Below are 55,375 nucleotides of genomic sequence, written 5' to 3'. Positions count from 1 at the left end.
TGCACAGGCCCGAGCTGGGTGGTGAACGACCCGGTCGCGTAGTTGTAGATCTGGGTGCCCACGATGTCGTTGGGCATGAGGTCCGGCGTGCACTGGATGCGCCGGAACGAGCCGTTGATCGCCGACGCGAGGGTCTGCGCGGCCGTGGTCTTGGCGAGGCCGGGGACGGACTCCAGCAGGATGTGGCCGCCCGCGAGGAGCGAGCTGATCAGCGCCGTGCGCAGGGCTTCCTGCCCGACGACGCGCTGGTCGAAGACCTGCTCGACGCGCTTGAGCAGGTGACCCGCACGGTCCAGGTCGGTCGTGGAGATGCTGCCGTGACCTGTGGCCATGGTGAGGTCCTTCGCGTGTGCTCGGGTCGTGCTGGGGGACGTGGTCACGGGCCCGGCCCCGGAGGGGGACGCCGTGCGAACCCGGCCCAGTATGCCAGCGGACCCTGACGGGCGACGGGGTTCTTCACAGGAAGAGCATGGTGCGAGGTCCCCACCGGGGCGCCGGCGGGAATACCACGATCCGCCGCACGCCGCCTACCCTGGACCGGTGACCGCTACCGCCCCCCGCAGCACCCCAGGAACCGCGCCCGACCGGGCCGCGCGCACCCCCGGCCGGGACGTCGTCGACTCCCCGCGCAACCCCTGGTGGCTGGTGGCGGCGGGGCCGGCTGCGGTCGTCGTCGCGATCCTCGCGGTCCTGGCCGCCGGAGCGTTCTCCGGAGCCTTCGAGGCGCTCACGGGGTTCGCCGATCCCGGGGCGATCTCGCGCTGGGGCCTGCCCGTCTCCACGGTCCTCACCGAGCTCGCGATCTCGCTCACGATCGGCTCGCTCGTGCTCGCGGCCTGCGTGCTGCCCGCGGGCGTGCCCCTGCGCCGGGCGCTCGGGGTCGCCGGGGCGGCGTCGGCCACGTGGGCCGTGCTGACCGTCGTGCAGACCGTGCTGCGCTACTCGGTCCTGTCGAGCATGCCCGTCTCGAGCATCGGGTTCGGCGACCAGATCGCCGCGTTCGTGACCCAGATCTCGCTCGGGCGCAGCCTGCTCGGCGTCGTCATCATCGCGGCGCTCACCTCGGCGTGCGCGCTCGCGGTCCGCACCCCGACGGGTGCGCTCTGGACCGCTCTCCTCGCGATCTCGGCCCTCGCGTTCCAGGCCAACACGGGCCACACGGCCGGCGCTGCGAGCCACGAGCTGGCGATCTCCTCGATGTTCCTGCACCTCGGCGGCGCGGCCCTGTGGATCGGCGGGCTCGGGGTCCTGGCGATCGTGCGGCTGCGCGGAGGGCTCGACCGGACGTCCTTCGCGTCCTCGGTCTCGCGCTACTCCTCGATCGCGGGCTGGTCGTTCGTCGCGGTCGCGGTCTCGGGCGTCGCGAACGCCTGGATCCGGGTCGGCGGCCTCGACGGGCTCAGCACCGACTACGGCGTCCTGATCCTCGCCAAGGTCGGGCTCATGGTCGTGCTCGGGGCGCTCGGTTTCGCGCACCGCGAGCTCGTCGTGCGACGGCTCCAGGGGGCCGGCCCGGCCGCCGCCCGCGGCGGGACCCGTGCCGGCGCGTCCGACGAGGCTCGCCCGGCGGGGAGGACGAAGCGCACGGCCGACGGCGTCGCGGCCGCCGACGAGGACTCCCCGGCCGCCGCCTCTGCCCGGGCGACCACCGCCTCGGGCGGGACGACGACGGCGGGCGGCTCCGCCGTCGGGCAGAAGAAGGGGACGGCCTCTGCGCGGACGGCCGTAGCACCCGCGGCCGAGAAGGCCGCGACCTGGCTGTTCTGGCGGCTCGTCGCGGTCGAGCTGCTCGTCATGGGAGCCGTGTCCGGCGTGGCCGTCGCGCTCGGCTCGACCGCCCCGCCCATCCCGGACGAGCCCATCGCGCTCCCGACCCCTGCCGAGCTCGTCACGGGACACCCGCTGCCCCCCGAGCCGGACCTGGGCCGATGGTTCACCGAGTGGCGCTGGGACCTGCTGCCCGCGTTCGCGTGCGTCGCGGCGCTCGTCGTCTACCTGCGCTGGGTCCGACGCCTCGCCCGGCGCGGCGACAAGTGGCCCGTGGGCCGCACGATCTCGTGGTGCCTCGGGATCGTCATCCTGTTCTGGGTCACCAACGGCGGCCCCGCGATGTACGGGCACGTGCTGTTCAGCGCGCACATGGTCCAGCACATGGTGCTCGCGATGGTCGTGCCGATCTTCCTGGTGCTCGCCGCGCCCGTGACGCTGCTCGTGCGCGCCGTGCCCGTGCGCAAGGACGGCTCGCGCGGGCCCCGCGAGTGGGTGCTCGCGCTCGTGACCTCGAAGTGGGGGCAGTTCTTCGCGAACCCCGTCGTCGCGGCCGTGAACTTCGCGGGCTCGATGATCGTCTTCTACTACACGCCCGCGTTCGAGCTCGCGCTCACGACGTACGTCGGGCACCTCGCGATGCTGCTGCACTTCACGCTCGCCGGGTACCTGTTCGCGAACGCGCTCATCGGGATCGACCCTGGGCCGCACCGGCCCGGCTGGCCCCAGCGGCTGCTCCTGCTGTTCGCGACCATGGCGTTCCACGCGTTCTTCGGGGTCGCGCTCACGACCGGGACGGCGCTCCTGGTGCCCGAGTGGTTCGGGCTGCTCGGCCACGACTGGGGGATCACGGCGATCGCCGACCAGCAGCGCGGCGGTGGCGTGGCGTGGGGGATCGGCGAGCTGCCGACCCTCTCGCTCGCGATCATCGTGGCGATCATGTGGTCGAGGTCCGACGACCGCGAGGCCAGGCGGCGCGACCGGCGCGTCGACCAGGTCGGCGACGTCGAGATGGACGAGTACAACGAGATGCTCGCGAAGATGGCGGAGCGGGACGCGAAGGACTGACGCCTTCCTGGGGGTGCCTTCGGGGCCCCTGTGGTGCCGAGCACGAGGTTGCGGTCGATATCCGGCGGTCTGCGACCGCAACCTCGTGCTGGACCGCACGGAACCTCGTGCTCGGCGGCCGTCCACAGCCGTCCACAGCCGGACCCCCAGGCGGGCTGTCCACAGCCGGCCGTGATCCGGCGGCATGCCGCGCGCGTCCTCTGCTGGGATGCGGCGATGCGCACCCCGTCGCCGCTCCCGGAAGCACTCCTGCACGTCGCTCGGCGCCAGGAGGGACTGGTGTCGGCAGCGCAGTGCGACGAGCACGGGGTCCGGTCGCCTCGACGGTCGCGGCTCGTCGAGCAACGGTCCTGGGCTCGGGTGACGCGTGGGGTCTATGACACCAACCCGGTCCCGTCCTCTCATCGTGAGGACCCAGGCGTGCCGGACCACCTGCGTCGGCGTGCCGCGTGGGCCGGTCTGCTGACCTTCGGGCCGGACGCCATCGCCGTCGGGCCGTGCGCGCTGGCCCTTCTCGGGGTCCAGGGCCTCCCGTGGCGGATCACGCCTCAGGCGGCGCTGCCCGGAGCACGCGAGACCAGGTCGCGAGACGGTGTCCTGCTGCGGCAGTTCGACGACGGGATGACGGTGCAGCGCATCGACGGCAGGTACGTGGCGACGCCGGACTGGGCGCTGGCTCAGGCGGTCCCCGAGCTCGACCGGCCCCACGCGGTGGCGCTGATGGACAGCGCGCAGCAACGAGGACTGCTCGACGGTCGGGGGCTCGCGCGTGCGCACGACCAGGCCCGCGGTCGACGGGGCGTGGCGCGGACGCACTCGTGGTGGGAGCTCAGCGACCGTCGCGCCGAGTCACCGCTCGAGACGTTCGCGCGCCTCGACTGCCAGGACGCAGGGGTCGCGCCCGACGACCTGCAGGTCGTGATCACCGACGACGCGAGAGAGTTCCTGGCCCGGGGCGACCTGGGCTGGCGTCTGCCCGGCGGTCGCTGGTTGATCGCCGAGATCGACGGCGCGGAGGTGCACGCGGCGCCGGAGGCGTTGTTCCACGACCGGCGGCGTCAGAACCGCCTCGTCGCCTCGCGTGGGGTCGACGTGCTCCGGTTCACGGCGCGGGACCTGAGGAGCGCTGGTCACGTGGGGGCTGAAGTTCGAGCGTTCCTCGCGCGAGCACGGGGTTCCGTGCGGTCGAGCACGAGGTTCCGGTCGCTATCCGCCGGATAGCGACCGCAACCTCGTGCTCGGCACCCGAACCACGTCAGCCCTTGAACCGCAGCTCCACGCGACGGTTCTCGGCGCGCGCCGGCCCCGGGTCGTCGCCCTCCTCGGGCGTCTTGAGCTGCGTCTCGCCGAAGCCCTGGACGTCGAGCACCAGGTCGGGCCTCGACGCGCTGACCGCGGCACCGACGGCCTGTGCCCGCCGCAGCGAGAGGTCGAGGTTGTGCGCGTCGTCGCCCACGGAGTCGGTGTGGCCGTGGACCGAGAGGGTCGCGCCGTCGGGCACGTTCGCGACGAGTCCGGCGATGGCCGCTGCGGCCGCAGGGGACACCTCGGCGCCGTCGACCTCGAAGAGGATGTCCGAGGTCAGCGTGATGACGGTCTCCTCGCCCTCGGTCTCGACCGTGTCGATCGTCTGGACGCTGCCCTCGGTCGTGAAGTGGGAGACGGACTCGGCGATCTGCTCTGCGGTGGGCTCGGGCATGGTCGTGATGTCGAACTCGGCGGGCGCATCGATGGTCGCGGACGCGGGGAGCGTGCCGAGCAGCAGCGCGGCGACCGTGAGGCCGAGCACGGCGCGTGCGGTCCTCATCGCGTCACCGGGACGTTCTCGAACGTGGGCCACGAGTCGACGATGCGCACGTCGAGCGTCGCGACGTCGTCCTCGAGACCTGCGAAGACCGCGGTCCAGCGGATCGACTCGCCCCCGACCGCCGCCGTCGTGAAGATGCTCGAGCCCATCGCGTCGTAGTTCTCGTCGACGAGCTGGACGTACTTCTTGAGGTTCTCGCGGTCGACGAGCGCGGCATCGACCGAGGTGGCCCCGGTGAGCTCGTAGACGCTGCGCTCGCCGCCGTCGTCGCCCGAGGCGGTCGGTGTGAAGATCACGCGCAGCTCGGTGAGGTCGCCCCGCACGGTGAGCGACTCGATGCCGACGCGGAGGGTGTCGCCGGGGCGACCGGGGACGTCGAGCGTCTCGTCGAGGACCACGGCGTCCGGGTCGACCGGCGAGACGCTGGGCGCCGCGACGGGCTCGGCGTTCGTGCCCGGCTCGTCACCGGCCTGGCTCGCCGTGCCCGACGGCGCAGGCTCGCCTCCCGGGAGGAGCGAGCAGCCGGTCAGTGAGACCAGGGTGACGGCGAGCACGGTCGCCGTGATCGTGCGGTGCACGGAAGTGCGCATGGAGGAGCTCCGATCGAGGGTGAGGATCGCTCACACCTTCTCAGAGAATCGGTGGCGAGGAGGCATCTCTCCCATGGGGAGAACTGCCCGTGAAAGGAGGAGCGGCTGGCGTCGGTCGCGAGCACGAGGTTCCGTGCGGTCGAGCACGAGGTTGCGGTCGTTATCCATCGGACAACGACCGCAACCTCGTGCTCGGCACCTCGCAGCACCGAGCGGCACCGGCGGGCACCAGGGGCAGAGCACCACCGCGGCCCGCCTCGCAACCCCGACGGGATCACACCGCGATCCGCGCCCTGGCCCACGACGAGAACCGGTCCACGACCCACACGAGCACGAGCACCATGAGGATGTACGTGAGCATCTCGTCGAACCGGAACAGCTTGATCGACTTGTTGATGAGGAACCCGATCCCGCCCGCGCCCACGAGCCCGAGCACGAGCGAGGACCGCACGTTGACGTCGAACCGGTAGAGCAGCAGGCCCAGGAACTGGGGCACGACCGCGGGCAGCACGGCGTGCGTGACGACCTGGGTCCGGCCCGCGCCGTTGGTGCGCAGCGCGTCGGCGGGCCCGGGGTCGATCTCCTCCATGGCCTCGGCCCACAGCTTGCCCATGACGCCCGTGTTGTGGACGACGAGCGCGAGCACCCCCGCGAACGGTCCGAGCCCCACGGCGGTCACGAAGATCAGGGCGAACACGACGTCGGGCACCGCGCGGAAGAACGACAGGATCGCGCGCGAGCCCTGGTACCAGAACGACCCGGGGGTGCTGCCCCGCGCGGCGAGCACCGCGAGCAGCAGCGAGAGCGGGATGGACAGCGTGGTCCCGAGGAGCCCGATCCACAGGGTCACGAGCGTGGCCTGGAGACCGGGGGCCACGACGGTCGACCAGTCGAGGTCGGGCGGGAACGCCTCGCCGACGAACCGGGCCATGCCCTCCCAGCCGCCCACGAGCGCGCTGATCGAGAAGCCCGTGCCCTGCCAGGCAAGGACGTGCAGCCCCAGCAGCACGGCACCGGCGGTGACCCAGGTCGTGACCTGCCGGCCCGAGCGGTGGGCCGTGGGCACGACGACGTGCGAGAGCCGTTCGCGCGACGGGCCGTCGGTGCGGTCGCGGGCCGCGCCGCGCGGGGGCCGGGGCGAGCGGGCGGGGGCCGTGGCGGTCATGCGGGGATCCTCGTTCCGGTGATCGGGCGGTCACTGGTCGGGGCGGCAGCAGGGACGGCCGCGGCCGCCGCGTACAGGTGCTCGACGGCGTCGCGCGCCACGGCGTCCGGCGCACCGTTGAGCTGCTCGCGTCCGGCGACCATCCCGACGAGGCGGTCGGCGTGCTCGCGCGCGAGCTCCGGGTCGTGGAGCACGGCGACGACGGCCAGGCCCTCGTCGTGCGCGAGCATCGCGAGGAGCTCCATGACCTGGGTCGAGGCCGCGGGGTCGAGCGCCGACGTCGGCTCGTCGGCGAGCAGCACGCTCGCCCGCTGGCACAGGGCCCGGGCGACGGCCACGCGCTGCTGCTGACCGCCCGAGAGCTGGCCGACCCGGTCGAGCGCACGGTCGGCCAGGCCGACCCGGTCGAGGCACAGCATGGCCTCGGCCCGCAGGTCGTGGGGGAACAGGGACGCGACGAGCGACTGCCGCAGGGGCAGCCGCCCGAGCGCGCCGGCGCACACGTTGTCGAGCACCGTGCGCCGCCGCACGAGGTTGACCTGCTGGAAGATCATCGCGACCCGGCGTCGGGCCTCGTGCTGGTCCGCGGCCGACGACCTGTGGTGGGGGTGCACCTGCTCGCCGTCGACCCACACCTCGCCCGACGTCACGGGCGCGAGCCCGATCACCGACTTGAGCGTGGTCGACTTGCCGCACCCGTTCGCGCCGAGGATCGCCACGAGCTCGCCCGCCGCGACGTCGAGGTCCATGCCGTCGACCGCGCTGCGCAGCACGTTCTCGCCCGCTTCGGAGCGGGTGCTGAACTGGACCCGCAGGTCCCGGACGTGCAGACCGGGCGAGCGGACGCCGTCGGGCAGGTGCAGGACGCCCCCGACCGGACCGGGCGCGCGCGGCGAGCCCAGCCCGACCGCGCCGTGGTGTGAAGCCATCTGGAACAACTCCTTGCTGGTGCGGGACGCGAGCCCGCGGGGGAGAGAGGGCGGTCGACCGGGATCGCGGTCGACCGGACGGGACGTACAGGGCGGTCGCCGGGCCTGGGCGACCCGGCGACCACCCCGCGCACGTCCGTGAGGGTCAGACGTCGTCGGACGTGAGCCCGAGTGTCGTGGCGAGGTCGAACAGCGGCTTGTACGTGTCGACGTCGACCTCGACGAGCGGGCCCGCCGGGTCGACGTCGAGGAACGCGCCGATGGCCTCGACGTCGGCCGTGTCGAGCGTGAGGAGGGCGTCGCGCACGGCGTCCTTGAACTCCTGGCTCTGCGAGCCGGCGACCGTGATGGGGTCGTTCGGGATGGGGTCGGACTCCCAGACCTGGCGGAACTTCGACGCGTCGAACGTGCCCTCGCGCTCGGCGGTCGCGAGCGTCTGGGAGTTGATCTGCGCGGCGTCGACCTGGCCGTTGGTCAGGGCGAGCAGCGCCTCGGGGTGGCCGCCCGCGTAGGTGATCTCGACGTCGGACTCGGTGAGACCGGCGTCGAGGATCGCGAAGCGGGGCAGTGCGTCGCCCGAGGTCGAGCCCGTCGACCCGAGCGCGAGCGAGTGGCCCGGCAGGTCGTCGATGCTCTGGACGGGCGAGTCGACCGGCACCCAGATGCCTGCGGTGTAGCTCGAGAGCGACCCGTCGGCGAGGCCGAACGACGCGAGGGGCTCGGCGTCGGCGCGCTCGCTCGCGAACACGAAGCCGAGCGGGCCGAACTGGGCGAGCTCGAGCTTGCCGTTCTCCATGGCGAGGACCTCGGCCGAGTAGTCCTCGACGATCGTGAGCTCGACGGGGCAGTCGAGCTTCTCGGACAGCGCGTCGGCGAGGTGCTGGTAGGCGGGCTCGAGCTTGGCGGGGTCCTCGTAGGGCTCGATGCCGAAGCGGATCGCGCCGTTCGGGCACGTCGCCGAGGCGGGGCCGTCGGCGCCGGTCCCTGCGTCGGCGGTGCCGGTCGAGCACGCGCCGAGCGTGCAGAGGAGCAGTGCGGCGGCGAGGACGGAGGTGGCCTGGCCGGTGCGGCTGCGGTGCATGTCTTCTCCTGGTGTGGGGGTTCGCGAGAGAGGCTGGTCTGTCAGAGGAAGCTGTCGAGCACGCGCGGGGCGAGCCCGAACGCGGTGGTCATGCCGATGCCGGACGTGACCGACACGGCGCGCACGCCGGGCATGGGCGTGGCGTTGAGGAACGGCGCGGGCGCGGAGGCGTAGACGCCCTGCCAGCGCTCGCGGACCGTGAGGGGGCCGGTGGCGAAGAGCCGCGCCGCCTCGGTGAGCAGGAGCTCGTCGAGGGCCTCGGGGTGGAACGGTCCGGGCGTGGTCGCGTAGGCGTGCGTGTCGCCGAGCGTGAGCGTCCCGTCGGGGCGCTGGGTGACCATGAGGTTCACCGCGGCGTCGATCAGGGCGGGGTGCTGGGCCGTGAGGCGCTCGCGGACGGCGGTGAGCGCGGGGGAGAGGCGGAAGCCGTTGTAGCGGAGCATCGAGGTGCCCGTGAAGATCGCGGGGTCGATCTCGCGCGGTCCGCCGGCTGCGCCTGCGGGGGCGTCGACGCGCAGCATCTGGAGCGTGCAGCGCTGGACGCCCGCGGTGCGGGCGGTCTCGGGGAAGAACCGGTCCACGTCGTGCCCGACGGCGAGGATCACCTTGGTCGCCACGACGTCGCCCCGGGTGGTGCGCACGAGGGTCACGCCGCTGCCGGCCTCGAAGCCCTGGACCGTGGTGGACCAGGCGACGTGGGCGCCGCGCTGCTCGGCGTACCAGCGGGCGATCGCGGGGACGGCCTCCCGGGGGTCGACCCGGATGTCCTGGGGCAGGAACGCCCCGCCGAGGACCTCGTCGGGGTTGGCGGGGACGCGGGCGAGGACGGCGTCCCGGTCGAGCAGACGGGCGTGACCGTCGCGGACCTGGGCGAAGTCCTCGAGGACCTGCTGCTCGTCCTCGGCGCGGGCCACGACGACCGTGCCCGACTCACGGAGCCAGAAGTCGGCCTCCTTGGCGAGCTGGATCCAGCGTTCGCGGGCCGTGAAGGCGTAGGTGAGCGCCTCGCCGTCCTGCGCGGTGAAGCACCCGTGCCCGAAGTTGCGGACCGAGGCGCCGACCGCACGGTCGTCACGCTCGACCACGAGGACGGACAGGCCGCGGCCGACGGCCTCGACGGCGTGCGCGAGGCCGACGATGCCGGCACCCACGACCACGAGGTCGACGCGGGCGGGAAGGTCCGGCCCGGTGCGGCCGGTCGTGCCGGGGAGTCTCGTCGGCCGGCCGGACGGCGTGACGGACGGGGTGCCCCCGGTGCGGGATGCGGCGCCGGGGCCGGCGGTACGGGGGCCGGCGGCGCCGGTCGAGGTGGCCGGGGACGGCGATGGTGTGGTGCTCACGACACGGACACTGCCGTGATCGTGGAGCCACGATCAAGCGATTCCGGGACTTGTCCAGACAAGTTTCCGAAGTGTTCACCTGCGGTTGGCGGGCTGTGTGCCGGGTTCATGCGACCGTCACCCGTTGCGCGCTCCCGCGCGGAACGGGCGCCTGTATGGTCAAGTCATGGCACCGTCCTCGTCGTCCCCGCACGCCGCCCCGCCGCCCGGGGCGGGCGTCCCGTCCCGCCCGCCGCACGCGGCCCGGTCGGCCCAGGCCGCCCACCCGCCCCACGGCCCGCTGCACCAGCACGTGCTGGGTGAGCTGCGCCGTCGGATCGTGTCCGGCACGTACGCGATCGGCGACTCCCTGCCGTCGGAGTCCGCGCTGTGCGCCGAGTTCTCGATCTCGCGCGGCACGGTCCGGCAGGCGCTCGGGACCCTGCGCAGCGAAGGGCTCATCGGTGGGGGGCAGGGGCGCCCACCGGTCGTGCGCTCGCGCGCGGTCCCGCAGCCCTTCGAGACGTTCCTGTCGTTCAGCCGCTGGGCCGCGGGAGTGGGGCGCGTGCCCGGCCAGCGGACCGTCGAGGTCGCGCGGCGCGGTGTGCACGGCGTCGCCGCCGACGCCCTGGGCCTCGAGGAGGGCACGCCCGTGGTCGAGGTCCTGCGCCTGCGCCTGCTCGACGGCGTCCCCGCGATGGTCGAGCGCGACACGTTCATCGAGCCCGTCGGACGCCTCATCTTCGAGTTCGACCCGGACACGGGGTCGATCTACGACCACCTCATCTCGCGCGGCGCGGACCTGCACGCCGCCCGCCACGTGATCGACGCGGTCGCGGCCGACGAGACCGACGCCGACCTGCTCGAGGTCGCCGTGGGCGCCCCGCTGCTGCGCGAGCGCCGCACCACGCGCAACGCCGCGGGCGTCCCGGTCGAGTACGCCGACGACCGCTACCTGCCCGAGCTCGCGGCCTTCACGATCGACAACACCCAGGACACGTCGCTCTCGATGGTCCGCTTCCCGACGGCGTCGGCCGCCGCGGCGTCGCTCGTGTCGCCCGCGGCCGGTCGGGCCGACACGGCTCCCTTGGCCGACAACACCGCCGGCGCCGCCGGCACCGCAGCTACCGAACCGAACCAGGAGCCCTCCGCATGACCAGCACGACCAGCACCTCCACGACCACCGCCCGCCCGCCCCTCGCGATCGAGCTCGTCGCGCTCGACATCGCGGGCACGACCGTCGAGGAGGGCGGCGCGGTCTACGAGGCGCTGCACGCGGCGGTCCTCGAGCACGGGAGCGGTGCGACGTCGTCGGACATCCAGCACTGGATGGGAGCCGAGAAGCGCGCGGCGATCACCGCCCTGCTCGCGATCGGTGCCGACTCTCCCCGCACCCCGGTGGACGCCCCCGACGAGGCGACGGTCGACGCCGCGTTCGCGCGCTTCACCGCGCTCCTCCGCGAGGCGTACCTCCTGAACCCGCCGACCCCGATCCCCGGCGCACCCGAGGCCTTCGTGGCCCTGCGTGCCGCGGGCGTCAAGGTCGCGCTGACCACGGGCTTCACGCGCGAGGTGACCCGGGGGATCCTCGACGTGCTCGGCTGGACGGTCGCCGCGGGGCCCGAGCAGTGGCTCTCGCCCGAGGTCACGCTCGACGCCGTGACCTGCGCCGACGAGGTGCCGCTCGGGCGCCCCGCGCCGTACATGATCCACCGCGACATGGAGCGCACGGGGGTGCTCGACGTCGCGCGCGTGCTCGCCGCGGGGGACACCGTGCTCGACCTGCGCGCGGGGGTCAACGCACGGGTCGGGGCGGTCGTCGGGGTGCTCACGGGCAAGCTCGGCGCCGCGGACCTGGGGCGCGAGCGGCACGACTTCCTGCTCGACTCGGTCGCCGAGCTCCCCGGTCTGGTGGCGCGCCTCAACGCCTGACGCCGGCGGGGTTCCGGGTCCGGGGTCCTGCGTCGGGGGGTCCCGGGTCGCGCCGAGCACGAGGTTGCGGTCGTTCTCACGCTGGGAACGATCGCAACCTCGTGCTCGGCACCCGCTGGACCCGCTGGCAGCCGCCGGACCGGCCCAACCGTCAGCTGCGCGTCACGACCCACCCGTCCCCCGTGCCGCGCGCGACGTGCAGCGTCGCGGCCCCGGGGGTCAGGACCCGGTTCGAGATCGAGAGGTCCTCGCTGCACACGTCGGCCTGGGCCAGGCGCAGCGTCGCGGTGTGCGCGACCTCGTTGTTGTTGACGAAGACGAGGTAGCCCGTGCCGACGTCGACCGTGGTGGGGAAGTCCCCGGTGACCGGCCCGGCGTCGCTCCCCGCGGCCTCGGCGACCTCGGTCACGTCGTCGCCGGGGCAGACGATCACGGCCTTCTGCCAGTCGAAGTGCGTCGTGCTGATGAGGTCGAGCTCGCCGTCGGCGCGGCCTGCGGCCTGCACGCCCGTGAGCACGGTGTCGTCGAGGTCCTGCGCGGGCTCGGACCCGCAGCCTGTCAGGAGCAGCCCGACGGCGGCGCACACGGTCAGGGCGGGGAGGGGAACCTTGGGCACGTGTCCAGTATGCGCTCACACCGAGAGCACCCGCGGGCGGGCTGTCGTGATAGGACGGTGCAGTGACCACCGACTCCGCGAACGCCCCGCACCAGCAGGGCACCACCCCCTTCCACGACCTCGACCAGTACGTCGCGATCCCCCGCACGGGCGGCCTCGTGATGTCTCCGGACGGCCGCCGGCTCGTGACGAGCGTGTCGACGCTCGACGCGAAGCGCACGGCGTACGTCTCGGCGCTGTGGGAGGTCGACCCGACCGGCGAGGCCCCGGCCCGCCGCCTGACCCGGAGCACCAAGGGCGAGTCCGGCGCCGCCTTCACGGCCGAGGGCGACCTGCTCTTCACGTCGGCCCGCCCCGACAGCGACGCCTCGGCGTCGACCGAGGGCGACCCGACCTCTGCCCTGTGGCTCCTGCCCGCCGCCGGTGGGGAGGCGCGCATCGTCGCCTCGGCCCCGGCCGGTGTCTCGGCCCCGCTCGTCGCGCGCAGCGCGCCCGTCCTCTCGCTCGCCGTCGACGTCCTGCCCAGTGCGCGCGACCTGGCCCACGACGCCGAGCTGCGCAAGGCCCGCAAGGACAAGAAGGTCGCCGCGATCCTCCACACGGGGTACCCCGTGCGGTACTGGGACCACGACCTGGGGCCGTCCGAGCCGCACCGGTTCGTCGCCGACCTCTCGCACCTGACCGACGAGCCGGCCCGTCCGCTCCCGGCGCCTGCCGACACCGAGGGCACGGCGGACGTCCCCGAGCTCCCCGCAGGGCGCGTCGAGCTGCGCGACGTGACCTCCGCCGTCGGGCCCGCGCTGCGCGAGCACTCGGCGGACCTGTCCGCCGACGGCACCACGCTCGTCACCTCCTGGTCCGTCCCCGGACCGGGGGCGTCCGCGCGCTCGATCCTCGTCGCGATCGACACCGCGACCGGCGAGCGTCGCACGCTCGTCGACGAGCCCGGGGCCGAGGCGTCCTCGCCCGTCATCTCGCCCGACGGTGCCTGGGTCGTGTTCGTCCGCGAGACCATCACGACCCCGCAGGCCGCGCCCGAGCACAGCCTCGCGGTCGTCCCGCTGCGTGCGGGCGACGGGTCCGACGGCGACCCGAGCGACGGAGCCAACCACGGCCTGCGCTCGCTCGCCGCGAGCTGGGACCGCTGGCCCACCTCGGCCGCGTGGCTGCCCGACGGCTCGGGCCTGCTCGTCACGGCCGACGACGACGGCCGCGGCCCGGTCTTCCACGTCGCCTTCACGCCCGACGGGACGGGCGACGACGGCACGGTGTCCCGTCTGACCGCGGACGACGCGATGTTCACCGACGTCCGCATCGCGCCCGACGCCTCGGCCGCCTACGCCCAGCGCGTGAGCTACCTCGAGCCCTCGCACCCCGTGCGGATCGAGCTCGCGGACTTCCTCGCGGCCCCCGTGCACGAGCGCACGCCCGTCGCGGCGACCCCGCTGCGCGGCCCGGTCGCGAGCCCCGACCTGCCCGGGACGCTGACCGAGATCGAGACCGCCGCGTCGGACGACGTCCGCGTGCGCGGCTGGCTCGCGCTGCCGCACGGTGCGAGCGCCGAGAACCCCGCGCCGCTGCTGCTGTGGATCCACGGCGGACCGCTCGGCTCGTGGAACGCGTGGAGCTGGCGCTGGAACCCGTGGATCCTCGTGGCCCAGGGGTACGCGGTCCTCCTCCCGGACCCGGCGCTGTCCACGGGCTACGGCCAGGACTTCGTGCAGCGCGGCTGGGGGTCGTGGGGCGCGGCCCCGTACACCGACCTGCTCGCGATCACCGACGCGGCCGAGGCGCTGCCCGAGGTCGACGAGACCCGCACGGCCGCGATGGGCGGGTCGTTCGGCGGGTACATGGCGAACTGGGTCGCGGGCCACACGGACCGGTTCAAGGCGATCGTCACGCACGCGAGCCTGTGGGCGCTGGACCAGTTCGGCCCGACGACGGACGCGGGCTACTACTGGCAGCGCGAGATGACGCCCGAGATGGCGGCCGAGCACTCCCCGCACCGGTTCGTGGCGGACATCGTGACACCCATGCTCGTGATCCACGGTGACAAGGACTACCGCGTCCCGATCGGCGAGGGGCTGCGCCTCTGGTACGAGCTGCTGTCGGCGTCGGGCCTGCCCGCGGCGGCGGACGGGACCACCGACCACCGCTTCCTGTACTTCCCCGACGAGAACCACTGGGTGCTCCAGCCGCAGCACTCGATCGTCTGGTACCAGGTGGTGCAGGCGTTCCTCGCGGAGCGCGTGCTGGGCGAGGCCCCGGGCGAGGGAGCCGCGGAGCTCCCGACGACCCTGGGCTGACCGAGGTCCGACTCCGCGCGGGGAGGGCTCGGCTGCGCCCGTGAATTGAGAGGTGCGGTGCCCGTGCGGCGAGACGCGAGGTAGAACGTGGTGCGCGAGGTAGTGCGTACCGCGTTCTACCTCGCGCATTGCGTTCTACCTCGGCGGGCGCTCGCCCGGGCAGAACGCGCCGACGGACGATCGTTCGACGGCGGCACGTGCGGGACGTGGGCTGCCCGGCCGCTAGTGCGACATGCGCCGGTGCGGCGGAAGATGCCGGTCGTGCGCGGCGCGGACCAGCTCGACGATCATGTAGACGATGATCGCGGCGACCAGCACGATCCCGAACAGCAGGAACCAGTTCGCGGGCCCCGACCCCGTGGGGACGTAGACCGCAGCATCGACGCTGCTGGCGAGCATGAGACCGGACATGTCGACTCCTCCCTGACCGGGAGCTCCGGGGCGGAACCCCTTCCTTCCAGGATGCACCCGGACGCAGGGGTCGCACCCGGCGAGATCGAGATCCGGTGGGTCACTGCCCTGACGGGATGGTCCACGCGCGGGGCTCTGCCGAGAACGAGGTTGTGGTCGTGATGGGCTCCATCACGAACACAACCTCGTTCTCGGCTGGCGGCTGGCGGCCGGCGGCCGGCGGCTGGCAGTTGGCGTGCTCGCGGCCGGCGGCTCGCGGCGACCGCCCGGCTACCGGTCGGCGCCGAGAGCACGCCCCTCGGGTCAGTCGTCGAGCGAGATCTCGCCGCGGGCGACCGCACCGAGCCAGCCGAGGCTGGGCTTGGGCGTGCGCTCGAAGGTCTCCGGGTCCCAGGCGACGAGCCCGAAGGTCGGCGCGAACGAGCCCCACTCGTAGTTGTCGAGCAGCGACCAGTGGAGGTAGCCGATCAGGGGCAGGCCTGCCTCGACCTCGGCACGCAGGGCACGCAGCGCGCCGCGCGTGTAGTCGATCCGACGGGCGTCGTCGGCGGTCGCGATGCCGTTCTCCGACACGAGGACGGGGAGCCCGGTGATCTCGTGGCCCAGGCGGGCCGCCTCGGCGATGGCGGGCGGGTAGTACTCCCAGCCCGTGAGCGTCTTCTCGGCGTCGTCGGGCGCGGGGAGCGGCCCGTCGACCGTGATACGGGTGCGGGTGTAGGCCTGGACGCCGATGAAGTCGTCGCCGCGGGCGGCCTCGAGGAAGACGGTCTCGCGCGGGTACGCGTACTCCCGCAGGACCTCCTCGGCACCGGGGTCCGCGAAGAACTGCTGCGGGGCCACGGGCCAGCCCACGGGGACCCCGACCGTGCGCACGAGCTCGACCGCGCGGCGGTGGGCCGCGATGAGGTGCTGCGTCGCGACGGGGTCGGGCGCGTGCATGGTGCCCGCCTGGAGCTGCTCCTCGCCCTTGGCGGCCGTGATCATCATGGCGAGGATGTTGGGCTCGTTGATGGTGAAGACGTGCGAGGCGGCGTCGAGCAGCGGCAGCACGCGCTCCACGTAGCGGGAGAAGCGCTCGACCGACCGCGGGTCGGTCCACCCGCCGTCCTCGGCGAACCACCGGGGCGAGGTGAAGTGGTGCAGCGTGATCAGCGGCGTCACCCCGTGGTCGAGGCAGCACTGCACGACGCGGCGGTAGTGGTCGAGCTCTGCGAGCGAGAACATGCCCTCGGCGGGCTCGATGCGTGCCCACTCGATCGAGAACCGGTAGGACGTGAGGCCGGACTCGGCCAGCAACCGGATGTCGTCGGCGTAGCGGTGGTAGCTGTCCGCGGCGTCGCGCGACGGCTCGGCGAGCGTCGAGCCGGGCGCGACCTCGCGCGCCCACCAGTCGCTGTTCACGTTGTTGCCCTCGATCTGGTGGGCTGCCGTCGCGGCGCCCCAGACGAAGGGGTCGGGGAAGGTGAGAGGCATGGGGTATCTCCTACTTGATGCCGGTCATGGCGATGCCCTGCACGAAGTAGCGCTGCAGGAAGAGGAAGAGGATCAGGATCGGGGTCACGACGAGCACCGAGCCGGCCATGAGCAGGCCGTAGTAGGTGCCGTTGGAGCCGACCGAGTAGAGCGAGAGCGCCACCGGGAGCGTGTACATGTTCTCGGTCTGCGCGACGACGAGCGGCCACAGGAAGTTGTTCCACGAACCGAGGAACGTGAGGATGCTCAGCGTCGCGAGCGGCGGCCCGCACTGGGGGAGGACGATCCGGAAGAAGATGCGGAACTCGCCCGCGCCGTCGATCCGCGCGGCCTCGATGAGCGCGTCGGGGATCCCGAGGATGAACTGCCGCATGAGGAAGACCCCGAGCGGACCTGCGAGGAAGGGCAGGATGAGCGCCGGGTAGGTGTTGACGAGCCCCATGTTCGAGACGAGGACGAACATCGGCACGAGCGTGACGACGCCCGGGACCATGAGGGTCAGCATCACGAGGGCGAAGAGCACCTTCTTGCCCGGGAACCGCATCTTGGCCAGTGCGTACCCGACCATCGAGCAGAAGATGATGTTGCCGAGCACGACGGCGACGGCGACGACGATCGAGTTCATGAAGAACTGGCCGTAGTTGAGCTGGGACAGCCACTTCTCGTAGTTCTCGAGGGTCGGGCTCTCCGGCCACCAGGTGATGGGGCGCTGCAGGAGCTCGCCCTGCGTCTTGAAGCTGCCGAGCAGCATCCAGATGAACGGCATGAGCGTCAGCAGGAGCCCGACGACGAGCGCGGTGTACGTGGCGCCGCGCGACCAGCGGATCGGGCGGCGGGGGCGACGCACCATGGTGCTCGTGCCCGACGGCGCGGGGGTCGCCCGCGAGGACGTGGGGGGCATGTCAATCCTCCTTCGACCGCAGCAGGCGGAACTGGACCGCGGCGAGGGCGGCGATCAGCGCGAAGAGCACGTAGGCCGCCGCGGACGCGAACGCGTAGTTGCCGTAGCCGAACTGGTTGTAGACGTAGTAGCTGATCGTCAGCGTGGAGTTGACCGGTCCGCCCTTGGTCATGACGAACGGCTCCTCGAACACCTGGAGGAAGCCGACGGACAGCAGGACCGCTCCGAGCAGCAGCGTCGGGCGCATGAGCGGCACCGTCATGGAGCGGAACCGGCGCCATGCGCCGGCGCCGTCGACCTCTGCCGCCTCGTACACGTCGGTCGGGATCGCCTGCAGACCGGCGAGGAAGATGATCATGAGCGTGCCCATGTTGCGCCACGCGGCCATGACGATGATCGAGGGCATGGCCCAGGTGCTGTCGTTCAGCCAGTCGGGACCGTTGATGCCGACCCAGCCCAGCACGGTGTTGACGAGGCCGGAGTCCTGGAGGATGAACCGCCAGACGACCGCCACGGCGACGATCGACGTCACGACGGGGGTGTAGAACCCGACCCGGAAGACGCTGCGGAACTTCTCGATGCCCGAGTTGAGGGCGACGGCGAGCGCGAGCCCCAGCGCCATCGTCAGGGGGATCCCGACGACGACGAAGAAGAAGGTGTTGACGAGCGCCTTGCGGAACAGCTCGTCCTGGAAGACCTGCGCGAAGTTGTCGAGGCCGACGAAGTTCACCGCGAAGGGGGTCTTGATGTCACGGATCGTGAGATCCGAGAACGACATGCCGAACGATGCGAGCAGCGGTCCCAGCATGAAGACCGAGAAGACCGCGACGAACGGCAGCGCGAACAGCCAGGCGACGACGGCTTGGCGTCGCCGGTGGACGGCGCCGACTGAGCGCCGACGCCGTCCCTCGGTGGTCGTTGTCATGACGGTTCGTTACCAGCCGAGCCCGAGCGCGTCGGCCTTGGCCTGGATCGTCTTGGTAGCGTCCTCGGCCGTGACCTGACCGTTGGCGACCTTCTCGGCCTCGGTCTCGATCGTGGCGGAGAGCTCGTCCCAGCTGGGCACGGTCGGCGGGGCGATCGTGTTCTTGAGCTGCTCCTGGAGGACCTGGGTGCGGGGGTTGGCCGTCAGGGCCTCGTCGTCCCAGGCGCTGTTGACGGCCGGGAGGTCGTTGGTCGCGGCGTACCACTCCTGCTGCGTCTCGGGCTCCGCGAGCCAGCGGACGAGCTTCCAGGCGCCGTCGGCGTTCTTGGCCTCGTTGAAGACGCCGAGGTGCGCGCCGCCGATGTAGGAGTCGTTGTTCGCGGTCCCCGCGGGGACGGGCACGGTCGCGACGTTCTGCTCGACCCAGTCCTCGCCCTGCATGTCGGCGAGGACGTTGACCATCCAGGGTCCGGAGATGAAGGCCGGGTCGGAGCCGTCGACGAACGCGCTGTTCTGCGTGTCGCCGTAGCCGGCGAGCGGGGACAGGCCCTCGGTGAAGAACGAGGCGTAGTAGTTCAGCGCGTCGATCATCGCCTGGTTGTCGAGGTCGTAGGCGTCGCCGGCCTCGTTGAAGATCGATCCGCCGGCCTGTGAGTAGAAGGGGAGGATGACCTGCGTGGAGTCCTCCGCATCGCCCATCGGGAGCTGGAGGCCGTAGGTGGAACCGTTCGCCTTCATGGCCTGCGCGAAGGCGGTGAGCTCTTCCCAGGTCGTGGGGGCGGCCACACCGGCGGCCTCGGCGAGGTCCGAGCGGTAGTACATGACGCGGGTCTCGACGTACCACGGCACGCCGTACTCGACGCCGTCCGCCACGGTCGAGGCCGCGGCTCCCTCGACGAAGTCGTCGCTGTCGACGAGCCCGTCGGGGACGGGGGCGAGGCCCCCGGTGGAGACCATGGTCGGCATGAACGACGTGCCGATCATGATCGCGTCGGGCACCGTGCCGGCGGCGACCGCCGTCTGGAACTTGGTCATGACGTCGGCCCACGGGATCGTGGTGACCTGGACCTTCGCGTCGGGGTTCTCCTCCGTGAAGCCCTTGACGAAGTCAGGGAGCTTCTCGCCCTCTTCGCCCATGGCCCAGACGGTGATGTCGCCGGTGGCGGGCGAGTCGTCCACGGTCGTCGTGGTCGCGCCGCCGGTCTGGCGATCGGCCGACCCTTCGTCCGCGCGCCCACAGGCGGTCAGTGCCAGGAGTCCGACGATGCCGACGGCGACCGCCTTGCGTCCGAGCTTCATGAGCAATCCTCCTCATCGAGTGTTCGGCTCGATCTCTGAGCCGATGCGAAACTACCATAGCGTGCGCTCGGTTAGTCTTTTCACCAGGGGTGTCCGGAGCCGTACCGTGGATACCGACAAATCCTGACGAAGGAGACGGTGATGACCCAGAGCGGGCCCGGCACGCGAGCTGCCGACACAGCGACGACCCCGAAGAACCCCACGACCCCGAACGAGGGCAAGAGGCCTGACGGGCGACTCGTGCGCGGCGAGCAGCGCCGACGCGAGATCCTGCGGACCGCGGTCGAGGTCTTCGGTGAGCAGGGCTTCCGCGGCAGCTCGCTGCGGGAGATCGCCGCGCGGGTGGGGATCTCCGAGGCAGGCCTCCTGCACCACTTCGGGAGCAAGGCGGCGCTCCTGACAGCGACCATCGAGGAGCGCGACCGGCGTGACCTCGAGCGTCGCACCGAGGCGGAGACCGACGGGGCCTCGCTGCTGGCCACCATCCGGGACCAGGTCCGTCGGAACGCCGAGACGCCGGGGCTCGTGGGGCTGCACGTCGTTGTCGCCGCCGAGGCCACGGAACCGAACCACCCCGCGCACGACGTCGTCCGGGACCGCTACCGGGCGCTGCGCCACCAGGACGACACCCGCTTCCGGGACGCGATCGACCGCGGCGAGCTGCGCCCCGAGGTCGATCCGCAGGCGATCGGTCAGCTCTTCTCCGCGGTCATGGACGGGCTGCAGCTCCAGTGGCTGCTGGACCCGGAGAACGTCGACATGGTCGCGCTGTTCGACCACTTCGTCGCGCTGCTGCAGCCGGTCCGGGACGCCGAGACCACCACCGACGAACACACCACAGAGCAGGAGTCCACGTGACCAGCACCGCCATGACCGCCGCCCCCGCGGGCGCGACCCTCACCTCGGGCGAGATGACCGTCGAGCTCACGGCCGGCGGGGACGTGCGCGCCGTCCGGACCGGCGGGCTGCTCGTCAACCAGTACCTCCCGGGCGAGCACGACCGCATGCCGGGCGGCGTGGTCCTGCGTGCGACCCACGCGGACGGGACGGTCGAGGTCGCGCAGCTCACCGGTTCCGCGCCCGCCGTGACAGGCGTCGAGACCGCCGCCGACCGCGTCGTGTGGTCCGGCGAGGCGCTCGGGCTGACGTCGCGGGTCTCGCTCACGGTGGACCACCGGACCCTCGTGTGGCGCGTCGACCTCGTGGCCGGGGGCGGCGCCCGCGTGGACGCGGTCTACGACGTCGTGCACGTCCAGGACCTCGCCCTCGCGCCGCCCGCTGCCGCGCTCTCGAGCGAGGCGTACGTCTGCCAGTACCTGCTGCACCGTGCGCTCGAGCACCCCACCGCCGGGACCGTGCTCGTGAGCCGGCAGACCATGTCCGCGCAGCCGAGGCTGCCGCTTGCCGTCACGTTCCTCGTCGAGGGGGCAGCGGCCCACCTCACCGACTCGTTGCAGGTCTTCACCCCGCGGGCGCGGCGCGACGGCGTGCCGAACGGGCTGCTCGGGCCCGTCACCTCGGGCGTGCTGCAGTACGAGTACGCGATGCAGACGCTCGTCTCGCGACCCCTCGACCTCTCGGCGGGAGCGGCCCAGGTGCACGCCGTGACCGTGGTCGACGTCGACGCGCGCGGACCGCTCGACGCGCACGTCGACCAGGTGGCGGGCTGGTCCGCCGCGGCCGTCGCCGTCGCCGCGGACGAGCGCACCGCGGAACCTCTGCCCACGACGGGCTCGGTGCTGCGCGACGCTCCGCTCCTGGCCGGGGACGAGCTCGACGAGGCCGGGCTGGTCGCCGCGCTCGGGCTGACGTCCGACGAGGTCCTGCTGCCCGAGCGCGACGCCGACGGCGCGCTGCTCTCCTTCTTCACCCCGGACGGGTCCCACGTCGTCGACGGACGCAAGGAGGTCGTCACCGAGCGGTCGCACGGCCACGTCCTCAAGGCCGGTGACGCCGTCCTGCCCACCGACGAGGTGCTGTCGGTCACCGCGTTCGCGCCCGGTGTCTTCGCCTCGCACGTCGTCCTCGGCAACACGACCGCCAACAGGCTCGCCACGGTCCACCGCCACCATCTCAACCTGCTGCGCAGCAGCGGGCTGCGGGTCCTCGTCGACGACGGCCGAGGCCCTCGGATGCTTGGCGTGCCCTCGGCTCTGGTGCTCGACGTCGGCGGCGTCCGCTGGCTGTACGAGACCCCGCTCGGCCGCGTCGACGTGCGGACCGTCGCCCATCATCGACAGGACCGCGTCGACGTGAGCGTGCGTTGCGAGCGCGCCCTGGGCGTGTCAGCGACCCTCGAGCTCGACGACGAGGCCGGCGGCTGGGTGGCCGAGCACACGTCCGAGACCTCGCTCGTCGTCCGTCCCGTCCCGGGCGCCGACGTCGCGACGCACTACCCCGATCTGCGCTACGCCGTCTCGTCGAGCGCCCCCGTCGTGCTCGAGGGGGCCACGGCGCACCGGGTCAACAGCTCGTCCGGCTCCGGCGCACTGGCCCTCGCGATCGCGGGTTCGCTGCACGGCGACGCGGAGGCGCTCGCCCTGGTCGCGCCCGAGCACGACCCGCTCGCCGACCTCGACGCGACGCTCGCGGGTCATCTCGAGACCGTGCGCGGGCTCGTGCGCGGGCTGCGCTTCCAGCCGCACCCGGACCTCGCGACGCAGGAGCTCGACCTCCTCGTGCCGTGGTACGCGCACGACGCCCTGATCCACTTCCTCGTGCCGCACGGGCTCGAGCAGTATTCGGGCGCAGCCTGGGGGACCAGGGACGTGTGCCAGGGACCGTTCGAGCTGGCGCTCGCCGGTGGCCGCACCGACATCGCCCGGCAGATCGTCCTGCGGGTCCTCGCGCACCAGCACACGTGGGGCGGGTTCCCGCAGTGGTTCATGTTCGACGCCTACGCCGAGCGGTACAACGACTCCTCGCACGGCGACGTCGTCGTGTGGCCGCTCTTCGCCCTCGCCCAGTACCTGGAGGCGAGCGGTGACCTCGAGATCCTCGACGAGGTCGTCCCCTTCTGGGACCACGCCCACCGGCGCCCTGCCTCGGAGGGTCCGGACGCCCGCGCCACGGTCGCCGACCACGTCGCGCGGATCCTCGACCACCTCGAGACGGACCTGCTCCCCGGCACCTCGCTGCCCGCCTACGGCGAGGGCGACTGGGACGACACCCTGCAGCCGGCGGACTCGCGGATGCGCACCAACCTCGCGTCCACCTGGACGTCCGCGCTGCTCGTGCAGGCCTCGCTCCTCCTGGCCCGCACCACGGCGGGGCGGGACGACGTCCTGTCCGCACGTGCCGCGACGCTCGCCGCCTCGGTGCGCGGTGACCTGCGCGAGCGCGCGCTCGTCGACGGCGTCATGGCCGGGTACGTGCGGCACGACGAGCTCGGCGACGAGCTCGTCATCCACCCCCGGGACACGAGCACGGGGATGCGGTACCGCCTCATCCCGATGACCCAGTCGATCCTCGCGGGCATCCTCACGCCGGAGGAGGCCGAGGAGCACGAGCGCCTCGTCGTCGAGCACCTGCTCTTCCCCGACGGCGTGCGGCTCATGGACCATCCTGCGGCGTTCGACGAGGGGATCCCTCACACGTTCCTGCGGGCCGAGCAGGCCGCGAACGTCGGGCGCGAGGTCGGGCTCATGTACGTGCACGCGCACATCCGCTACGTCGAGGCGCTCGCCGCGCTGGGCCGTGGACGGGCTCTCGACGAGCTGCTCCGCATCAGCCCGTTCGACCTCGGCGCCCGCATCGCCCATGCCGTGCCCCGGCAGCGCAACGCGTACTTCTCGTCGAGCGACGCGGACTTCCCCGACCGGGCGAGCTTCGCCCGCGACTTCGAGAAGCTGCGCGACGGGTCCGTGGGCGTGCGCGGCGGGTGGCGGGTCTACTCGAGCGGTCCGGGGATCTACCTGCGCCAGCTCGTCCAGGGCGTGCTCGGCCTCACCGAGCAGTCGGGTGCGCTCGTCGTCGACCCCGTCCTGCCGACGACGGCCGACGGGCTGACCGTCGACCTCGAGGTCGGAGGCAGGTCGCGTCGCGTCGTCTTCCGGGTCCGGCAGACGGTCGTCCAGGTGGCGGTCCGTGCGGGGTCGGGGCCCGACGACCTCGAGGTCGTGCCCGTTGCGCCGCGCGCCGGCGACTACCGGGTCCGCGGCGTCGTCGTCGCGCCCGGGGGACTGGGCGACGCGACGTACGTCGAGGTCGAGGTGCCCGCCGGGTCGTAGCCGCACCGGGCCGCGTCGGTGCCCGCGACGAAGCACGGGTCGGGGTCGTCCTGGGTTCCAGGACGACCCCGACCTCGTTCTCGGCGGCTCGGCGGCTCGGCGGCCCAGCCCGGGACCCGGGCGACCCGACGCTACGCCCGCGCCGCCCGGACGATCTCCGCCGCGAGGTCGGCCGGGCGAGAGAACATGGGCCAGTGCCCGGTCGGCAGGTCGACGTACGTGACGTCGAGCTCGCCGAGCTCGGTGTGCAGGGGAGGCCCCGGGTGCGCCATCTGCCGCAGGACCTCTGACGGCAGGCTCGTGCAGATGACGGTCGCCGGGACGTCGAGCCTCGCCGGGTCGCTCACCCGCACCCTGCCCCCGGCCACGCCCGCGGGGTGGGGGACCGCCCGGGCGCGGAACCGGGCGAGCCCGGCCTCGTCGATCCCGTCGAGGCTCGATCCGGCGGCCTCGAGGTCCTCCCACGAGGGCAGCGGGAGCTCGACCGTCCCGGCGGGGAGGTCGGGGGCCAGCGAGGCCCCGTCGACGAGCGGGCCCGTGTCGACGTGGACCGTCCGGCGGATGCGTGCGGGGTCCCGGTCGACGACCTCGTGGATCACGGGCCCGCCGCCGCTGTGCCCCACGAGCACGACGTCGCCCTCGAGCGGCGCGACCACGTCGCGCACGGCCTGGACGTGGTCCTCCCGGGTGAGGCCGCTGCGGTCGGTCGTGACGTCGTCGAGCCCGGGGAGGGTGACGGCGTGCGGTGCGAGGCCCGCGGCCTCCAGGTGGGGGACGACGTCGTCCCACGCCCACGCCCCGAGCCAGAAGCCCGGGACGAGGACGACGTGGACCTGCTGGTCGCTGCTGCTGTGCTGCGCTGAAGTGGTCATGAACCCACCCTCGCCCGGCCCTGGTGACACCTGTCTGTCACCATTGTTCGAGGGGTTCTGCGACCGGTTCGGCGAACCGCCCGGACCGACGAGGGAGGCGACATGAACAAGACCGAGCGGCTGTACGCGATGGCCGAGGAGCTGCGTCGCGCGGGACGCACTGGGACCACGGGCGCCCGGCTGGCCCGCCTCTTCGAGGTCAGCGAGCGCACGGTCAAGCGTGACGTCTCGGCACTCCAGCAGGCCGGGCTGCCCGTGTGGGCACAGGCTGGCCCGGGCGGCGGCTACGTGCTCGACCCGTCCGCGTCGCTGCCTCCCGTGAACTTCTCGCCCCAGCAGGCCGTCGCGGTCGCGGTCGCGCTCGCCGCGCTCCCGCCCGGGAGCCCGTTCGCGGTCGACGCCGCCGCGGCGCAGGGCAAGGTCTGGGACGCGCTGGGGCCCGAGGCGCGCGAGCGCGCGTCGGCGCTCGCGGCAAGGGTGTGGATCGACCGCGGAGACACGGCCGGCCAGCCCCGGGACGCCCCGCAGTCGGTGCCCGACGGCGCGGCTCGCCCGGGCGCGGACGTCGCCTCGCGCAGTCCCGGTCTGCCCGACGGCGCCGCTCGCCCGGGTGCGGACGTCGCCGCAGGTGGCCTCGTCCCGCGCGCCCACGCCCACCTGCAGGTCCTGCGGGCGGTCGAGCAGTCCCTCGCCCGGTCGGTCGTGCTCGCCCTCCGCTACCGCGACGGGCGCGGCAACGAGTCGGCCCGGAGGGTCGAGCCCGTGATCCTGGCCCATACCGAGGACGCCTGGTACCTCGTCGCGTGGTGCCGCTCCAGGGACGCCATCCGCTGGTTCCGGCTCGACCGCGTCGAGCGCGCAGACCTCACGGGCGAGACGTACGTGCCGCGGCCTGTCGCGGAGGTGGGGACCCCGCCGTCGGGCGCCGTGCCTGTCGCCTGAGCGGTCCGCGACTCGCGGGGCCACGCCGAGAACGACCTTGCGCCGTATCGAGAACGGGGTTGCGGCCGTTCCGAGGCTCAGAACGACCGCAACCTCGTTCTCGGCACCGAAGGGGCGATGATGGCCCTGTCCACCACGCGCCGCACCGACGCCGCACGTCCGACCAGAGGAGCCCCGTCCGTGAGCATCGACCGCACCCGCGCCTTCTTCGACGCCCAGGCCCCCGACCTCACGGTCCTCGACACGGGACGGAACACCGCGACGGTCCAGATGGCGGCCGACACGCTGGGCGTCGAGCCGGGGCAGATCGCCAAGACGCTCGCGCTGCGCGACGGCGAGCGCAGCTTCCTGCTCGTGACGCGCGGCGACGCCCGGGTCGACAACGTGAAGTTCAAGGCCGCGTTCGGGGCCAAGCCGCGCATGCTCGACGCCGAGAGCACCACGGCTCTGACGGGACAGCCGATCGGGGGAGTCGGGCCGTTCGGCCACCTGGAGCCCGTGACGGTGTACTGCGACGTGTCGTTGCAGGGCTTCGAGACGGTCTACCCGGCGGCGGGGAGCCCGACGAGCGCGTTCGCGATCACGCCCGACCGGCTCGCGGAGCTGGCCGGCGCGGAGTGGGTCGACGTCAGCCGGTGACCCCTTGGCCCATGTCGATCGTCGCCGACGGCCTGCGGGAGTCGTGCGGCGCTCAGGCCGCCATGGCGCAGGTCAGCACCGAGGAGATCGCCGAGGCGTCGAGCCAGCGCCGGACCAGGCGGGCGTCCGCGGCCCGTCGCAGCGGGCTTCGCAGGCTCAGGTGGGCCGAGGCCCGGTGCTCGACCAGGGCCGCGCGGTCGTGGTCGAGGGCCCAGAGGATGGCGCAACGGATCTCGTCGGTCGTGGGCCGGAAGGCGTGGTCGAGGTGCATGGTCCCGTTCACGTGGTGAGGCCGCGGGTGCGCGGCGGCGAAAAGTGTGTACACCTCTCAAGAGGGGTGAACCGTGACTTCATGACGCGAGATCTGCCGCGAGTTTTGCGAGCATCTGCGCGCGGCGCGGCAGATCCCTCGTCCGCGCCGCCGGAAGGCGACGCGCGCGTGTCGGTGGGCTGTGCCAGCCTCGTCGCATGGACAGGGACGAGGCACGGGAGATCAAGCTGCAGCTGGCGGACTTCGCGCGAGATCTCGCGGAGCGCGCGGGCACGGACGCGACGGCCAGCGCTGCGGGCGCGCCCGGGGAGGAGTCGGTGGCCGCGCGGGCCGTGCGGGCCCCCACGCTCGCGCTCGGCCTCGCCCCCCGTGAGGGCGGCGGGTACGGCATCGCGGTGCGCTACCGGCTCGGGATCCCGGCGGCCCGGAGCATCGCGCGCCGCGTCGCGTCCGAGGCCGGGCCGGTCGTGGACGTGCGCCGGACGGGACGGATCCGGCCACTCGTGCGGACGGGCGGCACGGGGCCGCGCCCGCCCGTCGTGACCGCGCAGGCAGCAGGGGAGACGGGGCGCGTGCGCCCCCTGCGTCCCGGCGTCTCGATCGCGCACGTCGACGTCACCGCGGGCACGCTCGGCGCGTTCGTCCTGGTCGGGGACGTGCTGCACGCCCTGTCCAACTTCCACGTGCTCGCAGGCTCGCCGCGCGCGAAGGTGGGCGACGCCGTCGTGCAGCCGGGGCCCGCCGACGGCGGACGCGCGCCCGCCGACCAGGTCGGGACGCTCGCCGCGACCGTGCCGCTCGCGCCCGGGCGGACCGCGACCGTCGACGCCGCGATCGCGCTGCTCGACGACCCGGACGTGGACCTCGACTACCCCGTGGGGCGCATCACGACGACGGCCGTCGCGCTGGGCGGAGAGGTGGTCGGCAAGATCGGCCGGACGACCGCGGTCACCGCGGGTCGCGTCACGGCGATCGAGCTCGACGACGTCGTGGTCGGCTACGGCGAAGGGCTCGGCGCGCTCCGCTTCGACGACCAGATCGAGGTCGAGGGCACGGGCTCCGGGCCGTTCTCTCGCGGCGGCGACTCGGGGTCGCTCGTGTACCGCGAGGACGGCGTCGCCCTGGGCCTGCTCTTTGCCGGCTCGGAGACCGGGGGAGAGAATGGGACCGGGCTGACGTACGTCAACCCGATCGACACCGTCCTCGCCGCGCTCGACGCCCGGCTCGCCGTCTGACGCGGGCCCGCGTCCCGCGCCGGACGGTGGGAGGGCGGTGCACCGTGGCGAGCCTCGAGCAGGCCCGTGAAGCGAAGACCGCGCTCAAGCACGCCCTCGCGGGCCACGACGGCGTCACGGGCATCGGCCTGACGCGCGGGCCCGCCGACCCGGGGGTTGCTGCCGACGCGGCTGGCGTGAGGGACGGCGGCGCGGCCGCGCAAGCCGAGGACGTCGAGCCCGCGCAGGACCTGGAGCAGCCCGACGACACCTGGTGCCTCCAGGTCAACGTCGTCGACACCGAGGCGCAGGACCGGCTGCCCGCGGAGATCGACGGGGTCGCGGTGGTGGTGCGCGTGACGGGTCAGGTCGGCGCGGGCTGACGGCGACCCGTCAGGCGGGAAGCTCGAGGATCAGCTCCGTGATCGTGGCGTCGCGCGCCGGCGCGAACGAGTCCTCGCTGCCCACGCGCACGAACCCGTTGCGCTCCAGGACCCGGAGCGAGCCGAGGTTGTCCTCGGCGACCCGCGCCTGGAGCGGGCGTGCGGGCACCTCCGCGAGAAGGGCTGCCAGCGCCGCGGAGGCCACCCCGCGGCCCCACCAGTCCCGCTGGATCCAGTAGGTGACCTCGGTGTCACCCTCGATCGGGAAGACGGCCGCACTGCCCACGACCACGCCGTCGACCTCCACGACCCTGCTGACGATCGCGGCGTCGGCGAGGATCCTGCGAAACTTCGCCAGGTAGGCGTCGCGGTCACCGGCGGTCGCGTCCGTGAAGGCCGCCAGGTGCTGAGCGCGGGCGTCGAGCTGGATCTCGAACAGCGTCGGGAGGTCGTCCTCCCGCAGCGTCCGGAGCGAGACCTTGCGTGCCGGGTCGTCGGCCATCACGCCTCCACGGGGGATCGGGGACCGCGAGGCTAGCACCCGCGGGCCGGGCAAGCGCGCGGACTGGGGCAGAATTCTCGGGTGAGCTCCACGACCCCCCACGCCCGCCTGCCCCGCGTCCGCGCCTCCGAGCTCGTCGGGCGCGGCTGGCTCAACACCGGCGGCCGCGACGTCACGCTCGCGGACCTGCGCGGCCGGGTCGTCGTCCTCGACTTCTGGACGTTCTGCTGCGTCAACTGCCTGCACGTCCTCGACGAGCTGCGCGAGCTCGAGGAGGCGCGCCGCGACGACCTCGTCATCATCGGCGTCCACTCCCCGAAGTTCGAGCACGAGGCAGACCCGGTCGCGCTCGCTGCCGCGGTCGAGCGCTACGAGGTGCGTCACCCCGTCCTCGACGACCCCGAGCTCGTCACATGGTCCGCGTACACCGCGCGCGCCTGGCCGACGCTCGTCGTGATCGACCCCGAGGGCTACGTCGTCGCGCAGATGGCGGGCGAGGGGCACGCGTCGGCGCTCGCCGCGCTCGTCGACGAGCTCGTGGAGGAGCACCGCGCCAAGGGCACGCTGCGGTCCCTCACCGCGGGGAGCGACGACGTCTACGTGCCGCCCGCCCCGACGTCGGGCACGCTGCGCTTCCCCGCCAAGGCGATCGCGCTCCCGGGAGGCAACCTCCTGGTCGCGGACGCGGGTCACCACTCGCTCGCCGAGCTCCTGCCCGACGGCGAGACGCTCGTCCGACGCATCGGGTCCGGCGAGCGCGGGCTCGTCGACGGAGGGCCGGACGTGGCGCGGTTCAGCGAGCCCAACGGGCTGTGCCTGGTCCCGGCCGAGCTGCGTGCCCACCTCGACTACGACGTCCTGGTCGCCGACACCGTGAACCACGCGCTGCGCGGGGTGCGGCTCGCGGACGGCCACGTGACGACGGTCGCGGGGAACGGGCAGCAGTACATGGTCGGTGGGGTCGAGAACGTCGCCACCACCGCCCCCGACCTCCCCGGTGAGCGTCGCCTGGGCCCATTCGACCCCGAGCTCACCTACGACCCGCTGGGCGTGAGGTTGTCGTCGCCGTGGGACGTCGCTTGGGTCCCGGATCTCGGGTTCGTCGTCGCGATGGCCGGGAACCACACCTTGTGGGCGGTCGACGACTGGAAGCTGGGGCTGCTGGCCGGGACCATGAACGAAGGCCTGGAGGACGGCCCGGCCGCCGGGGCGTGGTTCGCACAGCCCTCCGGGCTCGCGCTCGGTCTCGACGGTCGGCTCTGGGTCGCGGACTCCGAGACGTCAGCGCTGCGGTGGGTCGACGGGTTCGGGGAGTCGCCCGGCCTCTCGGCGCTCGGCGACGGTCTCGAGGTGCACACGGCGCTCGGGCAGGGGCTGTTCGACTTCGGTCACCGCGACGGCGCGGCCGACCAGGCCCTGCTCCAGCACCCGCTCGGGGTCGCCGTGCTGCCCGACGGGAGCGTCGCCGTCGCCGACACCTACAACGGGGCGATCCGCCGCTACGTCCCACCGGCCGCCTCGGGATCCGGCACGGGCGCAGGTCCCGGCACGGACGCGGGCCAGGTGACGACCCTGGCGACGGGCCTCGCGGAGCCGAGCGACGTCGTCGTGCTCGTGGACGGCGAGCCGTGGACGCCGGGTACGCCCGCCGCCCCGGGTGCGCGCATCGACCTGCTCGTCGTGGAGTCGGCGGCGCACCGCATCACGCGCGTCGCGCTCCCGGCGACGCTGGCAGGCGAGCTGCTCGACGGCGGGGCGCACCGCACCCAGCGTCCGGTGACCGACGTCGTGGCCGGGGAGCTGCGCCTCGACGTGCCGTTCTCGCCCGCGCCCGGGCAGAAGCTAGACGACCGGTACGGTCCCTCGACGCGCCTGACCGTGAGCGCGACGCCGCCCGAGCTGCTGCTCGACGGAGCGGGGACGGGGACCGACCTCGTCCGCGCACTGGTCGTCAACCCCGAGGTGACGGAGGGCGTGCTGCACGTGACCGCGCAGGCCGCGTCGTGCGACGTCGTGCCGCTGCTGGCCGACGGGACGCCCGACCCCGACGTGTTCCCCGCGTGCCACCTGGCGCAGCAGGACTGGGGCGTGCCGGTGCGGGTCGTGCAGGCGCCGGACGAGTTGTCAGAAGTGGGCCGGAGTATGCCCCGGGCCACTTCTGACGACGGATCCACGGAGGGACCGTCGGGGCACGTGCTGACACTGCCGCTGCGGGGCTGACCCGACGTCCGGGCTGCCCCGCCCCGACCTGACGCCCGAGCTGGGTCCGGACATGGCAGGACGAGCGAGACCTCGAGGTCGCGCTCGTCCTGACAGCCGCATCACTCCCAGATCAGCAGCTCTTCGCCGCGCGCGACCCACGTCCCGACCGGGGCGAGCGGCGTCACGGCCTCGACCGATCCCTCGAGCGCGACCACGGGGCAGACGGCCGACCGGCCACCCTCCTCGATCGCGGCGGGATCCCAGGTCACGAGGGTCGTGCCCTGGTGGACGACGTCCCCCTGCGCGACGTGCAGCGTGAAGCCCTCGCCACCCAGCTGGACCGTGTTGATGCCCAGGTGCACGAGCACGGCCTGACCGTCGTCGTGCTTGATGACGAACGCGTGCGGATGGACCTTGACGACCGTCCCGCTGACCGGTGCCGAGACGAGGCCGCCCTCGGCCGCGTCCGGTGCGATCGCGATCCCCGGCCCGACGAGCCCGGCGGAGAACACCGGGTCGTCGACCTCGGCCAGGGCGACGACGGTCCCGGTCACGGGGGAGAGGACCGTCAGGGGCGCTGTCGTCAACGGAGGTCCTCGATGTCGGACGCGATGTTGTCCGCGTCGGGACCGACGATCACCTGGATCGCGTTGCCGGTCCGGACGACCGCGATGGCTCCGGCACCGGTGAGGACCTTGTCGTCGACCAGCGCGGGGTCCTCGACCTCCACACGCAGCCGGGTGATGCAGGGTTCGAGGTCGAGGATGTTGGCATCCCCGCCGAGCCCCTGGAGGATCTGCTCTGCCTTGCTCATGTCGTGCTCCTTCGTGTGCTGGTGCGGACGTACGTCGGGGTGCCCGCGAGCCGCGGGCACGGGGTCACATCAGGTCTGCGAGGTCCGAGGCGATCGTGTCGACCTGGGGGCCGACGACGACCTGGACGACTCGTCCGGTCGTCATGACGCCGAAGGCTCCCGCGGCGCGCAGGGCGGCGACGTCGACGAGGCTGGGGTCCTTGACGAGCGACCGCAGTCGGGTGGTGCAGGGGTCGATCTCCTCGATGTTGCTCACCCCGCCGAGCCCGGCGAGTATCGCGGCGGCCCGTGCTGCATCGGCTGCAGTCATCGTTGCATCCTCTCTGGTGCGTGGGTCGTGGACGTGTCTGGTGCGTGGGTCATGCGGTCTCGACCGCTTCCGGGACGGGGGCGGGTCGGGGGACGATCGTGGGACGGGCCTCGCGGAGCGGGACCACGACCGAGTACCGGTCGCCGCGGTAGCACATCTGGGAGTACATGCAGGCGCCGTCGTCGGCGTAGGTCTTGCGGTGAGCACGGAGCACGGCGCGCATGCTCGTCATGGCCAGGATCGACTGCTCGGTGGCGCTGGCCTCGGCAGCCATGATGGTGTCCTCGCCCCAGGTCGGGGAGTGGCCGCGCTCGCGCAGCGCGCCGTACAGGCTGTCGGGGACACCGTCGTCGAGCAGGTCCGGGGCGAGCGCCACGGGGACCCAGGCGCGCTCGACGGCCATGGGCGTGCCGTCCGCGCAGCGCAGCCGCTCGACGTAGTGGACCAGGTCCTCGGGGGCGATGCCGAGCGCCTCGGCGACGACCCGGCCCGCGGGGAGGGTGTCGCTGTCGATGACCTGGGTGCTCGGGGACATGCCGAGCCGGCGCGCCTCCTCGCCGAACGTCGTCAGGCGCATCTCGAAGTCGGTGTGCTGCGGCGCGACGAACGTCCCGCGTCCTTGCTCGCGCTGGAGGACCCCGTCCGCGACGAGCGCGTCGAGGGCTTGGCGGACCGTCATCCGGGAGACGCCGAACTTCTCGGTGAGCACCCGCTCGGAGGGGACGGCGTCCCCGACGGACAGCTCGTTCGCGATCAGGTCGCTCAGGTAGGCGCGCACGATCTGGTGCTTGTGCCCGCCTTTAGGTGCTCTGGCCTGCGTCGTCGCTGCCACGTGTTCCTCGCTCTCGGTCGCTCCGGTGGTGCCGGGGCTTGACACATCATGATGTCTAGACCACTCTGTCCGCAAGTGGTCCAGACAACTATCCCACCACAGACGGTGGAGATGGTTCGGGTTACAGCAACGACGCGCTCCAGTGTCCGGGCCGGCGTCGTGGTTCAAGGCAGAACTACCGTTCAGCGGTGCGATCCGACGGCCTCGGTGGCACCCGACAACAAGGAGTGAACATGACGTCCGTGGCCGAAGCACCCAAGGTGAAGCGGGGCATCCCCGGGTTCGCCCAGCTTCAGAGGGTCGGTCGATCCCTCATGCTGCCCATCGCCTCCCTGCCCGCCGCCGCGCTGCTGCTGCGCCTCGGGCAGGCCGACATGCTCGGTGCGGACGGCGCCTCGGGCACCTTCCCCTGGCTGCAGCCCGTCGCCGACGTGTTCGCGTCCGCCGGCAACGCCCTGTTCGCGAACCTCGCGCTGCTCTTCGCAGTCGGTGTCGCGGTCGGCTACGCCAAGAAGGCCGACGGCTCGACCGGCCTGGCTGCCGTGATCGGCTACCTGGTCTTCAAGGGTGTGAGCGACGCCCTCTCGCCGTACGTGCTCGGCAAGCCGGCCACCCCGGCCGAGTGGCTGGCCGGTGCCGACCCCGACGCCGTCGCCGCGGCGGGTGACGGGAACTTCCTCGACCTGGTGACGGCGGCCATCACGGGCCCGCCGGCGCAGAAGCTCATCAACTACGGCGTCCTCGGCGGCATCGTGATCGGTCTGACCGCCGCGATCATGTTCCAGAAGTACAGCCGCATCAAGCTGCCGCCGTACCTCGCGTTCTTCGGCGGACGTCGCTTCGTGCCGATCGTCACCGCCGGTGCGGCAGTGCTCATCGCCGTGGTCGGCGCCCTCATCTACCCCTGGTTCGACGCGGGGTTCACGGCCATCGGTGACTGGGTCACGGGCTCCACGGTCCTCGGCGCGTTCGTCTACGGCACGGCCAACCGCCTGCTCGTCCCGATCGGGCTGCACCACCTGCTGAACTCGCTGCCCTGGTTCCAGTTCGGCGAGTACACCGACGCGAGCGGCGCGGTCTGGCACGGCGACATCGCGCGCTTCCTGCACGGCGACCCCACGGCCGGCACCTTCATGACCGGCTTCTTCCCGATCTTCATGTTCGCCCTCCCGGCTGCCGCGCTCGCGATCATCCACACGTCGAAGCCCAAGAACCGCAAGCTCATCGGCGGCATCATGGGCTCGGCCGCGCTCGTCGCGTTCGTGACCGGTGTGACCGAGCCCCTCGAGTTCGCGTTCGTGTACGTCGCCTACCCGCTGTACGCGATCCACGCGGTCCTCACGGGCACCTCGCTCGCCCTCGTCAACGCTCTGGGGATCAAGTCCGGCTTCGGCTTCTCGGCCGGCGCGATCGACTACGTCCTGAACTTCCGGATCGCGACGATGCCGCTGTGGATCATCGTGATCGGCCTCGGGTACGCGGCGATCTACTACTTCCTGTTCCGGTGGGTCATCACCAAGTGGAACCTGCGCACGCCGGGGCGCGAGGACGACGACTCGGCCGTGGGCGCCGACCCGACCGCCGACCCGGTCCTGGTCGCCGAGGAGAAGAAGGCGGCCGACGCCGACCTGTCTCCCGCGGAGCTCGATGCCCGAGGCTCCGGGACCACGGCCGACGGCGGAGGCGGCAGGTGACCTCCGTCCTCGACGGTGTGGGCGTGAGCCCGGGGCGGGGGGCCGGCGTCGTCGTGACGATGCCGTCCCCCGTGCCCGAGCCCGCCGCCTCGACGCTCGGACCGGACGCGGACGTCGAGGCGGCGGTCGCCGCGATCGACGACGCGGTCCGCAGCGTCCAGGCGGACCTCGCGGCACGCGCCGCGAGGGCGACCGGCACGGCCGTCGAGGTCCTCACGGTCACGGCCGCGATGGCTGCGGACACCACGTTGTCCAAGGAGTCCGCGCGCAAGGTCCGTGACGAGCGGACCGCGCCCGAGCGGGCCGTGTGGGAGGCGGCGGGGGACCTCGCGGCACGCCTCGAGTCGCTCGGCGGCATGATGGCCGAGCGTGCTCACGACGTCCGCGACGTGCGCGAGCGCATCGTCGCGGCCCTCACGGGCCGTCGGGCGCCGGGCGTCCCGGACCTCGACCACCCGTTCGTGCTCGTCGCGGCAGACCTCGCGCCCGCCGACACGGCGACGCTCGATCCCGAGCGCGTCCTCGCGATCGTCACGAGCGGGGGAGGCCCGACGTCGCACACCGCGATCCTGGCCCGGTCGCTCGGGATCCCGGCGGTCGTGGCGGCCCCCGGGGCCGTCGAGCTCGTCGACGGCGAGACCGTGCTCGTCGACGGGGCGCAGGGCACGATCGAGCGCGACCCGTCGGCCGAGGACGTCGCGCGGGTGCTCGACCGCCCGCGTGGTCCGCGTGCCTTCGACGGCCAGGGCAGGACGGCCGACGGCGTGCGGGTCCAGCTCCTCGCCAACGTCGCGGACCCGGCTGGAGCCTCCGCCGCGGTCGCCGCCGGAGCCGAGGGGGTCGGCCTGTTCCGGACCGAGTTCTGCTTCCTCGGGCGTACCGAGGAGCCGGGCGTCGACGAGCAGGTCGCGGCCTACCGGGCCGTGCTCGGTGCGTTCGGAGGTCGCAAGGTCGTCGTCCGCACGCTCGACGCGGGTGCGGACAAGCCGCTGCCGTTCGTCACGGCCGACGACGAGCCGAACCCGGCGCTCGGCGTCCGGGGCCTGCGCACCGCCGTCCGGCACCCCGAGGTCCTGGCGCGCCAGCTCGACGCGATCGCTCGGGCCGCGGCTGCCGAGGAGGCGGACGTGTGGGTCATGGCCCCCATGGTGGCCACCCCGGACGAGGCGCAGGGGTTCGCGGCTGCCTGCCGCGAACGAGGCCTCTCGACGACCGGCGTCATGATCGAGGTCCCCGCTGCGGCGCTCCAGTCGCGGTGGATCCTGGAGCAGGTCGACTTCGCGAGCATCGGCACGAACGACCTGACCCAGTACACGATGGCCGCGGACCGCGAGACGGCGGACCTCGCCGCGCTCTCGACGCCGTGGCAGCCCGCGGTGCTGGCGCTCGTCGGAGCCGCGTGCGACGGCGGTGCCGAGCACGGGCGTCCCGTCGGGGTGTGCGGGGAGGCCGCGGCCGACCCGGCCCTGGCGCCGGTGCTCGTCGGGCTCGGCGTCACGTCGCTCTCGATGACGCCGCGCGCCCTGGGAGACGTCGCGGCCGTCCTCGCGGCCACCACGTCGGAGCGGTGCGCGGAGCTCGCGAAGATCGCGCTGGCCTCGCCGACTGCGACGGCCGCGCGCGATGCGGTCCGTGCGCAGCTGCCCGTGCTGGAGGAGCTGGGGTTGTAGCCCCGCGGCGGTGCTGCCTCACCGTCCGCCCCACGACACAGCCCGTGATCCCTCGCACGAGGGGTCACGGGCTGTGTGCTGTCGCGAGGGCCTCGCGTCGACGGTCGAGCGTGACGTCCGGGTCGTGGGCTCCGTCAGCGGGAAGCCCGGACGTCACTCTCCCTGGCGAGGTCGAGACGAGACGTCAGACCGTCTCCTGCGCGAGGAACGCGGCGAGCGCGTCGAGGGCCGCCTCGGCCTCCGCGCCGTCGGTCTCGGTCGCGAGCACGACCTGGTCGCCTGCCGCCGCGCCGAGCGTCATGACGCCGAGGATGCTCGCCGCGTCCACGGCCTCGGCGCCTTCCTTGGTCAGGGTCACCGCGACGGGCTGCTTGCCCGCCTCGGCCACGAACAGCGCTGCGGGGCGCGCGTGGAGTCCCTCGGCGATGGCGACGGTGACAGTTCGTTCCATGACGTGCTCCTGGCTGGAAGTGGTATAGACCAGTCAACTGTAGCGGAGGTCGGCAAGCCCGACGGCACGGGCCGCCCGGGCGCGTCGCGGCCCACGGTGAGTGGCCGCGGGAGGTGCGTTCTGGCGTCGGGCTGTGGGGGCGGGAGATGGTCGCGAGGGGTGCGTTCCGGCGTCGGGCGGGGAACGGGGAGCCGAGCGGCGGGCGGGCTTGGCGCACTGCCGGGTCAGGCGGAGTCCTGCTCCAGGTAGGCGACGAGCGACTCGAGCGCTGCGAGGGCGCGCACGTCGTCCGTGTCGGTCGACAGGACGGCCCCGTCGCCGGGGCCGAAGCCCGGGTGCGGCGCGACGGCAGGTGAGGCCGCGGCGGCGTCGGGACGATCCATGCTCACTCCTGCGCTCCATGCGGTTCGGTCGAGCAGCATCCTGCCAGAGTTCGGGGGCCTCGACGGACGACTTGTGAACGACGCACATCCGTCGGGGCTAGGGTGGCGGACATGCGCGAAGCGACGACGCCCGACGCCCAGCCGCCCGTCACGGGCGAACCCGGCGAGGGCGAGCCCAGCACGGGCGACGAGCCCCGGATCAAGGTCACGCTGTCCAGCGCGAGCGTGTACCCGCGCAAGGCGCCGTTCGCGTTCGAGGCCGCGGCCCACCTCGGGTACGACGGCATGGAGGTCATGGTCTGGTCGGACTCGACGACCCAGGACGCCAAGGCGCTCGCCAAGCTCTCGGCCGACGTCGGCGTCCCGATCCGCAGCGTGCACGCCCCGACGCTCCTGGTCAGCCAGCGCGTGTGGGGACGGCTGCCGGGACCCAAGCTCGAGCGGACCGTGGACCTGGCGCTCGAGCTGGGGGCGGGGACCGTCGTCGTCCACCCGCCGTTCCGCTGGCAGGGCTTGTACGCGCGCGGGTTCGCCGACCACGTGCGCGAGCTCAACGCCGCGACGGGCGTGACGATCGCGGTCGAGAACATGTACCCGTGGCGCGGCCGCAAGCGCGAGGTGCAGGCCTACCTGCCCGGCTGGGACCCCACGGACCACCCGTACGACAAGGTGACGCTCGACCTCTCGCACGCGGCGGTGGCCAGACAGGACAGCCTGGCCCTGCTCGACGTGTTCGGCGACCGCCTCGCGCACGTGCACCTGGCCGACGGGACCGACTCCATGTCGGACGAGCACCTCGTCCCGGGGCGCGGGGGCCAGCCGTGCGACAAGGTGCTGGGTGAGCTCGTGCGCCGCGGGTGGGAGGGCGACGTCGTGGTCGAGATCGCGACCCGGCGGGCGCGGACCGCGGCCGAGCGCTTCGAGGACCTCGCGGCCTCGCTCGCGTTCGCGCGCACCTACCTCCAGCCCGGGCCGCACGCCGAGTACGCGCCGCCGCCGGGGCACGAGCACCGGCACCTGGACGCCTGGTAGGGGTTGAGCGGGGTGAGCCAGGTGCCGAGAACGGGGTTGTGTTCGTTCTGAGGGGCAGAACGAACACAACCCCGTTCTCGACCGCACGGAACCTCGTGCTCGGTCGGCCGGGTGCCGCCTAGGCCGCCGGCCCCGCGAGCGCCGCCTTGGCGTCCTTCGCGGCCGTGCTCTGCGCGAACGCCGCGACGAGGATCACGACGCCCGTCACGACGAGGTAGAGGCCCAGCAGGACGGTGATGGTCTGCAGCCCGGTCACGGGGCTCACGAGGACGAGGATCCCGAACACGACCCAGAGCGCGGCCGTCGCGAGCTCCCAGTCCCAGCCGGGCTCGCGGGTCCTGCGGGCACGCAGCGCGCCGATCAGCCCCACGAGCCCTGCGACGAGCGCCCAGATGCCCACGAGCCGCAGCACGAGCGTGACGCTCGCCGAGGGCCACACCGCGAGCGTGATGCCGACCGCGATCCCCAGGCCGCCCACGACCCAGCGCCACACCCCGCCCTCGCCGTCCTTGCGCTGGCGCCCGGCCTCGATCAGGAAGAGGACCCCCTGGATGGCGGCCATCGCGGCCACGAGCCACGTGAGCCACTGGATGCCGCGGTCGGGCTCGACGAACAGCACCACGCCGATCACCAGGAACAGGATGCCGCGCAGGTAGGCGAGGCCCCACAGGCGGCGGGCGATCTTGGTGGTGCGTCCGGTGAGGGACTCGTCCTGCTCGGTCATGGGGTCCACCGTCCTCACGGGGCCTGCCCCGGCGGGTCCGTGGGCGTCGCTGGGCCTCGTTCCTCGGAAGGTAGCGCGCGGGGGCGCGTGGCGCGCGACGGACCCGCGCGGGCCTGCACGGTCGGGGGCGATTCACCCGGCCGGTACGCCGAGCACGAGGTTCCGCGCGGTCGAGCACGAGGTTGCGGTCGTTCTGGGCGGCAGAACGGCCGCAACCTCGTTCTCGGCACCCGGAGGAGCGGCCGTCAGCCCTGCTCGCGTGCCCGGTCGATCGTCATCTCGACGCCGTCGAGCAACCGGTCGAGCGACGCGTCGAACGGGTCGGTGGGCGTGTCGAACCCGCCGGCCTCCCAGATCCGGGTCATGACGGGGTAGCGCTCGACGTCGAACCAGTCGGCCCAGAAGCTGCTCATCGACGTCCAGTACTCGTCGCTGCTCATGCCGCTCGCGTCGTTCTCGACCGTCTCGGCGACGGCCGCGCGGGCGAGGCCACGCACAAAAGCGTCGACCAGGCCCAGGATCTCGACGACCCGCTCCGCGGACAGCCCGGTGTCGACCAGGGTGCGCAGCCCGGCCTCCTGGGCGTCGAGCACGTGCGGGGACAGCGGGAGGCGCCACATGTTGGTCTGCAGGATCCAGGGGTGGCGCTGGTAGAGGTGCCAGACCTCGCGCGCGTACCGCGACAGCCCCTCGCGCCAGGGGGCGTCGGCCGTGGGCAGGTCGAGCTCGCCGAACGCCCGGTCGATCATGAGGTCGACGAGCTCGGTGCGCCCGGGCACGTAGGTGTAGAGCGACATGGCGCCCACGCCCAGACGTGCGGCGACGCGGCGCATCGAGAGCGCCTCGAGCCCGACCTCCTGCGCGACGGCGGTCCCGGCCTCGACGACCTCGGCGAGGGTCAGGCGGGCCTTGCGCCCGCGCGTGGGCGGGGCGGGCGGGTCCCACAGGAGCGCGAGGCGCCGGGTCACGTCGTCCGGCCGGGGGATCTGGTCGGTCGGGTCCTCCGCGACGTCCTGCGGGTCGTCGCTGCCGGCGTCACGGGAGGTGTCGTCGAGCGGCGCGTCGACCGATGAGTCCGGGGTCCGGGCGGAGTCCACCCCGTCGGAGGGGACGGGGGCGACGGTGTTGCTGGCCATGGTGCCTGATCCTCCCACTTCCGCGCAGTTCCGGGGACCCTTTAGTTCCCGTACGCCGTATGCTAACGTGAAATCTCTTTCCAGTACACCGTACGCGAGAGGCGTGAGTCATGATCCATACCGAAGGACTGACCAAGACGTTCCATCGCAAGAAGGAAGTGGTCGAGGCGGTCAAGGGCATCGACGTCGACGTCCGCGAGGGCGAGCTCGTCGCGTTCCTCGGCCCCAACGGCGCCGGCAAGTCCACGACGCTGCGCATGCTCACGAGCCTCCTCGAACCCACCGCGGGCCGCGCCCAGGTCGCGGGCTTCGACATCCGCACCCAGCCCGCCGAGGTCCGGTCGCGGATCGGCTACATCGGCCAGGGCAACGGGGGCGGGTTCTCCTACCGGGTCGCCGACGAGCTCCACAACCAGGGGCGCTTCTACGGGCTGCCTGCCGCCGAGTACCAGCGCCGCGCCGCAGACCTCCTCGCCGCGCTCGAGCTCGACGGCCTCGGCAAGCGCACGGTCCAGAGCCTGTCGGGTGGCCAGCGCCGCCGCCTCGACGTGGCGCTCGGCCTCATGAACCACCCGCCGCTGCTGTTCCTCGACGAGCCCACCACGGGCCTCGACCCGCACAGCCGCGCGAACCTCTGGGAGCACATCGGTGCGCTGCGCGAGCGGTACGGGATGACGATCGTCCTCACCACGCACTACCTCGACGAGGCCGACTCGATGGCCGAGCGCGTCGTCGTGATCGACCACGGCACGATCGTCGCCGACGCCCCGCCCGCCGCGCTCAAGCGCGACCACGCGGACGACGTCGTGACGCTCGTCGTCGCGGGTACGCCCGGTTCCCAGGGCCAGGTGCCCGACGACGTCACGCGCGTCCGCGCGGCCCTCGCCCCGGTCGTGGGCGACGTGGGAAGCGGCGAGCGTGACGGAGCGGGTGCAGGCCGCGGGGCTCGTGCAGCCGGCGGTGCCGGTGCGACCGGCGGAGCCGACGACGCGACGGTGCAGGCGACCGTCGGCGCGGGGGGAGACGTCACCGTGACCCTGTCCACGACGCACGGCGCCGACCGGCTGCCCGAGGCGATCGAGTCCCTGCGCGTGGCAGGGTTCGCGGTCCGGTCGGCCGGGCTCAAGCAGGCGAGCCTCGACGACGTGTTCCTCAACCTGACCGGTCGGAGCCTGCGCGAGGAGGCGGCGTGATGGACGAGCAGACGGAGCCGACGACGGGCACCGGCGCAGGAGCCGGACCGGAGGCCGGACGAGCGCCCGCACCGACGGGACCGACGAACCACGGGCCCGGCACGGCCGGGACCGCGACGCAGACCGCACCACGGACCGGGGTGAGGGAGCAGACCGACCGGCGCTCCGACGTCGGGCGCTCGCGGGCCGGGAAGTTCTTCGGCGACACCTGGGCCGTCTTCACGCGCGAGATCCTCCTGGTCCTGCGCGACCCCTTCACCCTCATCTTCTCGCTGCTCCAGCCGCTGATCTTCCTGGGCCTGTTCGGGCCGCTCCTGACCGGCGCCGTGGGCGGCGGCATGGGTGGGCCCGGCGGGTCGACCGCCGCGACGCTCCAGTGGTTCGTGCCCGGCGTGATCGTCATGATCTCGCTGTTCGGGACCTCCATGACGGGCTCGAACCTGCTCTACGAGATGATGACCGGCTCCTACGAGCGGGTCCTCGCGACGCCGCTCGACCGGTCGGCGATCCTCGTGGGCCGGGCACTCAAGGAGTTCGCGCCGCTCGTCGTCCAGGGGCTCCTCATCGCGGTCGTGTGCATCCCGTTCGGCTTCACGTTCTACCCGTTGCACGCGCTCGCCGGTCTCGCGCTCCTCGGGCTGTTCGGCGTGGGCGTCGGTGCCCTGTCGTGCGCGCTCGCGCTCGCCGCGAAGAACCGCGAGTGGCTGTTCTGGGGCGTGCAGCAGTCGCTGCTCTTCCCGCTGCTCATCCTGTCCGGCATGATGCTCCCGCTCGAGGCCGGCCCCTCGTGGATGCAGACCGCGTCGAAGTTCAACCCCCTGACCTACATGGTCGACGCCGAGCGCGCGCTGTTCGGCGGGACGTTCGCGAGCACCGAGGTCCTGTGGGGCGTGGTCGCGGCCGCGGTCACGTGCGCCGTGGGGCTGTTCGTGGGCATCCGCCGGACCCGGAAGTCGGTGTGAGCGCCGTGAGCAGGGTGACGTTCGACGTCGGGCTGTCCCTCGACGGGTACGTCGGGGGACCGCACCAGTCCCTCGAGAACCCCCTCGGCGAGGGCGGCGAGGAGCTGCACCGGTGGATGTTCGAGGAGCCCGAGGTCAACACGGCCGCGCTCGAGTCCGTCGCCGCGCCCACCGCGTTCGTCATGGGGCGCAACATGTTCGCGCCCGGTCGCGGGCCGTGGGACGAGGCCTGGCGGGGGTGGTGGGGCGAGGAGCCGCCGTACCACGCGCCCGTGTTCGTGCTCACGCACCACCCGCGCGAACCCCTCGTCATGCAGGGCGGCACGACGTTCTTCTTCGTGACCGACGGGATCGCGTCCGCGCTCGCGCAGGCGCTCGCCGCCTCACGGGACGGGCACGTCGGGATCGCGGGCGGCGCCTCGACCATGCGGGCGTACCTGGCCGCGGGGCTCGTCGACGAGTTCGGGCTGCACGTCGCGCCCGTGCTGCTCGGGGCGGGCGAGAGGTTGTTCGAGGGTCTGGGCGACCTGCGCGTCGAGCCCGGGCCGGTGACCAGCAACCACCTCGTGACGCACCTGTCGTACCGCGTCGTGCGAGGGCTCGTCGGGGAGTGACGCGTGCTTGACTGACGCGATGACCATCGCGACGCCGAGCACCCCGCCCGAGCCTGCGCCGTCGGGCCTCACGCTGCCCGCGCTCGCCGAGCGCGTCGAGGCGGTGTCCGCGCTCTACGCACGCAAGTTCGGGATCGCCCGCGACCCCGACTGGTTCGTGCTCAAGCTCGCTGAGGAGACGGGCGAGCTCACGCAGGCGTACCTCGCGGCCTCGGGACGCACGAGGCCGCGCGTCGCGTCGGAGGGCGAGGTGCCCGACGGCGGACGGGCGGCGCTCGCGGCCGAGGTCGCCGACGTCCTCGCGCACCTGCTCCTGCTCGCGCGGTCGCAGGGGATCGACGTCGAGCGGGCCGTGCGGGAGAAGTGGCTCGTGTGGGAGGGGGAGGTCGGGGGCGAGGTGGACGTGCAGGCCGAGGTGGGCCGGGGGTGAGGCCGGGTGCCCTCGGTGAGTGGCGACTCGGTGAGACGGGCTCTCGGTGGGAGGGCCCACGCCGAGAGGGCGGCCTTCGCCGAGATAGAGGAGTCCCGTCGAGGTAGAGGGTCGGGGGCCTCTACCTCGACGGGACACCTCTACGTCGGTGCCCGGCGCGGGGCGTTGCGGCCCCGCGGCGACCACGCCAGGATGTCCGGCATGACCGCTTCCTCTGTCCCTGGACCGACAAGCCCTCGCCCCCGCGGACTGGGTCGAGGTGAGGTGCTCGGACTCGTGGCCGGGGTGCTGCTGGTCGGTGTGGGGGGATGGCTCGCGTCGCGCTCCTACGGTGCCGCGTCGTTCGGGTGGTTCGCGTACGCGCCCTTGTCCGGCGCGGTGTACGAGCCGTCCCGCCCGTGGTCCCAGGTCCTGGGGCTCGTCGCGGCGGGGGCCGGGCTGCTGGTGCTCGGCTTCGTCGCAGGGTGGGCGATCGCGCGGCGGCGGGGTGGGGACGGCAGCACCGGGGCCGACCGACCTGCGGAGCGACCGGATGCGTGACATGAGCGCCCCAGGAGGCACCGGGGTGCCTGCCGCACGGACCGACGGGCGCGGGGGTCCAGGACGGGCCGGTCGGGGTCGCGATCCAGGATCTGGGCCCGCCCCTTCCGCCGGGGAGGGACCGACGACGGGGCGCGGAGGCGCTGTGTTCACCGAGGTGCGCCACGCGTCGGTCGTCACCCAGGCGCTGGTCATGACGCTCGGTATCGCGGTCACCGGGCTGACGGTGGGCCTTGCGGTGTCACCCACGGGAGGGCTCGGATGGGTCGACGTGCTGCCCGGAGCCCTGGCGCTCGCGATCTGTGCCGCGGCCGCGCGCATGTCGTCGGTCGTGGCGGTCGGGCCTGAGGCCATGACGCTCTCGCTGCGCCTGGGCGGGGTGCCGGTCTGGCGTCGTCGGATCCCTGGCCACGAGATCGATCAGGTCCAGGGAGGGACGGCCGGCGGGCCGACGGTCGACGCACTGTCTGCGGGCGGGCTCGGTCTCCGGTTCCTCGGTGGCGGTCGGGTCGCGCTCATGGTCCGTCAAGGAGAGGCCGTGCGGATCGTGGTGCGCGGCGGACGACGCGAGTACCTGGTCGCGAGCGGCCGGGCGCGCGAGCTGACCGCGGCCGTGGCGGCGCTGGCGGCCCGCACCCCGACGCCGAGATAGAGGGCCGGCGTCGAGGTAGAAGGCCCGGGCCCTCTGTCTCGACGGGAAGCCGCTGTCTCGGCGACCGTGCGCTCTCGGCGCACGGCAGAATCGATGCCGTGACCACCGCGAACCCTCCCTACCGACTTGCCCTCCTCGACCTCGACGGGACGCTGACCGACTCGGCTCCCGGCATCCTCTCCTCGGTCCGGTACGCCTACACGACCCTGGGGATCGAGACCCCGACCGACGAGACCCTGCGGCGTTTCGTGGGCCCACCGCTCACCGAGACGTTCGCGCGGCACGGCGTCCCGGTGGACCGGGTCGCGGAGGCCGTCGCGGCGTACCGCGAGGTCTACGCGGCCGGAGGGATGCTCGACAACTCGCTCTACCCGGGGATCCTCGAGTGCCTGACGGCGGCACGTGCGGCGGGCGTCCGGCTCGCGGTCGCGACCTCCAAGCCCGAGGTCTACGCGCGGCGCATCACCGCGCACTTCGGGATCGACGCCCTGGTCGAGGGGGTCTACGGCGCGACCCTCGACGGATCGCGCGGCTCCAAGGCGGACGTGATCGAGCACGCGCTCGCGTCGTTGGGCGCGTCAGAGGGTGCGGCGGGCACGACGGCGACGGTGGGCTCGGAGGACGACGAGGTCCCGGGCGCAGGGGCCGGTGGGGCCGGCAGGGCCGTCCTTGACGGCCTGCCGCCGCGCGAGGAGATCATCATGGTCGGCGACCGGGAGCACGACGTGCTCGGCGCGGCGGCGCACGGCATCCGTTGCCTCGGGGTCTCGTGGGGGTACGCGGTGCCGGGGGAGCTCGAGGACGCAGGGGCCCTCGCGGTCGTGGAGAGCACCGACGAGCTGGCGCGGATGCTGCGAGGCGAGTGACGCCGTCGGGCGGTGAAGACGCGAGGCCACGAGGCCGTCGTGCAGCGAGGCCGCGAGAACCACGGGAGACGCGAGAGCCACAGCGCTGGGCGCGACGAGCAGACGCCGCTGAGAGCGCAAGGACTAGTTGTCAGAAGTGCACCGGGGCGTACCCCGGTGCACTTCTGACAACTCATCTGCGGCGACGAGGGTTGACCTTGACGTAGCGTCAACTTCTAGGGTCGATCGTGCTGCCTCACCCGAGGCGTCCAGATCCGGGCCGTCCGCGAGAGGACCGGACAGCCGCGACGACATCGTGTCGTCGCGAGGCCCAGGAAGGAGGAGCGCATGACCGCGCACGCACCGCAGGCCCCGACCGACTGGTCGATCCAGGAGATCGCCCGCCTCGCCGGGACCACGAGCCGCACGCTGCGTCACTACGACGCGATCGGGCTGCTCGCGCCCAGCAGGGTCGGGCACAACGGCTACCGGTACTACGACGGGCCCGCGCTCGTCCGCCTCCAGCGGATCCTCCTCCTGCGGGACCTCGGCGTGGGCCTCCCGGCCGTCGCCGAGATCCTGGAGCGTGACGGCGAGGCCAGTCCTGCCGTGCAGGCGCGGGCCCTGCGGACCCACCTGGACGCCCTCCGGGCCGAGCGGCAGCGGCTGGCGCGACAGATCGCGTCGGTCGAGCACACGATCACGACCATGGAAGGAGGTGGGCGACTCATGGCGGACGAGATGTTCGACGGGTTCGACCACACCCAGCACGAGGCGGAGGTCACCGAGCGGTGGGGTGCCGACGCGTACCGGACGGGCGACACCTGGTGGCGCGGGCTCTCCGCGCAGGACAAGGCGGCCTACCAGGAACGGACCCGGCAGCTCGGGGCGGACTGGACCGCTGCGGCCGAGTCCGGGATCGCGCCCGACAGCGACGAGGCGCAGGTGCTCGCTCGCCGGCACGTCGAGTGGCTGAGCAGCATCCCGGGCACCCCGGGCCACGGCGGGGCGCCGGTCAAGGAGTACGTCGTCGGTCTCGGGGAGATGTACGTGGCCGACGAGCGGTTCGCTGCGAGCTACGGCGGCGTCGAGGGCGCGACGTTCGTGCGCGACGCGCTCGTGGTGTACGCGGGGCGGAACCTGTAGGTCACCGGCCGCACTGGCCGCGAGGTAGAGGCCTGGTGTCGAGAAAGGGGGGTACAGCCCTCTACGTCGACGGCAGGCCTCTACCTCGGCGGAACCGCAGCAGCAGACCGTGCCGGCAGGATGATCGGCGCCCCGCCACCCGGATGCTCGACGACCTCGACCGGGTAGTCGTAGACCTCGCTCAGCCGCTCGGCCGTCAGCACCTCGGCGGGCGCCCCGTCGGCGACCACGCGACCTCTAGCCATGAGCGTGACCTGGTCGGCGTAGGCCGACGCGAGCCCCAGGTCGTGCACGACGACGACCACCGCACCCCCGGACGCCGCGTGGCGGCGGGCGATCTGCAGCACGAGCTCCTGGTGCTTGAGGTCGAGCGCCGCGGTCGGCTCGTCGAGCATGAGCAGCCCGGTCCGCTGGGCCAGGACACGCGCGAGCGCGACGCGCGCCTTCTCGCCCCCGGACAGCGACGGGAAGTGCCGGTCGGCGAGGTGGGACACGTCGGTCGCGGCGAGCGAGGCTGCGACGATCTCCTCGTCGGTCTCCTCGAGGGGCGTCCCGCGCCAGGGCGCGCGGCCCATCTGCACGACGTCGAGCGACGTGAACGGGAAGCTGAGGTGGATCTGCTGCATGAGCACGGCCCGGCGCATCGCGAGCTCGGTGGGCGTCCACGACCGCAGGGGCGAGCCGTCGACCAGGACCGAGCCGCCGTCGAGCGGCAGGTCGCCCGTGAGCGCCCCGAGCAGCGAGGACTTGCCCGCGCCGTTGGGGCCGAGCAGGGCCCGGACCTCGCCGGCCCGTACCGTGACCGACACGTCCCGCAGCACGGGGGTCCCGTCGAGCGAGAGCGTCGCACCGCGCGCCTCGGTCACGACGTCGCCCGCCGCCGCGGCAGAAGGCAACCGCGAGGAGCGTCGCCGCCCCGTGACCGCAGTCCGCAACGACGACCAGAAGCTGCTGCCCTCGTGGCGCGAGTCGAGCTCGACCAGTGTGCGGCTCATGCCCAACCTCCCTGGCGAGAGCGCGTGCGGCGCAGCAGGTAGAAGAAGAACGGCCCGCCCACGAGCGAGGTGATCATGCCGAGCGGCAGCTCGACGTTCGCGACCGCAGTGCGCGAGACGAGGTCCGCGAGCAGCAGGACCACGGCCCCGCCGAGGGCCGACGCGGGGATGAGCCAGCGGTGGCTCGGGCCGCACACCATGCGGACCAGGTGCGGCACGACGAGCCCCACGAACGCGATGATCCCCGTGAAGGCCACGCCCGCGGAGACCAGGAGCGCGACGAGGACGATCACGATCTGCCGCAGCCGCTCGACGTCGACGCCCAGGTGCTGCGCGGCGCGCTCGCCCAGGGACAACAGGTCCAGCTGGCGGCGCAGCAGCATGGCGCCGGCCACGCCGACGATCGCGATCGGAGCCACGACCGCGACCGATCCCCACGTGGCCCCGCCGAGCGATCCGAGCTGCCAGAACACGATCTGCTCGCGCGCGGCCGGGTCGGCCACGAACGTGAAGAACGCGAGCAGCCCGCCCGCGAACGCGTTGACCGCGATGCCGGTGAGCACGAGCGTCACGACCTCGGTGCGCCCGCCCGAGCGCGAGAGCGCGTAGACGACGAACGTCGTGATCAGCCCGCCGAGGAACGCGGCCGCGGCGACCCAGGTCCCCGAGACGAGCGAGCCGGCCGTGACGATGACCGCGCACGCGCCCACGGCCGCGCCCGCGGAGACGCCGATCACGCCGGGCTCGGCGAGCGGGTTGCCGAACACGCCCTGCATGAGCGCGCCCGAGCAGGCGAGCGCGGCCCCGACGAGGATCGCGAGCACGACGCGCGGGAAGCGCACGACCCACAGCGTGTTCTCGCCCTGCGGGTGCGAGGGCATGGGCCCGATGTCGAGGCCCATGTGGTGCATGAGCGAGCCGAGGACCTCGGCGGGCGACACGGGCACCTGCCCGGTCATGCCGGACAGGACGGTGAGCACGAGCAGCGCGACGCCGAGCCCGACCATGAGCCAGGTCGCGGCGCGTCGCCGCCCGCGCCCGACAGCGGTGAGCGCCGCGGCGTCCTTCTCGTCGCGCCCGGAGCCCCGGGGAGCAGCCCCGTGCCCGACGGCGTCGCTCACCGGTGCGCTCGGCTCGCGTCGGTCGGTGGTCGTCCCGTCCGCGGTGCGCTGCGCCGTGGTGAGGGCGTCGGAGATGGGGCGTGCCGTCGTCGGGCCGGCGGGGTGGGAACCCGGCGTCACGGCGTGGCCGTCCCGGCGTCGGCCGAGGCGACCGCGGTCAGGTCGGGGGCCGGGACGCCGTAGAACGCCTCGACGAGCGACGCGATGGTCTCGCCCGTGCGCGGGCCGAACGTCAGCAGGCGGCTGCCGTCCATGTCGATCACCCGCTGGTTCTGGCCCGCCGGGGTCTGCGCCAGGCCCGGGATGGCCATCATGGCGTCGAGGCCGCCGCTCGACTCGAGGCCGTCGGTCATGACGAGGTACGCCGCCGGCGCCGCCGAGATGATGGCCTCGCTCGTGACGGGTGCGTACTGCTGCGTGAGGCCGATCGCGGTGCCCGCGTCCTGGCCGCCGATCTCGCGGATCAGGTCGTCGGCGCCCGAGCCGGGCCCGAACAGCATCTTGATGTTCGACCCGCGCAGGTAGAGGAACGCGACGAGCGGGTTGCCCGTGTCCGCGGGGACCCCGGCGAGGGCCGCGCAGATCTGCTGGTCGGTGCGCTCGACGAGCGCCGCCCCGGCCTCGGGGACGCCGAGCGTGGTCGCGACCGCGGTGATGCGGTCGTCGATCCCGTCGAGCGTGCGGGCCTCGTCGAAGTACACGACCGGGATGCCCGAGGACTCGAGCTGCGAGCGTGCGGTGTCCGTGAGGAGCGTGGCGTCGGTCAGGATGACGCTCGGGTTCAGGCCGAGGATGGTCTCGATGTTCAGGGCGTGGCCGGCGCCGGTCACGACGGGGACGTCGGCGGCCTCGGGGAAGCCCGTCGGCAGGTCGCGACCCACGACGTTCGCGCCCAGCCCCAGGCTGTAGACGATCTCGCCGAGCGTGCCGTACAGGTCGACCGCGATGATGCGCGAGGCGTCGGCGACCGTGACCTCGCGGCCGTCGAACGACTGCACGGTCACGGGCAGCGTCGGGGTCGGCGCCGAGACGATCGGGTCGATCACGTTGTCGGCGAACGTCGCGGTCGTCGGGCCGGTGGGGAACGTCGCGGGGTCCACGGTGGGGCGCTCGCCCGTCTCGAGGGCCGTGCACGCGTCCAGGGCGACGGCCTCGGTGGGTGCGGGCGACGAGTCCGAGGCCGAGGGGGGCGCCGTCGTCGGGCCCTCGGGCTCGTAGGGGAGGGGGGCACAGCCTGCCGCGAGCAGCACCGCGGCGAGCGTGGCGACGCCCACGACGGACGAGCGGCGCAGGCCGCGCGACAGCGGGCCGCGCGGACGCTCGGCGGACGGGACGCGGGCAGGGTGCGACATCACAAAGGCTCCAGCGGGGGTCGGCCGCCCACGCGAGAAGGCGGCTCCGGGTAAGTTGAGGCTAACCTACGCAGGACCGTGGCAGGGCGGCCGGTCCACGGGATCTTCTGTGATCTTGGAGACGCTGACGGCGGTCTCGGGCACTGGCGCAGCGGTCGGGTGCGGTCGGCTCCCGGTGCCGAGCATGCGGTGAGCGTCGAGAATCCGGGGGATCTCGACGCCCACCACCTGCTCGACGAACGCCCACCGCATGCTCGGCCCCGGAGGCGGGGCGAAGGGGCTGGGCGGAGCGGGAGCGGCGCTCAGAGGGTGCGGCGAGCCGGTGGGCTCACCGCACGCTCACCGCACGCTCAGCAGTGGATCGCGCCGAGCTCCGCGAACAGCGCGCTGTTGAGGCGGAACGCGAGCTTGGCCTCCTCGACCGTCTCGGCGATCTGCTCGTCCGTGAGGTCCAGGGAGTCGAGGCGCTCGCGGTAGACGTCCTTGAAGGGCTTGGCCTTGGGGATCTCGTCGAACGTGTAGAACGCGAGGCCGTCGGGGCCGAGCCCGTAGTGGCGCTCCATCATGCGCTTGATGATCTGGCCGCCCGACAGGTCGCCCAGGTAGCGCGTGTAGGCGTGCGCGGCGTAGGCCGAGAGCGAGGTGCCGACCTCGAGCAGGCGGGCCACGTAGGCCTCGGTCGCGGGCAGGATGCGGATCTCGGTGGCCCAGTCGGACCCGACCAGGAATGCGAGGTCCTTCTCGATCGAGGGCGTGCGGGTCAGCTCGTCGAACACGAGGGTCGCACCCTGGGCGTCGTCGCGGATCTGGGCGCTGGCCTGCTCGAGCGCCCCGTAGATCGCGTACTGCTGCGCGGCGAGGTCCGTGTAGGCGGCGACGTCGAGCTCGCCCCCCATGAGCTTCTCGACGAAGCCCGTGGTCTCGGCCTGCTCGTGCTCGGGGCGCGTGCCCTCGCGCAGGCGCAGCGAGAGGGACGCGGGTGCGGCGTCGGTGGCGGGAAGGGTCTCAGCGGTCACGAGGGGCTCCTGCGGTTCGTCGTGTCACGTGCACGACGTCGGCACGCGCGCCGGGGTCCAGCGCAGGGTCCACGGTGTGGTGACACATCGTCATGACGTCGCGTCAGGAACGATACAACAGTGAGGTGAGGTTTACCTATGCTCTGTGGGAGAGATCTCACGGACTGGGCGCGAGGTGCGCCCTCACCTCGTCGGCAGCGCGTGCTCCGCGACGTCCTCGGGGTTGGGCAGCCCGTGCAGGAACCGGTAGCCCGCCGCGGCGACCACGACCGTGAGCCCGCCCGCGACGAGCAGCGGCGTCGTGAGGTCGATGCGTGCGAGCAGGCCGCCCAGCAGCGAGCCCAGCGGCATGGTGCCCCAGAGCAGCGTGCGCCACGTCCCGTGGACACGGCCCAGCAGGTGGCCCGGGATCGCGGCCTGACGCAGCGACATGACCAGGACGTTCCACACCGACGTGGACCCGAACGACACCGCGAAGCACACGACCGCGACCGGGATCGTCGGGAAGAACCCCATGACGACGAGCGCGACGGGCCCGACGAAGTTCGCCGCGGCCATGACAGGACCTGCGCCGAACCTGACCTTGAGCGGGCTCACGACCACGGCGCCGACGATGCCCCCGACGGCGCCCGACAGCATGAACACCCCGAACCACTGCTCGGGCACGTCGAGGCGGTCGAGCACGAACAGGACGTCGGTCGCGATCGCCGCCGAGAAGAACAGTGCGATCAGGATGCTGAGGAACCACAGGGGCCGCAGCATCGGGTGGCTCATGATGAAGCGGAAGCCGTCCGTGAGCTGGTGGGCGAACGTCGCGCGGACGGACGGGAGCACGGGCGTCCCGGCGTCGTCGGACGACGTGAGGTCTGCGGCGGCGGTGGGCGCGTCGTCGGACCTGCGCCGGCGCGCACGGTGGGAGCGGTGCGCGCCGGCCGCGGCGGCGGGCAGGAAGAACGCGAGCACCCCCGCGACCGCGTAGGACAGGGCGCCGATGCCCAGCGGGATCACGACCGCGACCGCGAACAGCGCCGACGTCACCGGGACGGCGAGGAAGTTCTGCACGACGAGCTCGCCCGCCTCGATGCGGGAGTTGGCACGCGGCAGGTCCGCGCGGCGCACGATCGCGGGGACGACGGCCCGGATCGCGCCGTCGTACAGCGTCTCGAGCGCGCCGTACGCGAAGATCACCGCGTACAGCCACCAGATGGTCAGCGTGCCCGTCGCGAAGAGCGTGAGGAGCGTGACTGCGAGGAGCGTCCGGGTGCCGTTCGCGATCGACATGGCGTGGCGACGGTCGATCCGGTCGAGCAGCACCCCGGACGGGATGGCGAAGAACAGCCACGGCAGCATCGCGACGGCCGCGATGCCCGCGATGAGCAGCGGGTCGTCCGTGAGGCGGGCCGCGAGGAGAGGGGCGGCGACGCGCGCGATCCCGTCGGCCAGGCTCGAGCTGATGTTGGCCGTGAAGACGTTGGTGAAGGACCGGCCGAGCCCGCGGCGGGCGGGTTCGTCGGGGCGCCCGGGCGGTGTCCGGGCAGCGTCAGCGGGGGGTGGGGGTTCTGCGGGGGGCACCGGAGAACTCTAGGCGCCCTGCTGCGAGGGGCCGTGCGCGGAGCCCGTCGGCCGCTGTGGTGACGGCCCGACGGCGGCGCTCCGGCCACGGTGTCGGGTGCGGCCCCATGCGGCGGGCCCGACGGCGGAGGCCGGCCCGGGCCGTCGCGCGCGCTCCGTCGCCGCGACGTCCTACGCCGCGACGTCCTGCGTCCGCCGCGCCACGAGCGCGCTCTTGCCGCGCTTGCGCTGGGCCGCAGCGAACATGGCCATGAACACGGCCGTGGTCACGAGCGCGGCGATCGCGTTCGCGACGGTGCCGCCGGGCGTCGAGTGCCGGTCTCCGAGAGTGAGCAGCAGGGCGACGTTCACGAGCCAGTGCACGAGGGTCGCGAGCGCGACGCGCTGCCGCACGGTGCCTCGTCCGAAGTGCCCCATGAGCACCGACAGGGCCACGGTCGCGAGCAGGAAGCCCACGATCACGACCGGCCCCTCGGTGAAGATCTGCACGTGCCACACGCCCCACACGAGGCCTGTCACGATGCTCGCGACCAGGAGCGAGAACCGGTTCTCGAGCAGCGGCTGGAGCATGCCGCGCCACCCGATCTCCTCGCCGGCCGCGCCCACCAGGTAGGTGAGCAGGAGGAGCGCGAACGGCACGCCCGCGGTCGCGTGCACCCCTTCGAGGGGTTCGCCCTGGACCAGGAGCGTCACGACGAGCACGCCCCAGTTGAGCAGGCACGCGGCGAGCGCCAGGACCAGGTGGGCGACGACCTGACGGCGAGGGACTGCGCTCGGCAGCAGCGGCGCGAGGCGCCCCCGGAAGATCGCGAACGTGAGACCGGCCCCGATCGCGGGGCCGAGCTGGACGAGGGCGAGCACCGACGGGTCGATCCCTGAGACCGGTTGGACGAGGAGCATCGCGCCCGACGCGACGAACGTCGCGAGGACGAACGTGAGGGTCGGGGCGAGGAAGGCGCGGGCCGCGGGGGCCGGGGCGGTCGGGGTCACGCCGCAGGCTCGCAGCCGGTCGTGCGGGGTGTCAACCTCAACCGGCCACGAGCTCCTGGGTCCCGACGGCCCGCAGGACGAACGCCTCGGTGGCCTCGATCGCGCGCTCGCGCTGGGCGGGGTCCTCGGGGATGAGGCGGCCCGAGAGGCACGCGTTGACGAGCTGGACCGTGGTGCCGAGGTCCTGCTCGGGGAACTCGCCGCACGCGATGCCCGCGGTCAGGATGCGGCGCAGCGTGTCCTCGACGATCACGGCGTGCTCGCGCAGGCGCTGCTGCGTGCCGCGCGAGAGCACGGTGCGCAGGTCCGGCCCGGGGGCCAGGTGGAAGACGCGCTTGAGCTGTGCCTGCTGGCGGATGTAGGTGCGGAGCTGCTCGACCGGGTCGTCGACCCCCTCGAGCGCGCGCTCCAGGGTGCCGACGTACTGCTCGGTCTCGTGCGTGATGAACCCCAGGAGCAGCGACTCCTTGTCGGGGAAGTGGTTGTACACCGCGGTGCGTCCCACGCCCGCCGCGGCGGCGATGTCCGCGAGCGAGATCGCGTCGAAACCGCGGTCCATCATGAGGTTCGAGAGCGCCGCGAAGAGCTTCTGACGGGTCTGTGCGCGGTGCTCGTGGAGCGAACCGCCGATGATCTTCGGCATGCTGACATCATAGGCACTTGCTGTCAGAATGCTAATTCGCGAGATCCTGCGGCTCCTGAGCCCTCCCGGCGGCGCGGCTGCCTACACTGGCAGCAGCCCCGGATCGACCCGACAAGGACGTCGGAGGAAGGCGACCATGACCGACCATCGTGCACCCGCCCGCTCCGACGGTCCCGCCGCACGCCCCGGCCCGGGCGCCACGCCCCGGCCCGCATCCGTCCGCGCGGCCCGCGAGGCCTTCCTCAGCACGGGGGCGCTCCCGCCCGGCGTCCGTCCCCTCGTGGCCGAGTCGTGGCGCCGCAGCGCACGCAGCGGCGTGGACCCCGACTCGCCCCAGCCGGACACGTCGATCACCGACCTCGACCTCGGCGCCTACCGGTCGCAGCACCCGCTCGCACGGGCCATGCCGATCGTGCGCGACCTCCTGGTCGCGGGTCTCGCGGGCGAGAGCGCGGTCGTCGCGATGACCGACGACGCCGGCCGCCTCCTCTGGGTCGAGGGCAGCTCGAGCGTGCGCGACCAGGTAGGACGCATCGGGTTCGTCGAGGGGGCGGTGTGGCGCGAGGAGCGCGTCGGGACCAACGCTCCCGGCACCGCGCTCGCCACGGGTCGCCCGGTCCAGGTCCTGGGCGCCGAGCACTTCACGCGCCCCGTCCAGTCGTTCAACTGCGCGGCCGCGCCCGTGCGCGACCTGCACACGGGCCGTGTCCTGGGCGTCCTGGACGTCACGGGAGGCCGGGTCGCGGGGTCGGGGCTCGTGCTCTCGCTCGTGCGGGCGTCGGTCGCGGCGGTCGAGCGCGAGCTCGCCGAGCACGTCCCGCCCGGCGGTCGGCTCGCGGGGGCCGCGAGCGCCCCGCAGCTCGACGTCCTGGGCCGCGCGAGCGGCATCCTGCGCGCGGCACCGGGGGCAGCCGCGGGGTGGCCCGGCCCGGCCACGTACGCGACGGTGCCCGACGGCGGCACGCACGCTGCGCCGTCGGGCCGCCTGAGCCTTCGCCACAGCGAGATCCTCCTGCTGCTCGCCGCGCACCCGCGGGGGCTCGGTGCGGACGAGCTGGCCGTGCTGCTGCACCCGGGCGAGCTGTCGGACGTCACGGTGCGGGCCGAGGTATCGCGCCTGCGGCGGGCCGTGGGGCCGCTGCTGGGCGGATCGCGGCCCTACCGGCTGGGCGGGCCGCTGCGCACGGACCTCGACACGGTCCGCGACCTGCTCGCGGTGGGCGACGTGCACGGCGCGCTGACCGCGTACCCGGGGCCCGTGCTGCCGCGGTCGGTCGCGCCGGGCGTCGAGCAGCTGCGCGACGAGCTCTCCGCCGAGGTGCGAGGGGCGGTCCTCGCATCGGGCGACCCGGGGGCCGTGGGGCGCTGGCTCGCGAGCGACGAGGGCGCCGACGACCACGCGGCGTGGCGGCGGC

The 55,375-nt window shown here is 73.2% G+C and carries 55 protein-coding genes (2 of these 55 only partly in view); 24 read left to right on the top strand and 31 right to left on the bottom strand.

The genetic code is table 11. The features are described 5' to 3' along the window. A protein-coding gene (locus tag ACIPWA_RS09020; RefSeq protein ID WP_056644605.1) for an AAA family ATPase crosses the window boundary here: on the bottom strand, positions 1–332 show its start. 667 nt of this gene lie to the left of the window's left edge; 332 of the gene's 999 nt are visible here — the first part of the coding sequence; its start codon is at positions 330–332; the stop codon falls past the left edge of the window. A gap of 208 nt (positions 333–540) precedes the next feature. Between ACIPWA_RS09020 and ACIPWA_RS09015 the strand changes: the two genes are divergently transcribed. Then, entirely contained in the window at positions 541–2,835 is a 2,295-nt protein-coding gene (locus tag ACIPWA_RS09015) for a bifunctional copper resistance protein CopD/cytochrome c oxidase assembly protein (RefSeq protein WP_400289532.1), read from the top strand. A 420-nt stretch (positions 2,836–3,255) separates the two neighbouring features. Then, positions 3,256–4,056, top strand: coding sequence for a hypothetical protein (locus ACIPWA_RS09010; RefSeq protein ID WP_400289529.1), 801 nt, complete (start codon positions 3,256–3,258; stop codon positions 4,054–4,056). Positions 4,057–4,090: 34 nt separating this feature from the next. On the opposite strand, the gene ACIPWA_RS09005 is transcribed toward ACIPWA_RS09010, so the two are convergent. The 6 genes from ACIPWA_RS09005 to ACIPWA_RS08980 all read right to left on the bottom strand — a co-directional run bounded on the left by ACIPWA_RS09005 (position 4,091) and on the right by ACIPWA_RS08980 (position 9,747). Continuing rightward, the gene (locus ACIPWA_RS09005) at positions 4,091–4,642 is read right to left on the bottom strand and encodes an OmpA family protein (protein ID WP_400289526.1); all 552 of its coding nucleotides are present in this window, start codon (positions 4,640–4,642) and stop codon (positions 4,091–4,093) included. Beyond that, entirely contained in the window at positions 4,639–5,232 is a 594-nt protein-coding gene (locus ACIPWA_RS09000) for a hypothetical protein (protein ID WP_400289525.1), read from the bottom strand. Before ACIPWA_RS09000 ends, ACIPWA_RS09005 begins: the two co-directional genes overlap by 4 nt. 274 nt (positions 5,233–5,506) lie before the next feature. After that, the gene (gene phnE, locus ACIPWA_RS08995) at positions 5,507–6,397 is read right to left on the bottom strand and encodes a phosphonate ABC transporter, permease protein PhnE (RefSeq protein ID WP_082608356.1); all 891 of its coding nucleotides are present in this window, start codon (positions 6,395–6,397) and stop codon (positions 5,507–5,509) included. Then, complete coding sequence (locus tag ACIPWA_RS08990; RefSeq protein WP_400289524.1) at positions 6,394–7,326, bottom strand: phosphonate ABC transporter ATP-binding protein; 933 nt, start codon at positions 7,324–7,326, stop codon at positions 6,394–6,396. Before ACIPWA_RS08990 ends, phnE begins: the two co-directional genes overlap by 4 nt. Positions 7,327–7,471: 145 nt before the next feature. Further along, positions 7,472–8,407, bottom strand: a complete 936-nt coding sequence (locus ACIPWA_RS08985; protein ID WP_400289522.1) for a phosphate/phosphite/phosphonate ABC transporter substrate-binding protein — start codon at positions 8,405–8,407, stop codon at positions 7,472–7,474. A gap of 41 nt (positions 8,408–8,448) precedes the next feature. After that, positions 8,449–9,747 (bottom strand): TIGR03364 family FAD-dependent oxidoreductase, encoded by a 1,299-nt coding sequence (locus ACIPWA_RS08980; RefSeq protein WP_400289521.1) that lies wholly within the window; start codon positions 9,745–9,747, stop codon positions 8,449–8,451. Between the two features lie 166 nt (positions 9,748–9,913). Here ACIPWA_RS08980 and ACIPWA_RS08975 point away from each other — a divergent pair, with 166 nt between their 5' ends. Then, positions 9,914–10,882 carry a GntR family transcriptional regulator gene (locus tag ACIPWA_RS08975; protein WP_400289519.1) on the top strand — a complete coding sequence of 323 codons (969 nt, stop codon included), beginning with the start codon at positions 9,914–9,916 and terminating at the stop codon, positions 10,880–10,882. Further along, entirely contained in the window at positions 10,879–11,658 is a 780-nt protein-coding gene (locus ACIPWA_RS08970) for a phosphonatase-like hydrolase (RefSeq protein ID WP_400289517.1), read from the top strand. Before ACIPWA_RS08975 ends, ACIPWA_RS08970 begins: the two co-directional genes overlap by 4 nt. Positions 11,659–11,809: 151 nt before the next feature. On the opposite strand, the gene ACIPWA_RS08965 is transcribed toward ACIPWA_RS08970, so the two are convergent. After that, on the bottom strand, positions 11,810–12,274 hold the full coding sequence (locus tag ACIPWA_RS08965; protein ID WP_400289516.1) for a hypothetical protein: 465 nt from the start codon (positions 12,272–12,274) through the stop codon (positions 11,810–11,812). 62 nt (positions 12,275–12,336) lie between these two features. Between ACIPWA_RS08965 and ACIPWA_RS08960 the strand changes: the two genes are divergently transcribed. Next, positions 12,337–14,580 carry a S9 family peptidase gene (locus ACIPWA_RS08960; protein WP_400289515.1) on the top strand — a complete coding sequence of 748 codons (2,244 nt, stop codon included), beginning with the start codon at positions 12,337–12,339 and terminating at the stop codon, positions 14,578–14,580. Between the two features lie 222 nt (positions 14,581–14,802). Here ACIPWA_RS08960 and ACIPWA_RS08955 read toward each other — a convergent pair whose 3' ends face one another. From ACIPWA_RS08955 to ACIPWA_RS08935, 5 genes are all read right to left on the bottom strand, one after another. Beyond that, positions 14,803–14,991 carry a hypothetical protein gene (locus tag ACIPWA_RS08955; protein WP_056760981.1) on the bottom strand — a complete coding sequence of 63 codons (189 nt, stop codon included), beginning with the start codon at positions 14,989–14,991 and terminating at the stop codon, positions 14,803–14,805. A gap of 303 nt (positions 14,992–15,294) precedes the next feature. Beyond that, entirely contained in the window at positions 15,295–16,464 is a 1,170-nt protein-coding gene (locus ACIPWA_RS08950) for a glycoside hydrolase family 1 protein (RefSeq protein ID WP_056644642.1), read from the bottom strand. A 10-nt stretch (positions 16,465–16,474) separates the two neighbouring features. Further along, positions 16,475–17,365, bottom strand: a complete 891-nt coding sequence (locus ACIPWA_RS08945; RefSeq protein WP_400289512.1) for a carbohydrate ABC transporter permease — start codon at positions 17,363–17,365, stop codon at positions 16,475–16,477. Position 17,366: 1 nt separating this feature from the next. Continuing rightward, a complete protein-coding gene (locus ACIPWA_RS08940; protein WP_400289511.1) occupies positions 17,367–18,290 on the bottom strand; it encodes a carbohydrate ABC transporter permease in 924 nt (307 codons plus the stop codon). A gap of 9 nt (positions 18,291–18,299) precedes the next feature. Continuing rightward, positions 18,300–19,589, bottom strand: coding sequence for an extracellular solute-binding protein (locus ACIPWA_RS08935; protein ID WP_400289509.1), 1,290 nt, complete (start codon positions 19,587–19,589; stop codon positions 18,300–18,302). Positions 19,590–19,730: 141 nt separating this feature from the next. Here ACIPWA_RS08935 and ACIPWA_RS08930 point away from each other — a divergent pair, with 141 nt between their 5' ends. Together ACIPWA_RS08930 and ACIPWA_RS08925 are read left to right on the top strand one after the other, a co-directional pair. Then, the gene (locus ACIPWA_RS08930; RefSeq protein ID WP_400289508.1) at positions 19,731–20,447 is read left to right on the top strand and encodes a TetR/AcrR family transcriptional regulator; all 717 of its coding nucleotides are present in this window, start codon (positions 19,731–19,733) and stop codon (positions 20,445–20,447) included. After that, positions 20,444–23,818 carry a GH36-type glycosyl hydrolase domain-containing protein gene (locus ACIPWA_RS08925; RefSeq protein WP_400289507.1) on the top strand — a complete coding sequence of 1,125 codons (3,375 nt, stop codon included), beginning with the start codon at positions 20,444–20,446 and terminating at the stop codon, positions 23,816–23,818. Before ACIPWA_RS08930 ends, ACIPWA_RS08925 begins: the two co-directional genes overlap by 4 nt. 131 nt (positions 23,819–23,949) lie before the next feature. Here ACIPWA_RS08925 and ACIPWA_RS08920 read toward each other — a convergent pair whose 3' ends face one another. Beyond that, entirely contained in the window at positions 23,950–24,690 is a 741-nt protein-coding gene (locus ACIPWA_RS08920; RefSeq protein WP_068710310.1) for an alpha/beta fold hydrolase, read from the bottom strand. 102 nt (positions 24,691–24,792) lie between these two features. On the opposite strand from ACIPWA_RS08920, the gene ACIPWA_RS08915 reads away from it, so the two are divergent. After that, on the top strand, positions 24,793–25,632 hold the full coding sequence (locus ACIPWA_RS08915; RefSeq protein WP_400289506.1) for a helix-turn-helix transcriptional regulator: 840 nt from the start codon (positions 24,793–24,795) through the stop codon (positions 25,630–25,632). Positions 25,633–25,812: 180 nt separating this feature from the next. Next, positions 25,813–26,271: a YbaK/EbsC family protein gene (locus ACIPWA_RS08910; RefSeq protein ID WP_056761448.1), complete on the top strand. Its 459-nt coding sequence runs from the start codon at positions 25,813–25,815 to the stop codon at positions 26,269–26,271. A 52-nt stretch (positions 26,272–26,323) separates the two neighbouring features. Here ACIPWA_RS08910 and ACIPWA_RS08905 read toward each other — a convergent pair whose 3' ends face one another. After that, positions 26,324–26,542, bottom strand: coding sequence for a hypothetical protein (locus tag ACIPWA_RS08905; protein ID WP_400289504.1), 219 nt, complete (start codon positions 26,540–26,542; stop codon positions 26,324–26,326). 197 nt (positions 26,543–26,739) lie between these two features. Between ACIPWA_RS08905 and ACIPWA_RS08900 the strand changes: the two genes are divergently transcribed. Together ACIPWA_RS08900 and ACIPWA_RS08895 are read left to right on the top strand one after the other, a co-directional pair. Further along, a complete protein-coding gene (locus ACIPWA_RS08900) occupies positions 26,740–27,777 on the top strand; it encodes a hypothetical protein (protein ID WP_400289503.1) in 1,038 nt (345 codons plus the stop codon). Positions 27,778–27,821: 44 nt separating this feature from the next. Continuing rightward, positions 27,822–28,139, top strand: a complete 318-nt coding sequence (locus tag ACIPWA_RS08895) for a hypothetical protein (protein ID WP_400289501.1) — start codon at positions 27,822–27,824, stop codon at positions 28,137–28,139. Positions 28,140–28,149: 10 nt separating this feature from the next. Here ACIPWA_RS08895 and ACIPWA_RS08890 read toward each other — a convergent pair whose 3' ends face one another. Continuing rightward, entirely contained in the window at positions 28,150–28,641 is a 492-nt protein-coding gene (locus tag ACIPWA_RS08890; RefSeq protein WP_068710300.1) for a GNAT family N-acetyltransferase, read from the bottom strand. A gap of 81 nt (positions 28,642–28,722) precedes the next feature. Here ACIPWA_RS08890 and ACIPWA_RS08885 point away from each other — a divergent pair, with 81 nt between their 5' ends. Beyond that, positions 28,723–30,861 carry an NHL domain-containing thioredoxin family protein gene (locus tag ACIPWA_RS08885; protein ID WP_400289499.1) on the top strand — a complete coding sequence of 713 codons (2,139 nt, stop codon included), beginning with the start codon at positions 28,723–28,725 and terminating at the stop codon, positions 30,859–30,861. 101 nt (positions 30,862–30,962) lie between these two features. Here ACIPWA_RS08885 and ACIPWA_RS08880 read toward each other — a convergent pair whose 3' ends face one another. The 4 genes from ACIPWA_RS08880 to ACIPWA_RS08865 form a co-directional block, all read right to left on the bottom strand. Beyond that, the gene (locus tag ACIPWA_RS08880; protein ID WP_082849272.1) at positions 30,963–31,430 is read right to left on the bottom strand and encodes a PTS sugar transporter subunit IIA; all 468 of its coding nucleotides are present in this window, start codon (positions 31,428–31,430) and stop codon (positions 30,963–30,965) included. Then, positions 31,427–31,657 (bottom strand): PTS sugar transporter subunit IIB, encoded by a 231-nt coding sequence (locus ACIPWA_RS08875; RefSeq protein ID WP_068624934.1) that lies wholly within the window; start codon positions 31,655–31,657, stop codon positions 31,427–31,429. The genes ACIPWA_RS08880 and ACIPWA_RS08875 overlap by 4 nt, the downstream gene beginning before the upstream one ends. 64 nt (positions 31,658–31,721) lie before the next feature. Next, a complete protein-coding gene (locus ACIPWA_RS08870; RefSeq protein ID WP_056644676.1) occupies positions 31,722–31,967 on the bottom strand; it encodes a PTS sugar transporter subunit IIB in 246 nt (81 codons plus the stop codon). A 49-nt stretch (positions 31,968–32,016) separates the two neighbouring features. Then, complete coding sequence (locus tag ACIPWA_RS08865) at positions 32,017–32,799, bottom strand: GntR family transcriptional regulator (RefSeq protein ID WP_354511505.1); 783 nt, start codon at positions 32,797–32,799, stop codon at positions 32,017–32,019. Between the two features lie 233 nt (positions 32,800–33,032). On the opposite strand from ACIPWA_RS08865, the gene ACIPWA_RS08860 reads away from it, so the two are divergent. Further along, positions 33,033–34,493: a PTS transporter subunit EIIC gene (locus ACIPWA_RS08860; protein ID WP_400289497.1), complete on the top strand. Its 1,461-nt coding sequence runs from the start codon at positions 33,033–33,035 to the stop codon at positions 34,491–34,493. Continuing rightward, on the top strand, positions 34,490–36,163 hold the full coding sequence (gene ptsP / locus ACIPWA_RS08855) for a phosphoenolpyruvate--protein phosphotransferase (protein ID WP_400289496.1): 1,674 nt from the start codon (positions 34,490–34,492) through the stop codon (positions 36,161–36,163). Before ACIPWA_RS08860 ends, ptsP begins: the two co-directional genes overlap by 4 nt. A gap of 184 nt (positions 36,164–36,347) precedes the next feature. On the opposite strand, the gene ACIPWA_RS08850 is transcribed toward ptsP, so the two are convergent. Beyond that, a complete protein-coding gene (locus ACIPWA_RS08850) occupies positions 36,348–36,614 on the bottom strand; it encodes an HPr family phosphocarrier protein (RefSeq protein ID WP_056644684.1) in 267 nt (88 codons plus the stop codon). Positions 36,615–36,838: 224 nt separating this feature from the next. Beyond that, positions 36,839–36,997, bottom strand: a complete 159-nt coding sequence (locus ACIPWA_RS08845; protein ID WP_400289494.1) for a hypothetical protein — start codon at positions 36,995–36,997, stop codon at positions 36,839–36,841. A 111-nt stretch (positions 36,998–37,108) separates the two neighbouring features. Here ACIPWA_RS08845 and ACIPWA_RS08840 point away from each other — a divergent pair, with 111 nt between their 5' ends. Then, positions 37,109–38,029, top strand: a complete 921-nt coding sequence (locus ACIPWA_RS08840) for a sugar phosphate isomerase/epimerase family protein (protein ID WP_082849293.1) — start codon at positions 37,109–37,111, stop codon at positions 38,027–38,029. 118 nt (positions 38,030–38,147) lie between these two features. On the opposite strand, the gene ACIPWA_RS08835 is transcribed toward ACIPWA_RS08840, so the two are convergent. Both ACIPWA_RS08835 and ACIPWA_RS08830 read right to left on the bottom strand, forming a co-directional pair. Next, positions 38,148–38,753, bottom strand: coding sequence for an HdeD family acid-resistance protein (locus tag ACIPWA_RS08835; RefSeq protein ID WP_056644691.1), 606 nt, complete (start codon positions 38,751–38,753; stop codon positions 38,148–38,150). Between the two features lie 245 nt (positions 38,754–38,998). Further along, complete coding sequence (locus tag ACIPWA_RS08830; protein WP_400289492.1) at positions 38,999–39,889, bottom strand: TetR/AcrR family transcriptional regulator; 891 nt, start codon at positions 39,887–39,889, stop codon at positions 38,999–39,001. Positions 39,890–39,999: 110 nt separating this feature from the next. Here ACIPWA_RS08830 and ACIPWA_RS08825 point away from each other — a divergent pair, with 110 nt between their 5' ends. The 8 genes from ACIPWA_RS08825 to ACIPWA_RS08790 all read left to right on the top strand — a co-directional run bounded on the left by ACIPWA_RS08825 (position 40,000) and on the right by ACIPWA_RS08790 (position 46,271). Next, positions 40,000–41,082, top strand: coding sequence for an ABC transporter ATP-binding protein (locus ACIPWA_RS08825; protein ID WP_400289491.1), 1,083 nt, complete (start codon positions 40,000–40,002; stop codon positions 41,080–41,082). Continuing rightward, positions 41,082–42,044 (top strand): ABC transporter permease, encoded by a 963-nt coding sequence (locus ACIPWA_RS08820; RefSeq protein ID WP_082608364.1) that lies wholly within the window; start codon positions 41,082–41,084, stop codon positions 42,042–42,044. The genes ACIPWA_RS08825 and ACIPWA_RS08820 overlap by 1 nt, the downstream gene beginning before the upstream one ends. Before the next feature lie 5 nt (positions 42,045–42,049). Next, positions 42,050–42,658, top strand: coding sequence for a dihydrofolate reductase family protein (locus ACIPWA_RS08815; protein WP_400289490.1), 609 nt, complete (start codon positions 42,050–42,052; stop codon positions 42,656–42,658). 19 nt (positions 42,659–42,677) lie between these two features. Then, a complete protein-coding gene (locus ACIPWA_RS08810) occupies positions 42,678–43,088 on the top strand; it encodes a MazG nucleotide pyrophosphohydrolase domain-containing protein (protein WP_400289487.1) in 411 nt (136 codons plus the stop codon). A gap of 264 nt (positions 43,089–43,352) precedes the next feature. Further along, positions 43,353–43,628, top strand: a complete 276-nt coding sequence (locus ACIPWA_RS08805; RefSeq protein ID WP_068624921.1) for a hypothetical protein — start codon at positions 43,353–43,355, stop codon at positions 43,626–43,628. 145 nt (positions 43,629–43,773) lie between these two features. Further along, positions 43,774–44,280, top strand: a complete 507-nt coding sequence (locus ACIPWA_RS08800) for a hypothetical protein (protein WP_400289486.1) — start codon at positions 43,774–43,776, stop codon at positions 44,278–44,280. 98 nt (positions 44,281–44,378) lie between these two features. After that, positions 44,379–45,146, top strand: a complete 768-nt coding sequence (locus tag ACIPWA_RS08795; RefSeq protein ID WP_400289485.1) for an HAD hydrolase-like protein — start codon at positions 44,379–44,381, stop codon at positions 45,144–45,146. Positions 45,147–45,473: 327 nt separating this feature from the next. Then, positions 45,474–46,271 carry a MerR family transcriptional regulator gene (locus ACIPWA_RS08790; RefSeq protein ID WP_400289483.1) on the top strand — a complete coding sequence of 266 codons (798 nt, stop codon included), beginning with the start codon at positions 45,474–45,476 and terminating at the stop codon, positions 46,269–46,271. 80 nt (positions 46,272–46,351) lie between these two features. Here ACIPWA_RS08790 and ACIPWA_RS08785 read toward each other — a convergent pair whose 3' ends face one another. The 7 genes from ACIPWA_RS08785 to ACIPWA_RS08755 all read right to left on the bottom strand — a co-directional run bounded on the left by ACIPWA_RS08785 (position 46,352) and on the right by ACIPWA_RS08755 (position 53,960). Next, complete coding sequence (locus tag ACIPWA_RS08785; protein ID WP_400289482.1) at positions 46,352–47,266, bottom strand: heme ABC transporter ATP-binding protein; 915 nt, start codon at positions 47,264–47,266, stop codon at positions 46,352–46,354. Next, positions 47,263–48,273, bottom strand: coding sequence for a FecCD family ABC transporter permease (locus tag ACIPWA_RS08780; protein WP_068625004.1), 1,011 nt, complete (start codon positions 48,271–48,273; stop codon positions 47,263–47,265). The genes ACIPWA_RS08785 and ACIPWA_RS08780 overlap by 4 nt, the downstream gene beginning before the upstream one ends. A 230-nt stretch (positions 48,274–48,503) precedes the next feature. Next, positions 48,504–49,739: a heme/hemin ABC transporter substrate-binding protein gene (locus tag ACIPWA_RS08775; protein ID WP_068710284.1), complete on the bottom strand. Its 1,236-nt coding sequence runs from the start codon at positions 49,737–49,739 to the stop codon at positions 48,504–48,506. Between the two features lie 350 nt (positions 49,740–50,089). Next, positions 50,090–50,755 (bottom strand): biliverdin-producing heme oxygenase, encoded by a 666-nt coding sequence (locus ACIPWA_RS08770; protein ID WP_068624912.1) that lies wholly within the window; start codon positions 50,753–50,755, stop codon positions 50,090–50,092. A 183-nt stretch (positions 50,756–50,938) separates the two neighbouring features. After that, positions 50,939–52,327, bottom strand: a complete 1,389-nt coding sequence (locus tag ACIPWA_RS08765) for an MFS transporter (RefSeq protein WP_400289480.1) — start codon at positions 52,325–52,327, stop codon at positions 50,939–50,941. Positions 52,328–52,498: 171 nt separating this feature from the next. Continuing rightward, positions 52,499–53,317 carry a CPBP family intramembrane glutamic endopeptidase gene (locus ACIPWA_RS08760; RefSeq protein ID WP_400289477.1) on the bottom strand — a complete coding sequence of 273 codons (819 nt, stop codon included), beginning with the start codon at positions 53,315–53,317 and terminating at the stop codon, positions 52,499–52,501. Positions 53,318–53,354: 37 nt separating this feature from the next. After that, positions 53,355–53,960, bottom strand: a complete 606-nt coding sequence (locus ACIPWA_RS08755) for a TetR/AcrR family transcriptional regulator (RefSeq protein ID WP_056644728.1) — start codon at positions 53,958–53,960, stop codon at positions 53,355–53,357. Positions 53,961–54,096: 136 nt separating this feature from the next. Between ACIPWA_RS08755 and ACIPWA_RS08750 the strand changes: the two genes are divergently transcribed. Continuing rightward, a protein-coding gene (locus ACIPWA_RS08750; RefSeq protein WP_400289476.1) for a transcriptional regulator crosses the window boundary here: on the top strand, positions 54,097–55,375 show its 5' portion. The gene runs 83 nt beyond the window's last position; the window shows 1,279 of its 1,362 coding nt (coding positions 1–1,279); it begins with the start codon at positions 54,097–54,099; the stop codon falls past the right edge of the window.

The sequence above is a fragment of the Oerskovia enterophila genome, from assembly GCF_044748475.1.
GTDB classification, from domain to species: domain Bacteria; phylum Actinomycetota; class Actinomycetes; order Actinomycetales; family Cellulomonadaceae; genus Oerskovia; species Oerskovia enterophila.
This window is presented reverse-complemented; position numbering and strand designations above follow the sequence as displayed.

Excerpts from the sequence above, each read along its gene's own strand:
- ACIPWA_RS09005 (WP_400289526.1), bottom strand. The coding sequence starts at position 4,642 with ATGAGGACCGCACGCGCCGTGCTCGGCCTCACGGTCGCCGCGCTGCTG.
- ACIPWA_RS09000 (WP_400289525.1), bottom strand. The coding sequence starts at position 5,232 with ATGCGCACTTCCGTGCACCGCACGATCACGGCGACCGTGCTCGCCGTC.
- phnE (WP_082608356.1), bottom strand. The coding sequence starts at position 6,397 with ATGACCGCCACGGCCCCCGCCCGCTCGCCCCGGCCCCCGCGCGGCGCG.
- ACIPWA_RS08990 (WP_400289524.1), bottom strand. The coding sequence starts at position 7,326 with ATGGCTTCACACCACGGCGCGGTCGGGCTGGGCTCGCCGCGCGCGCCC.
- ACIPWA_RS08985 (WP_400289522.1), bottom strand. The coding sequence starts at position 8,407 with ATGCACCGCAGCCGCACCGGCCAGGCCACCTCCGTCCTCGCCGCCGCA.
- ACIPWA_RS08975 (WP_400289519.1), top strand. The coding sequence starts at position 9,914 with ATGGCACCGTCCTCGTCGTCCCCGCACGCCGCCCCGCCGCCCGGGGCG.
- ACIPWA_RS08970 (WP_400289517.1), top strand. The coding sequence starts at position 10,879 with ATGACCAGCACGACCAGCACCTCCACGACCACCGCCCGCCCGCCCCTC.
- ACIPWA_RS08955 (WP_056760981.1), bottom strand. The coding sequence starts at position 14,991 with ATGTCCGGTCTCATGCTCGCCAGCAGCGTCGATGCTGCGGTCTACGTC.
- ACIPWA_RS08950 (WP_056644642.1), bottom strand. The coding sequence starts at position 16,464 with ATGCCTCTCACCTTCCCCGACCCCTTCGTCTGGGGCGCCGCGACGGCA.
- ACIPWA_RS08945 (WP_400289512.1), bottom strand. The coding sequence starts at position 17,365 with ATGCCCCCCACGTCCTCGCGGGCGACCCCCGCGCCGTCGGGCACGAGC.
- ACIPWA_RS08940 (WP_400289511.1), bottom strand. The coding sequence starts at position 18,290 with ATGACAACGACCACCGAGGGACGGCGTCGGCGCTCAGTCGGCGCCGTC.
- ACIPWA_RS08935 (WP_400289509.1), bottom strand. The coding sequence starts at position 19,589 with ATGAAGCTCGGACGCAAGGCGGTCGCCGTCGGCATCGTCGGACTCCTG.
- ACIPWA_RS08930 (WP_400289508.1), top strand. The coding sequence starts at position 19,731 with ATGACCCAGAGCGGGCCCGGCACGCGAGCTGCCGACACAGCGACGACC.
- ACIPWA_RS08920 (WP_068710310.1), bottom strand. The coding sequence starts at position 24,690 with ATGACCACTTCAGCGCAGCACAGCAGCAGCGACCAGCAGGTCCACGTC.
- ACIPWA_RS08915 (WP_400289506.1), top strand. The coding sequence starts at position 24,793 with ATGAACAAGACCGAGCGGCTGTACGCGATGGCCGAGGAGCTGCGTCGC.
- ACIPWA_RS08905 (WP_400289504.1), bottom strand. The coding sequence starts at position 26,542 with ATGCACCTCGACCACGCCTTCCGGCCCACGACCGACGAGATCCGTTGC.
- ACIPWA_RS08900 (WP_400289503.1), top strand. The coding sequence starts at position 26,740 with ATGGACAGGGACGAGGCACGGGAGATCAAGCTGCAGCTGGCGGACTTC.
- ACIPWA_RS08890 (WP_068710300.1), bottom strand. The coding sequence starts at position 28,641 with ATGGCCGACGACCCGGCACGCAAGGTCTCGCTCCGGACGCTGCGGGAG.
- ACIPWA_RS08875 (WP_068624934.1), bottom strand. The coding sequence starts at position 31,657 with ATGAGCAAGGCAGAGCAGATCCTCCAGGGGCTCGGCGGGGATGCCAAC.
- ACIPWA_RS08870 (WP_056644676.1), bottom strand. The coding sequence starts at position 31,967 with ATGACTGCAGCCGATGCAGCACGGGCCGCCGCGATACTCGCCGGGCTC.
- ACIPWA_RS08860 (WP_400289497.1), top strand. The coding sequence starts at position 33,033 with ATGACGTCCGTGGCCGAAGCACCCAAGGTGAAGCGGGGCATCCCCGGG.
- ACIPWA_RS08850 (WP_056644684.1), bottom strand. The coding sequence starts at position 36,614 with ATGGAACGAACTGTCACCGTCGCCATCGCCGAGGGACTCCACGCGCGC.
- ACIPWA_RS08845 (WP_400289494.1), bottom strand. The coding sequence starts at position 36,997 with ATGGATCGTCCCGACGCCGCCGCGGCCTCACCTGCCGTCGCGCCGCAC.
- ACIPWA_RS08840 (WP_082849293.1), top strand. The coding sequence starts at position 37,109 with ATGCGCGAAGCGACGACGCCCGACGCCCAGCCGCCCGTCACGGGCGAA.
- ACIPWA_RS08835 (WP_056644691.1), bottom strand. The coding sequence starts at position 38,753 with ATGACCGAGCAGGACGAGTCCCTCACCGGACGCACCACCAAGATCGCC.
- ACIPWA_RS08830 (WP_400289492.1), bottom strand. The coding sequence starts at position 39,889 with ATGGCCAGCAACACCGTCGCCCCCGTCCCCTCCGACGGGGTGGACTCC.
- ACIPWA_RS08825 (WP_400289491.1), top strand. The coding sequence starts at position 40,000 with ATGATCCATACCGAAGGACTGACCAAGACGTTCCATCGCAAGAAGGAA.
- ACIPWA_RS08820 (WP_082608364.1), top strand. The coding sequence starts at position 41,082 with ATGGACGAGCAGACGGAGCCGACGACGGGCACCGGCGCAGGAGCCGGA.
- ACIPWA_RS08810 (WP_400289487.1), top strand. The coding sequence starts at position 42,678 with ATGACCATCGCGACGCCGAGCACCCCGCCCGAGCCTGCGCCGTCGGGC.
- ACIPWA_RS08790 (WP_400289483.1), top strand. The coding sequence starts at position 45,474 with ATGACCGCGCACGCACCGCAGGCCCCGACCGACTGGTCGATCCAGGAG.
- ACIPWA_RS08785 (WP_400289482.1), bottom strand. The coding sequence starts at position 47,266 with ATGAGCCGCACACTGGTCGAGCTCGACTCGCGCCACGAGGGCAGCAGC.
- ACIPWA_RS08780 (WP_068625004.1), bottom strand. The coding sequence starts at position 48,273 with ATGGTCGGGCTCGGCGTCGCGCTGCTCGTGCTCACCGTCCTGTCCGGC.
- ACIPWA_RS08775 (WP_068710284.1), bottom strand. The coding sequence starts at position 49,739 with ATGTCGCACCCTGCCCGCGTCCCGTCCGCCGAGCGTCCGCGCGGCCCG.
- ACIPWA_RS08755 (WP_056644728.1), bottom strand. The coding sequence starts at position 53,960 with ATGCCGAAGATCATCGGCGGTTCGCTCCACGAGCACCGCGCACAGACC.